The following is a 56,199-nucleotide window of genomic DNA, read 5'->3' as shown; positions in this document are numbered from 1 at the left end:
TGCTCCCCCCCGGCCGGTTCGGCGACCGGCTCCACGGGCCCGGCGGGCTTGCCGACGCGGCCGCCCTTGTGCTGGCGCCGCATCGTGTCCAGGACGGAGGACACCTGGCCGGCCCGCATGATGCGCACGACGTGGCCGTCGCAGTTCAGGCAGGTGGGGCGGGACAGGGGCGAGGGCACGTGCAGGCCGTCCGCCCGGTACATCACGAATTCCTGGCCGGCGGCGTCCACGTGGTGCTCTATCTCGTACGACTGCTCCCAGCCGTGCCCGCAGCGCATGCAGGCGAAGGCGTACGACTCGTGACCGACATTCAGTGCCGTGCGGGGGTGACCGGTGTCTGCGATCTCACTCATGCCGCTGCTCCTCTTGTCCGAGGGACAGGCACTTGTCCACCGGGCAAGCGCCGTCGTCCCCTGACCAGTGGACGCCTTTGGGGCGGCGAGCGCATCAGACCTGTCGAGCGTTGGAGCCGATTTGGCCTTTCCTTAGGAAAAGGGCCTGGTGCGCGGCTCGCGCTTTGCTTTTCACGATAGTCCTTTGCCCGTGGATGGGCCGCCCCGATCCGCGTTCTTTGCCGCCACGACGGCATCGAAGACCTCCCGCTTGGGCAGGCCCGCCTCGGCGGCGACCGCGGCGATCGCCTCCTTGCGCCGCTCCCCCGCCTCCTCGCGCACGCGCACCCTGCGCACCAGCTCCTCGGGCCCGATCTCGCCGGCGCCCTTCTCGGGGGCGCCCTCCACGACGACGGTGATCTCGCCGCGCACGCCGTCCGCCGCCCACACGGCGAGGTCCTTCAGCGGACCGCGCCTGACCTCTTCGTACGTCTTGGTCAGCTCGCGGCAGACCGCGGCGCGACGCTCGTCGCCGAACGCCTCGGCCATCGCGGCGAGCGTGTCGGCGATGCGGTGCGGGGCCTCGAAGTAGACGAGCGTCCTGCGGTCCTCGGCGACCTCCTTCAGGCGCGAGAGCCGCTCGCCGGCCTTGCGGGGCAGAAAGCCCTCGAAGCAGAAGCGGTCCACCGGCAGGCCGGACAGGGCGAGCGCGGTGAGCACGGCGGAGGGGCCCGGCACGGCGGTCACCTTGATGTCCCGCTCCACGGCGGCCGCGACCAGCCGGTAGCCGGGGTCGGAGACGGAGGGCATGCCCGCGTCCGTCACCAGGAGCACGCGGGCGCCGCCCACGAGGGCCTCGACGAGCTCGGGGGTCCGCGCGCTCTCGTTGCCCTCGAAGTACGAGACGACGCGGCCGCCGACCTGCACCCCGAGCGCCTGGGTGAGCCGGCGAAGGCGCCGCGTGTCCTCGGCGGCGACGACGTCCGCCGACGCCAGCTCGGCGGCGAGGCGCGGCGGCGCGTCGGCGACATCGCCGATGGGAGTGCCTGCCAACACGAGGGTTCCGGGGGAATCTGCGCTTCCTGTCACGGATCCATCCTCGCAGGGCCCACGGGCGGGACTCGCACAGTCTGGTTCCCTACGATGGCGCGGTGACCAGTACCGCGTCTTCCCCGGACACCCGCGAGGGCCAGGCAGCCGAGGAGCAGCAGCCCTCGTGGCAGCGGCGGCTGCGCCGATTCGGCCATGTGGCGCGGCCCGCGGAAGACGTCGGGGCGCGGCTGGTCCCCCCCTACACCCGGCCCGGCCCCCGGCTGTGGACGACGCTCGGCCTGTCGGCGGCGGCCGCGGACCGGGTGGTGCGCCGGGCGGCCTGGCTCGGTCCGCTGCTGGTCACCCTGGTCGCCGGGGTGAGCCGGTTCTGGAACCTCGGCAACCCGAAGGCCGTGATATTCGACGAGACGTACTACGCGAAGGACGCCTGGGGGCTCATCCACCGCGGCTACGAGGTCAACTGGCCGGAGAAGATCAACGACGACGTGCTGCGGCAGGGCGGCGACATCGCGATCCCGCACGACGCCTCGTACGTGGTGCATCCGCCGGTCGGCAAGTACGTGATCGGAATCGGCGAATGGCTGTTCGGCTTCGATCCGTTCGGCTGGCGGTTCATGACGGCGGTGCTCGGCACGCTGTCGGTCCTGATGCTGTGCCGGATCGGGCGGCGGCTGCTGCGCTCCACGTTCCTCGGGTGCCTGGCGGGCGCGCTGCTCGCCGCGGACGGCCTGCACTTCGTGATGAGCCGCACCGCGCTGCTCGACCAGGTCCTGATGTTCTTCGTGCTCGCCGCCTTCGGGTGCCTCTTGATCGACCGGGACAAGGCGCGCGAGAGACTCGCGGCGGCGCTGCCCGTCGACGCGGACGGGATCGTACGGCCTGACGCCCGCGTCGCCGAAACGGTGCGCCTGGGCCGGCGGCCGTGGCGGTGGGCGGCCGGGCTCTGCCTCGGGCTCGCCTTCGGGACGAAGTGGAACGGCCTGTACGTGCTGGTCTTCTTCTGCCTGATGACCGTCCTGTGGGACGTCGGCGCGCGCCGCGTCGCCGGCGCGGTGCGGCCCTACCGGGCGGTGCTGCTGCGGGACGTGCTGCCCGCGTTCGTGTCGACGGTGCCGGTGGCGGTCGTGACGTACGTGGTGTCCTGGCTCGGCTGGATCCTCTCCCCCTCGGACGGCTCGGGCGGCTACTACCGCGACTGGGCGGCGACCCAGGGCCGGGGCGGCGGCTGGACGTGGCTGCCGGACTGGACGCGCAGCCTGTGGCACTACGAGCACGCGGTGTACGAGTTCCACGTGGGCCTGTCCTCACCGCACACCTACCAGTCCAACCCCTGGAGCTGGCTCGTCGACGGCCGGCCCGTCTCCTACTTCTACGAGTCGCCGCTGCCCGGCGAGGACGGCTGCCCGGCCGGCACCACCGAGAAGTGCGCCCGCGAGGTCCTCGCGCTCGGCACCCCGCTGCTGTGGTGGGTGGCGGGGTGCGCGCTCGTCTACGTCCTGTGGCGGTGGGCGTTCCGCCGCGACTGGCGCGCGGGCGCGATCCTCTGCGGGGTCCTGGCCGGTTACCTGCCCTGGTTCTTCTACCAGGAGCGGACGATCTTCTATTTCTACGCGGTCGTCTTCGTGCCGTTCCTGTGTCTGGCGGTGGCGATGCTCATCGGCGCGATGCTGGGGCCGGCCGGCTCCGGTGAGCGGCGCCGCGTGGTGGGGGCCGCCGCGTCCGGTGTCGTCGTCCTGCTCATCCTGTGGAATTTCATCTATTTCTGGCCCATCTATACCGGCACCGCCATTCCCATCGATTCCTGGCGGTCCCGAATGTGGCTGGACACCTGGGTCTGACGGACGGTGTGCGCCCCGACCGGGGAATGCGCAATGGGCCACCTCGGGATGCGCAATGGGCCACCTTGGGATGTGTATGGGACACCTTCCGATAACGGCCGTCCCGCAATTCCCTTCCTCCCCATAAGGTGCCGGACGAACGGCCTTCCCGGGCGACTCCTTCGGGAAGGCTCCTGGGGAGGGGGCGCATCGTGCGCAACGGAGCAAAGGCCGCTCTGGTCGGCGGGGTCTTCGCCGTCATGGTGGGGGGCGCCGGGTACGGCGCGTACAACCTGGTGAGCGGGGTCAGCGGGGGCGGCGGTTCCGCGGGCCCTGGCCCCGAGCAGGTGCGGACGGGGCCGCCCACCGGCGGCGAGGTGCGCGACACCGCCCGGCAGTTCCTCGCGGCCTGGGGGAAGGGCGACGCCGAGCGGGCCGCCGCGTACACGAACCACGCCGAGGCCGCCCTGAGCGCCCTGACCGGCTACCGCGAGGACGCGCGGCTGACGAAGGTGCGGCTCACCCCGAAGCGGGCGTCCGGCGCGCGCGTGCCGTTCTCCGTGGCGGCCACGGTTTCGTACAAGGGCCGGAGCAAGCCTCTCGCCTACGACTCCGAGCTGACCGTCGTGCGGGGCGAGACGACCGGCCGCCCGCTCGTCGACTGGTCGGTGGCCGTCCTGCACCCCTCCCTGGAGAAGGGCGACACGCTGGTGACGGGCGAGGCCAAGGCGCCGGCCCTCCAGGCGGTGGACCGCGCGGGCACCGTCCTGCACGAGAAGCAGTACCCCTCGCTCGGCCCGATCCTGGCCGACCTGCGGACGAAGTACGCCAGGACGGCGGGCGGCAGCCCGGGCGTGGAGCTGTACGTGCAACATGCCGACGAGGACGCGGGCACCCGCACGCTGCTCACCCTCGCCAAGGGCAGGCCCGGCAAGCTGCGCACGACGCTCAGCGCCCCCGTGCAGAAGGCGGCGGAGCAAGCGGTGCTGCGCAACGACGACGCGTCGGTGGTCGCCGTCAGGCCGAGCACGGGCGAGGTCCTCGCGGTCGCCAACCACCGCGAGGACTCCTGGAACGCCGCGTTCCTCGGCAAGGTGGCGCCCGGCTCCACGATGAAGATCGTCTCGGCGGCGATGTTCCTCGACAAGGGCGTGACCAAGGCGGACGGGCCCGCGCCCTGCCCGGCCACCGCGACCTGGCAGAGCCAGACCTTCCACAACCTCACGGGCCTGGCGCCGAACGAGTCCGCGACGTTCGCGGAGAGCTTCGCGCGCTCCTGCAACACCGCGTTCGTGAAGCTCGTGGACGAGGCCGGGCTCACCGACGCCTCGCTGACCGAGGAGGCCCGCGACGGCTTCGGCCTGGGCCTCGGCGACTGGAAGGTCGGCGTCCCCTCCTTCGACGGCGCCGTCCCGCCCTCCCCCGGCCCCGAGCGCGCCGCCAACGCCATCGGCCAGGGCACGGTCCAGCTGAACCCGCTGACCATGGCCTCGGTCACGGCGACCGCGATGACGGGCGCCTTCCGGCAGCCGGTGATCGTGCCGAGGTCCCTCGACGACCGCGAACTGGCCACCGCGCGCGGCCTGCCCGCCTCGACCGTGGCCCAGCTGCGCCGGATGATGCGCCGCACGGCGGTCAGCGGCACCGGGGCCCGGGTGATGGCGGGCCTGCCGGGGGACATCGGCGCGAAGACCGGGTCGGCGGAGGTCGGGGGCCAGGCGACGTCCGACAGCTGGTTCACCGGCTACCGGGGCGATGTGGCGGCCGCCGCGATGGTGCAGCGGGGCGGGCACGGCGGCGACGCGGCGGGGCCGATCGTCGCGGACGTACTGCGGGTGGGGTGACGGCGGTGCGGCCCGGGCGCCCCGGCGGGCGCGGCTGACGCGGTGCGGCCCGGGTGTCCGGGCGGGCGCGGCTGACGGGGGGCCGTCCGGGTGCCCGGGCGGGCGCGGCTGACGCGGTGCCGTCCGGGTGTCCGGGCGGGCGCGGCTGACGGGGCGCGCGCAGGGTAGGGGGCGGGCCCGAGCGTCGTACGGCCGGACGGAAAAGTGGTCAAGGGCCTCGCCGCACGCCTCTAAGGTGGCCTTCCGGTGAGGAGCTTGGGGGCTCCCCGGGGAGACTGCGGAGGGTTTGTGGGCAAGCGAAGGCGCGCCGCCGGGCGCAAGGACGGCGGATCACGGGACACGCGGATGCGTCCGGGGGTGCTCGTGGGGGCGGCGGTCGTCGTCCTGTGCGGGGTGGGGGCCGCCGCGTACGCGCTCTCCGGTGGCCCGGGGGCCGGGTCGGGCGACTCGGCCGACGGGAAGCGGGTGGCCTCGGGGCCGCCGACGCCGGCCGAGGTGCGGGACACCGCGCGGGCGTTCCTCACGGCGTGGTCCAAGGGCGACGTGTCCCGGGCCGCCGCGCTGACGGACGACCGGGACGCGGCGCGCGAGGCCCTGACGTCCTACCGCGAGGAGGGCCGCTTCCGGGAGATACGGCTGACGCCGGGCAGGCGCTCCGGTACGGAGGTGCCCTTCAAGGCGGCCACCATGGTGGCGTACAAGGGGCAGAGCAAGCCCTTCGCCTACGCGTCCGAGCTGACGGTGGTGCGCAGGAAGAGCGACGGCAGGACGCTGGTCGCCTGGCGCCCCTCGGTCCCGCACCCCGAACTGCGGGCGGGCGACCGGCTGGTCACCGGAGAGGCGGGCGACCCGCCGATCAAGGCGGTGGACCGGGAGGGCAAGGAACTGACGGCGGCGAAGTACCCCTCGCTCGGGACGGTCCTCGACAGCCTGCGCGAGAAGTACGGCAAGAAGGCCGGCGGCCGGGCGGGCGTGGAGCTTCGGGTGGTGCGGGCGGACGACGGACCGGCCGGGCCCACGCGGAAGGGCGCTGACTCGAAGGGTGCCCCGGCGAAGAAGGACGGCGCGAGGTCGAAGAAGGACGACGCGAGGTCGACGCCCGACAAGACGCTCCTGACGCTCTCGTCGGGCACCCCGGGGACGCTGCGGACGACGTTCAGCGGTCGGTTGCAGGCCGCGGCGGAGCGGGAGACCGCCAAGCGGCAGCGGGCCTCCGTGGTCGTCGTCAAGCCGAGCACCGGTGAGATCCTGGCCGCCGCCAACTCCAACCCCACCGGCTTCAACATGGCTTTCCAGGGCTCCCTGGCGCCCGGCTCCACGATGAAGGTCATCACCTCCTCGATGCTCCTGGAGAAGAAGCTGGCCGGGGTGGACAAGAAGCATCCGTGCCCCAAGTACGTGACGTACGGCGGCTGGAAGTTCCAGAACGACGACAAGTTCCAGATCAAGAACGGCACGTTCCGGGCGAGTTTCGCGCGCTCCTGCAACACGGCCTTCATCAGCCGGGCCAAGAAGCTGGAGAACGACTCGCTGACCCGGCAGGCGCAGGACGTCTTCGGCCTCGGCCGCGACAACTGGTCGATCGGCGTGCCGTCCTTCGACGGCGCGGTCCCGGTCCAGTCGGACGCCCAGATGGCGGCCTCGTTGATCGGGCAGGGCGGGGTGCGGATGAACCCCCTGAACATGGCGTCGGTCGCGGCGACGGTGAAGTCCGGCAGGTTCCGCCAGCCCTACCTGGTCTCGCCCGACCTCGACGACCGCACACTGGCGACGGCGCCGCGCAGGATGTCCGGCGCGACGGCCTCGGCGCTGCGGGACCTCATGCACTACACGGCGGTGGCCGGTACCGCGTCGGAGCCGATGCGGGGCCTCGGTTCCGACGCCGGCGCGAAGACGGGCTCGGCGGAGGTCGACGGCCAGAAGAAGCCGAACGGCTGGTTCACGGCCTACCGGGGCGACCTGGCGTCGGCGGCGGTCGTGCAACAGGGCGGCCACGGCGGGGATTCGGCGGGCCCGCTGGTACGGGCGATGCTGCTGGCCGGGGGCTGAGCGGAGGGCGGGCTCCGGGGGTGGGGCTCCGCCGGCTGCCGTGCCGGGGTCCTGTCCGCTGTCCGCCATGCGGATACGCGGTCGCATGCCCCGTACACGGACCGCTAGCGTGCCGCGCATGAGCACTTCTGAACGCGCCGCGTCCGCAGAGCCCGACGGCACCGGGGGCTCCGCCCCGGCCGGGTCCGTGGAGCCGGCCGAGTCCGCCGCCCACCCCCGTTTCGCCGCCGCCCTGCGTGAGCTGGGCCTGGCCGAGGTGATCGGCCGGGCCCGCCGCTTCCCGGAACAGACCCGTACCGCGCAGGAGGCGGCGGACGCCATCGGCTGCGAACTGAGCCAGATCTGCAAGTCGCTGATCTTCGCGGCGGACGGCGTGCCGGTCCTCGTCCTGATGGACGGCGCGTCCCGGGTCGACGTGGAGTTGGTACGGCGGGAGTTGGGCGCGGAGAAGGTCACGCGGGCCAAGGCGGACGTGGTCCGGGAGGCCACCGGTTACGCGATCGGCGGGGTGCCGCCCTTCGGCCACGCCACCAGGACCCGCGTCCTCGCCGACCGCTCGCTCCTCGCCCACGACGTGGTGTGGGCGGCGGCGGGCAGCCCCTACGCCGTCTTCCCCATGGACCCCGAGTCGCTGATCGCCCATGCGGGCGGCACCCCGGTGGACGTGCGCGAGACCGCGAGGTGACCCCGCTGGTCGCGGCGGCGGTCCTGCTCGCCGCCGTCACGCACGCCGCCTGGAACGCGATCGCCCACCACATCACGGACAAGCTGGTCGGCTTCACCCTCATCGCCGGCGGCGGCACGCTGATCGGCCTGCTGCTGGCCCCCTTCGTCGCGGTCCCGGCGGCGGGGGCCTGGCCGTACCTGGTCCTCTCCGCCCTTCTGCACGTGGGCTACTACGCCCTGCTCATGCGGTCGTTCAAGCTCGGCGACTTCGGCCAGGCGTACCCCATCGCGCGCGGCACGGCCCCGCTGGTGGTGACGGTCCTCGCGGCGGTGTTCGCGGGCGAGACCCCGGACGGCCGGCAGGCGGCGGGCGTCGCCGTGTCGTGCGCGGGCCTGACGGGCCTCGCCCTGTGGGGCATACGGGGATCGGGGCGCCGCCCGGACTGGCCGGCGATCGGCGCGGCCCTCGCGACGGGCGTCTCCATCGCGGCGTACACGGTGGTGGACGGCCTCGGCGTGCGCGCCTCCGGCTCCTCGATGGGCTACATCGCGTGGCTGATGATCCTGGAGGGCCTCGCGATCCCGCTCTACGCGGCGTACCGCTGGCGTGGTGAACTCCCCACGAAACTCCGCCCGTTCGCGGCGGTGGGCCTGCTCGGCGCGGCCTTGTCGGTCTCGGCGTACGGCTTGGTCCTGTGGGCCCAGACCAAGGCGGCCCTGGCCCCGGTCTCGGCCCTGCGGGAGTCCTCGATCATCGTCGGCGCGGCGATAGGCGCGATCTTCTTCAAGGAACGCTTCGGCACACCGAGGCTGGTCGCGGCGGGGCTGATGGTGGCGGGGATCGGGTTGATGCTGCACGCGGGGTGAGGCTTCCCCTGATGCGGGGGCGGCCCTCAGCCGGCCGGTTCCGGGAGGCGGGCGCAGCGGCGGCAGGCGCGGGCCGAGGGGGCCAGGGTGGCGTGGGACGTGGCGGCCAGCAGGCCGGCGCAGGTGAGCAGGGGCCAGTCGCCGGTGAGGGCCGCCGCCGCGGTGAGCGCGAGGGTCGCCGCCGCCATGGCCGCGCTGGCGGTCGTGCCGGCCCAGGCGACCACGAGCGGCAGCCGGTGCGGCGTCGGCAGGCGGCGGCCGAGGCTGCCGGTGGCGGCCAGCGCGGCCGCGGCGAGCAGCGCGGCGAGGGTCGCGACGACGGCCAGGTGGACGGCGAGCAGTTGGGCCGTGCCTGGCAGCTGCCAGGCCAGGTCGTGGCCCGCGGTCCTGGCCAGGTACCAGCAGCCGGCCAGGAACGGCGCGGCCAGGGTGACGGCCCGCGCGGTGTGCCGGGCCTGGGCGACGGTCAGTTCCCGCTGGCAGCCGGGCAGGAGTTCGGCGACGGTCCCGAACTCCCGCAGCGCCCGGCGGGCGGCCTCCTCCTCGGACAGTCCGGCGTCGGCGTACGCACCGGCCGTGTCGGTGAGTCCGTCCCGCATCTCCTCGACCAGGCGGGCCTTGGCCTTGACGGGTCCGTGCAGGGCCGCGGCCAGCTCGGCCACGTACTCCTGGAGGGGCGGGGCCACGGGGGTCACGTGGCGAGTCCCGTGTTCGGGGCGGGGTTGAGGACCGAGCCGATCGCCGCGGTGAACTCGCTCCAGGCCGCCCGCTCACCGGCCAGCGTCGCCCGCCCCGCGTCCGTCAACTCGTAGCACCTGCGCCGCCGTTCGCCGGTCGCCTGCCAGCCGCTGCTGAGCAGGCCGAGCCGCTCCAGGCGGTTCAGCGCGGGGTAGATGGTGCCCGTACGCAGCTCCAGTACGCCGCCGCTGCGGCGCTGCACCGCGGCGATGATCGCGTACCCGTGCAGGGGGCCCGGCTCCAGCACGGCTAGCAGCAGTCCGTCGAGGTGCCCTCGCACCGCATCCGCCTTCATGAGTAGGCAGCCTACACAAAGCAGCCGTAGGCAGTGTATGTATTGGCAGCCAACACATACGGTTCTCCGGAGGCTCCGCCGTGACCAAGTTCCTGCTGTCCGTCCACGTCCTCGTGGCGATCCTCGCCGTGGGGTCGATCACCGTGGCCGCCTCGATGTTCCCGCGCCAGGCGCTGCGGGCGATCGGCGGCGAGGAGGGGCCGAGAGTCGCCGCGCTCCTGCACCGGGTGTGCCGCGGCTACGCGGTCGCGGGCATCGCGGTGCCCGTTTTCGGCATCGCCACCGGGGCCCGGCTCGGCGTGCTCGGCGACGCGTGGCTCATCGCCTCGCTCGCCCTGACCGCGCTCGCGGCGGGCCTGTTGGCGCTGGCCGTCCTGCCGGGCCAGCGCCGCCTGCTCGCACTGGCGCAGGGCGGCGCCTCGGCACAGGGCGGCGCGCCGGCCGCGCCGGGTGGCCCCGGGTCCGGGTCCGGGGACGACGGGCTCGCGAAGGCCGCCGCCCGGCTGGCGATGCTCACCGGCGTCTTCAACCTGCTCTGGGCGATCGTCGTCGTCCTGATGATCGTCCGCCCCGGCTCCACCACGGGAGCGTGAGACCCGTGCGCACCCTGCGGATCGCGGCGGCCGCCGAGGCCGTCTCGCTCGTCCTGCTGCTGGCCAACCTGTGCACGGTCCACACCTCCGCGCTCTCGGCGCTGCTCGGCCCGCTGCACGGCACGGCGTACCTCGTCGTCATCGCCACCACGTGGACCGTGCCGTCGGCCGCCGCGCCCGGGGCCCGGTGGCGCGCCCTGGCCCCCGGTGTCGGCGGCCTGCTCGCCCTGCGGCGGATCGAGAGCCGCGCCCCCGCCGGGAACTGACGCCCCACGTCCCGATCCGGGTCCCGAATCCGGGTCCCGAGTCCGGTTACGCGCCGAGCCCCTCGCGCAGCGCCCGTACCAGCGCCTGGGCCCGCGGGTCCGCCGTGACGCCCTTGCCCATCCCGTTGGTGACGTACCCGAAGGCGGTCCCCGTCCCCGGGTCGGCGAAGCCGAGGGCGCCGCCGCGGCCGGGGTGGCCGAAGGAGCCGGGGCCGAGCAGCGGGGAGGCGGCGCCGTGCAGCATGTAGCCGAGGCCGAAGCGGGTGGGGACGACCAGGACGCGGTCGGGGCCCGCGGACTCCTCGGTCCGGGCCGCCTCCATCGTCCGAGGGGTGAACAGCCGTGTGCCGCCGTCGACTTCGCCGATGAGCGCGGCGTAGAAGCGGGCCAGGCCGTCCGCCGTGGCGATGCCGTTGGAGGCGGGCAGGGCGGCCGCCCGGTACAGCGGGTCGTTCTCGTCCGGGGAGGGATCGATCGCCCCGAAGGCGCGGCGGGTCAGCGAGTTGGGGTCCGCGTAGGCCGCCGCGACGTTCCGCTTCGGCCGTACGCGCAGACCGCCCGCCGCGGCAGGCAGTTCGACGCGGCCCATCCGGCCGACCCGTGCCGCCTCCGTTTCCGGCAGCCCGAGCCACAGGCCGAGGCCGAGCGGTCGGGCGATCTCGGCGGCGATCCACTCCCCGACGGCCTTGCCCGTCACGCGCCGCACCAGCTCGCCGGTGAGCCAGCTGTAGGTCTGCGCGTGGTAGCCGTGGTCCGCGCCGGGCTCCCAGAACGGGGCCTGCGCCGCGACCACCGCCGCCGCGAGGTCCGGGTCGAGCGCCTCGGCCGGGGTCAGCGGCCGGTCCAGGGCGGGTACCGCCGCGCGGTGCGCGAGGACGTGCCGCACCAGGACGCCTTCCTTGCCGCGCGCCTTGAACTGCGGCCAGTACGTGCCGACCGGCGCGTCCAGGTCCAGCTCGCCGCGCTGGTGGAGCAGGAGGAGGGCGGCGGCGGCCACGCCCTTGGTGGCCGAGCGGACCACCTGCGCCGTGCCGGGTTCCCAGGGCGCGTCCCCGGCGGCGAGGTCGCCGTCGACGTCCCGCGTGCCGCCCCACAGCTGCACGACCTTGCGCCCGTGCCGGTAGACGGTGACGGCGGCCCCGCGTTCCCCGCGCTCGGCGAAGTTGCGTGCGAAGGCCTCGCGGACCGCCTCGAAACCGTCGGCGACCGTACCCCGCACCTCACCCATGACGTCATTCATGTCCAGCCCAACAGCCGCCGCTAGCCCGTGATTCCCTGGCCGCTCGCCTTGAGTGTCTTCGGATCGAAGCCGAAAGGCAGTTCCAGGCGGTGGGCGCGCATCAGGTCGTCGTCGGCCAGCAGGTCGCCGGTCGGACCGTCCGCCGCGATCGTGCCCTCGCTGAGGATCAGCGCGCGCGGGCACAGCTCCATGGCGTACGGCAGGTCGTGCGTGACCATCAGGACGGTGACGTCCAGGGACCGCAGGATGTCGGCCAGTTCGCGCCGCGAGGCCGGATCGAGGTTGGACGAGGGCTCGTCCAGGACGAGGATCTCCGGCTCCATGGCGAGGACGGTCGCGACCGCGACCCGGCGGCGCTGGCCGAAGGAGAGGTGGTGCGGCGGGCGGTCCGCGAAGTCCGCCATGCCGACCTGCGCCAGGGCCTTGGCCACGCGCGTCTCCAGCTCGGGTCCCCGCATTCCCGACGCCGCCGGGCCGAACGCCACGTCCTCGCGGACCGTCGGCATGAACAGTTGGTCGTCCGGGTCCTGGAAGACGATGCCGACCCGGCGCCGGATCTCGGCCATGTGCTTCTTGCCGACGGGCAGCCCGGCGACGGTCACCGTGCCCGCGCCGGCGGTCAGGATGCCGTTCAGGTGCAGGACGAGGGTCGTCTTGCCCGCGCCGTTCGGCCCGAGCAGGGCGACGCGCTCGCCGCGCCCGACGCGGAAGTCCACGCCGAACAGGGCCTGGTGCCCGTCGGGGTAGGCGAAGGCGAGGCCGGCCACTACCAGCGAAGGCGTCGAGGTCACAGCATCCATCCGCGTCACAGCATCCGTCCCGGTAGGCGCGTCACAGCATCCATCCGCGTCACAGCATCCATTCCAGTCGGCGCGTCACAGCATCCGTCCCGGTGCGTCACAGCATCCATCCCAACAGGCATACGAGGAGCGCGGCGGACGGGAGGGTCAGCGCGTACGTCCACTGCGCGCGCGAGGCGGTCACCTCGTCGATGACCGGCATCGAGCCCGCGTAGCCGCGGCTGACCATCGCGAGGTGCACCCGCTCCCCGCGTTCGTACGAGCGGATGAAGAGCGCGCCCGCGGACCTGGCGAGGACGCCCCACTGCCGCACGCCCCGCGCCTCGAAGCCGCGCGACTCCCGGGCGATCCTCATGCGGCGCATCTCGTCGGTGATGACATCGCCGTATCTGATCATGAACGAGGCGATCTGGACGAGCAGCGGCGGCAGCTTCAGCCGCTGGAGGCCGAGGAGCAGTTCGCGCAGTTCGGTGGTGGAGGCGAGCAACACCGACGCGGCGACGCCCAGCGTCCCCTTGGCCAGGACGTTCCAGGCGCCCCACAGGCCGCTGACGCTCAGGGAGACGCCGAGCACGTCGACGCGCTCGCCCTGCGCCACGAACGGCATCAGGACGGCGAAGGCCACGAAGGGGACCTCGATCAGCAGCCGCTTGAGGAGGAACGCGGCCGGCACCCGGGCCGCGCGCGCGACGACGGCGAGGAGCAGGGCGTACACCCCGAAGGCCCACATCGCCTCGCGCGGGGTGGAGACGACGACGAGCACGAAGCAGAAGACCGCCGCGAGCTTGGCGTGCGGGGGCAGCGCGTGCACCGGCGAGTGGCCGTGCCGGTAGAGCCGGTGGGCGTGGCCCGCGCCCACCTCAGGCCTTCTCGGAGCCGCTGGGGGCGGTGGCGCCGGTGGCGTCCGCGGTCGCCGCGGGCCCCGTCTCGCCCGTACGCCGGCGCCGGAGCGCCCAGAACACCGCCGACCCGGCGACGACGGTGACGCCCACCCCGATCACGCCGGCGAGGCCACCGGAGAGCCGGGCGTCGGTGATGTCCTTGACGCCGTAGTCGGCGAGCGGCGAGTCGGCGGTGGCGTGCTCCTCGGCCTTCTTGTCGATGCCCTTGTCGCGGGCGACCTTCTCCAGGCCGTCGGGGTCCGCGGAGGCGTAGAAGCTGACGAAGCCCGCGAGGACGAGGGAGGCGGCAAGGCCCGTGAGCCACACCTTCTTGGGCGAGGGGGCCGAGCGGACCGAGCGGACCGAGGCAGCCGGTGCGGCCGGTCCGGCGACGGCAACGGGCGCGTCGACCAGCTCCCCGCCGACCCGCAGCTTCAGCGGCCGGGCCAGATCGCGGGCCCCGTACACGAGGTCGGGCCGCACGGCGATCACCGCTCCCACGGTGAGCGCGGTGATCGCGGCCTCGCCGATGCCGATGAGGACGTGGACGCCGACCATGGCGGTGGCGACCCTGGCGAGGGAGACGTCGGTCGTGCCGCCGACGGCGTAGATCAGGGTGAAGGCGATCGCGGCGGCGGGCACGGACAGCAGCGCCGCGACGAAGGAGGCGACGGTGATCGAGCGGCGCCGGCGCGGCAGGACCTTCACCAGGCCGCGGAAGACGAGGTAGGCGACGACGGTGGTGACGACCGCCATGTCGGTGATGTTCACGCCGAGCGCGGTCAGGCCGCCGTCCGCGAAGAGGACGCCCTGCATGAGCAGGACGACGGAGACGCACAGGACCCCCGTGAAGGGGCCGACGAGGATCGCGGCGAGCGCGCCCCCGAGGAGGTGCCCGCTGGTCCCCGCCGCGACGGGGAAGTTCAGCATTTGCACCGCGAAGATGAAGGCGGCGACCAGTCCCGCGAGCGGGGCCGCCCGCTCGTCCAGTTCGCGCCGGGCGCCCTTGAGGCTGACCGCCACGGCTCCCGCGGCGAGGGCCCCCGCCGCGGCGGAGACGGGAGCATCGATGAATCCGTCGGGGACATGCATGCGCGCACTCCTGGGCAGGGGCCCTGGCAGGGCAGCTCGCTCGTGAACCGTTCAATGATACGGCCTTGTTGCGAACTGTTTGCAAGAGCATCGAGGTCCCGATACGGCTACGCCCGCCGGGTGGCTCTTCGGCCGCTACCCCAGGGCAGACGGCCGGACATATGGGACATTGGTGAGGAAGTGGCCGCCGGGATGAGGAGTTCAGCGATGTCCGCAGTCGAGCAGTACGCACGCGCCCACCTCGTCACGGACTCCTCCGAGGGCCACCGCGCCGTCCCCGCCGTCCTGCGCTACGACGCGGAGGCCGACCCGCACACCGTACGGATCGGCCTCCCCGGCCACCGCGACCGGGTCCTCGCGCGGCACCTGCTCGAAAGGGGCCTGCGCGCGCCGGTCACCGCCGGTGACGTGCACGTCTGGCCCTGCGGCCGGGTCCAGACGGTCGTGGAGTTCCACGCGCGGGACGGGGTGACGGTCGTCCAGTTCGACGCCGCGACGCTGATCCGCTTCCTGCGCCGCACCTACACCGCCACCCCGGTCAACCACTGAGCCGGGCGGGCGAGGTCAGACGCGCACCAGGTCCCGGTCCGCGTCCGGATCGGCGCCCCGCTCCGCCGCCGTGCGCAGCCCCTCGCCCTCGACGTCGACGTTCGGCAGCGCGCGGTCCAGCCACTTGGGCAGCCACCACGCCTTCCCGCCGAGCAGCGCGAGGACGGCGGGCACCAGCGCCATGCGGACCACGAACGCGTCGAAGAACACGGCGATCGCGAGGCCGAAGCCGATCATCTTGACCATCTGCTCGCTGGAGCCGATGAAGCCCGCGAACACCGCGATCATGATGACGGCCGCCGCCGAGACCACCCGGGCCCCGTGCCGGAAGCCGGTCACGACCGCCTGGCCGGGCCGCTCCCCGTGGACGTACGCCTCCCGCATGCGCGTCACCAGGAAGACCTCGTAGTCCATCGCGAGGCCGAAGACCACGCCCACCATGAAGATCGGCATCATCGACATGATCGGGCCGGTCTGCTCCACGCCGAAGAGCGAGCCGAGCCAGCCCCACTGGAAGACCGCGACGACCGCGCCGAGGGCCGCGAGGACCGAGAGCAGGAAGCCGAGGGCCGCCTTGAGCGGGACCAGGACCGAGCGGAAGACGACGATCAGGAGCAGGAAGGCCAGGCCGACGACCAGCGCCAGATAGGGCAGCAGGGCGTCGTTGAGCTTCTGCGAGACGTCGATGTTCATGGCGGTGGTGCCGGTCACCATGATCTCGGCGCCGGTGTCGTCGGTGACCTTCGCGCCGGTGTCCCGGATCGAGTGGACCAGGTCCTCGGTCTCGACGCCGCTGGGCTTGGAGGACGGCACGACGCTGATGATCGCGGTGTCCCCCGCCTTGTCGATCATCGGCGGGGCGACCGTCAGGACGTCGTCGAGGCCCGAGATGGTCCTGGTGATCTCCTTGGCGGCGGCCTTCGGGTCGTCGGCGCCCTTGAGGTCGCCGACCACCATCAGCGGGCCGTTGAAGCCCGGCCCGAAGCCGTCCGACACCAGGTCGTACGCCTTGCGCTGGGTCGTGGACGTGGGCTGCGCGCCGTCGTCCGGCAGGCCCAGCTCCAGCTGCGAGACGGGGAGGGCGGCGGCGCCGAGCCCGACGATGCCGACGAGCAGCACCGCGATCGGGCGGCGCACCACGAAGCGGGCCCAGCGGGTGCCCATGTTCGGCTTGGCGGCGTCCGGCCCCCCGGCGTCGGCACCGGCCGGCTTCTTGCCGCCGCCGAACAGCCGGCTCTTCTCGCCCATCGGCAGGACGAGCCGGCCCGCGTATCCGAGCAGCGCCGGTATGAGGGTCAGCGCGATGAGGACGGCGATGACGACCGTGCCGGCCGCGGCGAAGCCCATCTTGGTGAGCATCGGGATGTTGACCACGGCGAGGCCGACCAGCGCGATGACGACGGTGAGCCCGGCGAAGACGACCGCGGAGCCCGCGGTGCCGACCGCGCGGCCCGCCGCCTCCTCGCGGTCGCGGCCCTCGGCCAGCTCGCCGCGGAAGCGCGAGACGATGAAGAGCGCGTAGTCGATGCCGACCGCGAGGCCGATCATCATGGCGAGCGTCGAGGTGGTGGTGCCGAGGTCCAGGGCGTCGGCCAGCGCGGTGATGGACGAGACACCGATGCCGACGCCGATGAGGGCGGTGAGCAGCGGGAGCCCGGCCGCGATCAGCGAGCCGAAGGTGATGACGAGGACGACCGCCGCGATCGCGATGCCGATGATCTCCGTGGAGCCGGTCTCCGGCATGGCCTGGAGCGCGTCACCGCCGACCTCGACGGTGAGCCCGGACGCGCGGGCCTTGTCGGTGGTCTCCTCCAGCGCGTCGCGGTCCTCGTCGGTCAGCTCCATGGCGGTGACCTTGTACGAGACCGAGGCGTACGCGGTGGAGCCGTCCTTGCTGACGGTCCTGGCGCGGAACGGGTCGTCGGCGCGGGCCACCTGGTCCGAGCCGGACTTCAGGGCGCCGACGGTCTTGACGATCTCGGCCTTGTTGGCCGGGTCCGTCACCTTCTCGCCGGCCGGCGCCTTGAAGACGACGCGGGCGCTGGCGCCGTCGGCGCTGGCCTCGGGGACACGCTTCTCCAGCAGGTCGAAGGCCTTCTGGGCCTCCGTGCCGGGTATGGAGAAGGAACTGGAGGAGGCGGTGGGCGCCGACGCCGCGCCGACCATGGCGAGCGAGAGGAGCGCCACCCAGATCAGGGCGACGAAGTGCCGCTTCCGGAAGGCTAGTTTGCCGAGTTTGTAGAGGAACGTGGCCACGGGGGCGTACTCCCGGTCAGGTCGAGGTGACACGCAGCCCGGGGTGGCTGCAGGGCGAGGGGGTCGGCCCGGCGGCGTGCGCGGTCGCGCCGGGATCGGGGGTGGAGCGGTCAGACGCCGAGGGCGGGGAGGATCACGGCGTCCACGTACGAGGCGAGGAAAGCGCGGTCGACCGGGCGGTCCTCGATGAGGTCCCGGGCGACGAAACCGCCGACCAGCATGTGGACGGCGTACTCCAGCGCCGGGTTGTCCGCGGCGACCTCACCGCGCTCCACGGCTCTGCGCAGCAGATCGTTCAGGCCCGTCAGCTCCGGCTCGATGAGCAGGTTCCGCAGCGCCCGGTGGAGTTCGGGGTTGTCGTGGACGGCATGGAACAGGCCCCGCATCAGCGCGGCGTCCTTCTCCATCTGGCAGTCGTCGGAGCGGGCCACCATCTCGGACAGGTCGCCGCGCAGCGATCCGGTGTCGATCTCCGCCAGGGAGACGGGCTTGTTGTGCCGCAGCGCCTTGGCGACCAGCTCGGGCTTGCTCCCCCACTGGCGGTAGAGGGTGGCCTTGCTGGAGCGCGTACGGGTGGCCACGGCGTCCATGGTGAGGGCGTCGTAGCCGACCTCACGGAGCAGGTCGAGCACGGCCTCGTACAGCTCGGCCTCGCGCTCGGGCGTGATCCTGCTGCGCCGCGCGGTCGTCGGCTCGGCCATGGTCCCCACCTCCTGGTGCGCCTGCGGCCGAACGCGCCGCCGGATTCGTGAACGAAACGGTTTCGTACGCCTCGACTGTAGGCCACCTCTTAACGAAACGAAACCGTTTCGTTCGTGGTGTGCGTCACGCGGCCCGCCACGAGTTGCCGGGGCCTGCCGGGCGGAAAAGCATGGTGAGGTGACCGACGAGCGCGACAATGCCCAGGCGGACCCCGCCTACCTGCGATTTCCCCACCTCAGCGGCGATCGCCTCTGTTTCGCCGCCGAGGACGACCTCTGGGTGGCCCCGCTCACACCGGCGGGCACCCCCGACGGCCGGGCCCGGCGGCTCACCGTCGACCGCACCAAGGTGGGCCACCCCCGCTTCTCGCCCGACGGCCGCCACATCGCGTACACGAGCTGGCGCAGCCTCGACCCGGAGATCCATCTGGCGCCGGTGGCGGGCGGGCCCGCCCGCCGGCTGACCTACTGGGGCAGCACCGACACCCGGGTCTGCGGCTGGTCCCCCGACGGGGACGTCCTCGCCGTCTCCTCGCACGGCCAGCCCTTCTCGCACTTCTGCTGGGCCTACAGCGTGCCCGTCGACGGCTCGCCCGGCGGCAAGCTGCCCTGGGGCCCCGTCGCCGACATCGCGATCACCGACACGCTCGCCGATGACGACTGCGACCGCAAGACGCTGCTCCTGACGGGCAAGCCGCCCCACGAGCCCGCCGCCTGGAAGCGGTACCGGGGCGGGGCCACCGGGCGCCTGTGGATGCACGGCGAGCAGATCCTCGGCCACCTCGACGGACACCTCGACTCCCCCATGTTCGTGGCCGGGCGCATCGCGTTCCTCTCCGACCACGAGGGCATCGGCAACCTCTACTCCTGCCTGCCGGACGGCACCGACCTGCGGCGCCACACCGATCACGACGCCTTCTACGCCCGCCACGCCGCCAGCGACGGCACCCGTGTCGTCTACCAGTGCGCGGGCGACATCTGGCTGGTCGACGCGCTCACCGCCGACTCCGCGCCGCGCCGCCTCGACGTACGGCTCGGCGGGCCGCGTTCGGGGCGGCGGATCTACCAGGTGCCGGCCGCGCAGCACCTCGACGCGATCTCCGTGGACACCACGGGCCGGGCCAGCGCCGTCGTCGTACGCGGCAGCCTGTACTGGCTGACCCACCGGGACGGCCCCGCCCGCACCATCACCGACACACCCGGCGTACGCGTGCGGCTGCCCGAGATGCTCGGCACCGGCGGCCAGGTCGCCTACGTCACCGACGCCGACGGCGAGGACGCGGTGGAGATCGCCTACCTGCCGCGCGCCAGCGGCGACCGGCCGCCGCGCAGGCTGGTGACCGGCGGGCTCGGCCGCGTCCAGGAACTGGTGTCCGACCCGGACGGCGAACGCCTCGCCGTCGCCTCGAACGACGGCCGCCTCCTGCTCATCGCCCTGTCCGACGAGGTGAGCGCGGACCTGAACCGGCAGATCCGCGAGGTGGGCGAGATCCGCGAGGCGGAGGCGGCCGCCGCGAGCAGGGAGGCAGGCGGGAGTGGTGAGCCCCTCGGGACCGAAGAGGCCGCGGAGGCGTCCGCCACGGACGGCGGGACCGCAGACGCGGGGGAGGACGACGGCAACCCCGGGACCCGAACGGCCCACCGGCCCCCGGCAGGCGCCGCCGTCGGGCAGGGCGACGCCGTCGAGGTCACCGAGCTGATCCGGTCCGTCAACGGGCCGGTGCGCGATCTGGCGTTCTCCCCGGACGGGACCTGGCTGACCTGGTCGCACCCCGGCATCGGCCGCTCCCTGCGGCAGATCAAGCTGGCCCGGATCGCGGGACCCGGACCCCGCACGATCGTCGACGTCACCAATGGCCGCTTCGAGGACGAGAACCCCGTCTTCACCCGCGACGGCCGCTACCTCGCGTTCCTCTCCTGGCGCGGCTTCGACCCCGTCTACGACGTGCACACCGGCGACCTGTCCTTCCCCCTCGGTTGCCGCCCCTACCTCGTGCCGCTCTCCTCGGCGACCCCCTCGCCCTTCGCGCTGCTGCCCGACGGGCGCCCCGCGGCGGGCGGTCTCGACCCGGCCGACAACAGCGAGGGCGACGGCACGACCACGGTGGAGACGGAGGGGCTGGCCGCACGGGTCACCCCCTTCCCCGTCGCCGCGTCCAAGTACTCGGCACTGCACCCCGTCAGCGGCGGCGGCCTGGTCTGGCTGCGCTGGCCGATCTCGGGCGCGCTCGGCGAGACCTTCGCCAACCCGGCCGACACCTCGGGCCGCCCCACCCTGGAGCACTTCAACATCGCCAAGGCGAAGAAGTCCCCACTCGTCGACCACCTGGACTGGTTCGCGCTCAGCGGCGACGGCTCACGGCTCGTGGTCGTCGACGAGGGCGACCTGAGCGCCGTACCCGCCACCGAGCAGGGCGACGGCGATACGACGGTCTGGATCGACCTGCGCCGCGTCCTGCACGAGGTCGACCCGGCCGCCGAGTGGCGGCAGGCCTACGAGGAGGCGGGCCGCATCATCCGCGCCTACTTCTGGGACCCCCGGATGTGCGGCATCGACTGGGACGGGGTGCTCGCGCAGTACCGCCCGCTGGTGGAACGCGTCGCGTCCCCCGACGAGTTCGCGGACCTGCTGCGGGAGGTCCTCGGCGAGCTGGGCACCTCCCACGCCTACGTCTCCCCCGCCCGCCGCAACGAGGGCCCGCCGCACTACCAGCGCGCGATGGGCCTGCTCGGCGCGAACCTCGTCCGCCGGGACGGCGGCTGGCTGGTCAAGCGGATCCTGCCCGGCGATTCCTCGGACTCCAAGGCGCGCTCGCCGCTGGCCGGTTCGGGCATCCGCGAGGGCGCGATCCTCACGCACGTCGACGGCCGCCCCGTCGACCCGGTGACGGGGCCCTACCCCCTGCTCGCGGCGGCGGGCGGCACGACCGTCGAGCTGACGTTCCGCCCGGCGGAGGGCGGCGGCCGCGCCCGGCGGGTCGCGATCGTCCCCCTCGTCAACGAGCGCCCGCTGCGCTACCAGGACTGGGTGGCCAAACGCCGGGAGGTGGTGCGGGAGCTGAGCGGCGGCAAGTGCGGCTATCTGCACATCCCCGACATGGGCGGCTCCGGATGGGCGCAGTTCAACCGCGACCTGCGCCTGGAAGTGTCCAGGCCCGCACTGATCGTGGACGTGCGCGGCAACGCGGGCGGGCACATCAGCGAACTGGTCGTGGAGAAGCTCACCCGCAAGATCCTCGGCTGGGACATCACCCGCAACGCCCAGCCCGTCTCCTACGCCTCGAACGCGCCGCGCGGCCCGGTGGTGGCGCTGGCCGACGAGGCGACCTCCTCGGACGGCGACATGATCACGGCGGCCTTCAAGCTGCTCGGTCTCGGCCCGGTCGTCGGCCAGCGCACCTGGGGCGGCGTGGTCGGCATGACCGGGCGGCACCGGCTCGGCGACGGCACGGTGATCACGGTGCCGATGAACGCCGGCTGGTTCGACGCGTACGGCTGGTCCGTGGAGAACCACGGCGTGCCGCCGGACATCGAGGCGCTGCGCACGCCGCTGGACTGGGCGGAGGGGCGGCACGCCCAGCTCGACGACGCGGTCAGGGTGGCGCTGGAGCTCCTGGAGCGCGAGCCGGCGGCGGTCCCGCCGGGCTACTCGGACGTCCCGGACCGCCGCCGGCCGCCGCTGCCGCCCCGCTCCTGACGCCGCGCGCCAAGCCGCCGGTCACGCTGCGTACTTGATCGAAATGCGCGGAGTGTCCACCCGTGTAAATCTGGTCGAGGCCCCAACCCCCTCACCCACAACGGGAGTGAATCGCATGGGCATCAAGGACCAGTTCCAGGACAAGGCTCAGGACCTCGCCGACAAGGCCAAGAGCGCCAAGGGCGACAAGGGCCAGGCACGCGAGCGCGCCTCGCAGGCCCGCGACGACATGCGCGAGCGCGGCACGCAGACCCGCGACGAGGCGTCCGAGCGGTCCTCGCAGGCCCAGGAGCGGGCCCGGAACGCCGCGCGCGAGCGTCAGGACACGTTCGACCAGGACATCTGACGCCACCCCGCGCGTGAGACGAGAGGCCCCCCGGGACGCCGGGCGGGCCTCTTTCGCGCTTCGTCGACGCGCGGGCCCACCCGTCGGTCCCACCCGTCGGGTCCGGGCGCCGGACGCGGCCCGGGGTCAGGCCCCCGCTTGTGCCCGCGCCCGCTCGTCCGCCGAGCCGCCCGCGCCGACGAGGCCGGTCGGCACGTCGCCGAGGCGGGGTTCGAAGCGGCGCATCTCCCGCCGGCCCACCGTGGCGATCAGGCCCGGCAGATAGCCGCGGATGCCCTGCATGCCCCGCAGCCACCACTGCGCGTACACATGGCCCGAGCGCCGCTCGATCCCGGCGACCAGGCGGTCCACGGCGGGACCCAGGGGGTACGTCTTGTTGGACGGCCACGGCAGGCGCTGGCGAAGCTCCCGCATCACGTCGTCCTGGTCGGCGCCCCGCACCATGTCGGTGTCCGTCCAGGACAGATAGCCGACGCCGACCTTGACGCCCTTGTGGCCGACCTCCGCCCGCAGCGCGTGCGCGTACGCCTCGACGCCCGACTTCGACGCGCAGTACGCCGTCATCATCGGCGCCGGCGCGATCGCGGCGAACGAGGCGATCTGGAGCAGGTAGCCGCGGCTCTCCATGAGGACGGGCAGGAAGGCGCGCCCGGTCACCGCGCTGCCGATGAGGTTGACCTCGATGACGCGGCGCCACGCGTCGGGGTCGGACTCCACGAACGGCCCGCCGCCGGCCACGCCCGCGTTGGCGACGACGAGGTCGACCTTCCCGAAGTGCTCCTTGACCTCCCGCGCGACCTGCGCCATCGCCCCGTGGTCGGTGACGTCGGCGTGCCAGTACGCGGCCTCGGTGTGCAGCCGCGCCGCGACCTGCTTCAGCTCGTCCGGTTCCAGGCCCACGAGCGCGACCTTCGCCCCGCGCGCCGACAGCTTGCGCGCGAGCAACTCACCGACTCCGCGCGCGGCGCCCGTGACGACGGCGACCTGTCCCTCCAGGCTGACCCTGCTCATGCGCCCTCCTTGACCTGTACGTACGTTCCGACGAGTTCCCTTATGCGCCCGGTGACGGCGTCCGGCGCCTCTATGGGCGTCATGTGGCCGACCCCGGCCAGTTCGGTGAGGCCCACGCATTCGGGCAGCGCGGCCGCGATCCGCCGCGCGTGCACGACGGGCGTGAGCCGGTCGGCCAGACCGGCGAGGACGGCGGTGGGCGCCCGCAACGCGGCCACCTCGACGTCCAGTTCGAGCGTGGCCAGCACATGGGACCACCCGTGGCGCACGGCGGTGGGGCAGGCGTGCACGATCCGCGCGCACACGTCGACCTTTTCCGGCGCCGAACCGGGGCCCATGGTCCCGTACTTCAGGAGCCGCCTGCTCAGCGGCGTGACCGGCCCGAGGGGCGCCCGCGAGCCGAGCACGGACCGGGTGAGCCGGGTGCGGGCCCGCCCGGCCCGCAACGGCACCACCAGCGACTCGGCGACCAGGCTCGAACTGCCCGTGCTGCACAGCAGGACCGCGGCCGTGTGCTCCCGCACCAGCTCGCGCCCGCCCGCCGCCATGATCGTCATGCCGCCCATGGAGTGCCCGACGAGCACGGCCCGCTCGCCGGGCGCGAGCGTCGCCGCGAGGACCGCTTCGAGGTCGTCGGCGAGCGCCCGCGTGCTGTATCCGGAGGGCTCCGCGGGCGCGCCACTGCGCCCGTGCCCCCGCTGGTCGTACGTGATGACCTGGTGGTCGGCGCTGAGCGAACGTATCTGCGCGGCCCAGAAGGCCGTCGAGCACGTCCAGCCGTGCGCGAGCACCACGGCGGGCGCGCCCTGCGGCCCGTGCGTCTCGACGTGGATCGGGGCCCCGTCGGCGGAGACGGCGGTCAGTTCGCGGGCGGGGGGCGGCGGCGCGTAGGGCCCGTCCGCCGCGCGGGTCAGCCGGCTCATGCCCCGGCCTCCACCTTCGCCGCACCGGACTTCTCCCCCGTCGTACCGGGTTCCTCCTGCGCGTGAGGCGCCGCTTCCGGGGCCCTGAGGACTTCGTACTCGTTGAGGTCGACCCGTCGCGTCGCCGACCTGAACTCGGTGGTGGTGCCGGGCCAGACGGTGGTGTTGACGCCGTTCGCGTCCAGGTACCAGCTCGTGCAGCCGCCGGTGTTCCACACGGTGCGCTTCATCCGCTCCTGCACCCGCCGGTTCCAGGCGCTCACCGCCTCCGGGCGGGCGGCGAGCGCGGCGCGGCCTCCCAGGACGTCGAGTTGGCGCAGGTAGTCGGCCAGGTAGTTCAGCTGCGACTCGATCATGAGGATCATGGAGGAGTTGCCGAGGCCGGTGTTGGGGCCGATGATCGTCATCCAGTTGGGGAAGCCGGCCGCGGTCGCGCCGCGCAGCGCGTTCATGCCGCCCTTCCAGCTCTCCATGAGGGTCTGCCCCTCGGCGCCGACGACGCGCTCGGCGATCGGCATGTCCGTCACGTGGAAGCCGGTGCCGAAGATGATCGCGTCGACCTCGGTCTCGGTGCCGTCGGCGGCGACGAGGGTGCTGCCGCGCACCTCGCTCAGACCACTGGCGACGACGTCGACGTTGGGTCGCGCGAGCGCCGGATAGTAGGTGTTGGAGAGCAGGATGCGCTTGCAGCCGATGCGGTAGTCGGGCGTCAGCTTGGCGCGCAGCGCCGGGTCCTTGATCGCCCGGTACATGTTCCGCTTGGCGAGCCGTTCCACGATGCCCAGTTCGTTCGGCCGCTTGGTGAACGCCTGGACCTGCAATTCGCGGATGCCCCAGAGGATGCCGCGCCGGGCCTGGGTGGTGAACGGCAACTGCCGGTGCAGCCAGCGCTCGGCGCCGCTGATGGCGCGGTCCGCGCGGGGCATCACCCAGGGGGGCGTGCGCTGGAAGAGGGTGAGCCTGCCGACCGTCCGCTGGATCTCGGGCACGATCTGGATGGCGGAGGCGCCGGTGCCGATCATCGCGACGCGCTTGCCGCGCAGGTCGTAGCCGTGGTCCCAGCGGGCGGAGTGGAAGACCTTGCCGGGGAAGGTGTCCAGGCCGGGAATATCCGGGGTCTTGGGGTCGGAGAGCGGCCCGGTGGCCGAGACGACGACGTCGGCGGTGAGGGTGCCGCTGCTGGTCCCGATCTCCCAGCGCAGCTGTCCGGCGTCCCAGCGCATCAGCTCGACCTCGGTATTGAGGCGGATGTGCGGGCGCAGCCCGAAGGTGTCGGTGACGCGCTCCAGGTACTCCTGGATGTGCTCCTGCCCGGAGAAGGTGCGCGGCCAGTCGGGGTGGGGCGCGAAGGAGAACGAGTACAGGTGCGAGGGCACGTCGCAGGCGCAGCCCGGGTAGCTGTTGTCCCGCCAGGTGCCGCCCACCGCGCCGGCCCGTTCCAGGACGACGAAGTCGGTGATCCCCTCGCGCCGCAGCCGCACGGCCGCGCCGAGGCCGCCGAACCCGGAACCGATCACCGCCACCCGTACGTGCTCGTGCTCGCGCCCCTGCTCAGGGCCACGCTCGCGCTCGGCCATGCCGCCGCCTCCCGAAGTACACGACTCTGCCAGTAATCACTGGCGCAATGGGGAGAGTAGAACACCGTGCGTACTCATGGGTAGGGGTCGGCCGGGGAAAGTTACCGGCGGTACGACATAGGCTTCCCCCGTGGCAGACCAACGGGAAGGCGAAGGCGGCGTCCGCGAGTACCGCATGGCGGAGCTGGCCGAGGCGGCCGGCATCACCGTGCGCACCGTCCGCTTCTACCGCGAGCGCGGCCTGATCCCGCCACCGCGCCGCGAGGGCCGCATCGCCTGGTACGACGAGCACCACCTGGCCCGCCTGCGCACCATCGCCGCCCTCCTGGAGCGCGGCCACACCCTCAACGGCATCGCCGAACTCTCCGACGCCTTCGACAAGGGCCGCGACGTCGGCGAACTGCTCGGCCTCGGCGGCCCCTCCGAGGAGCAGCCGGTCCGCCTCACCCCCGAGGAGCTTGCCGACCACTTCGCGGGCGAGGTCACCCCGGAGAACCTCGTCGCCGCGCTGGAGCTGGGCTATCTCGGCACCGACGGCGACGACCTCGTGCACATCAGCCGCCGCCTGCTCGACGCCTCGTCCACCCTCGTGCGCAGGGGGGTCCCCCTCGCGGCGGTCCTGGAGGCGGGGCAGCGGGTGCGCGAACACGCCGACGCGCTCGCGGAGTTGTTCATCACGGTCATCCGCACGCACACCCCCGGCACCGCGGAGACGGACATCGAGCTGCTCCGCCCGGTGGCCAAGAGCGTGGTGGAGGCGGAGCTCTCGATGGCCCTGGACCGCCGCGTCAAACCGACCTGAGGCGGCGGGCCCGGTTCAGCGCGGCAGCCACCAGCGGGCCTTGTAGATCCCCCCGCCGACCAGCCGGTGACCACCTTCCGGCCGGTGGAGGGAGACCGTCGTGGTCCACCAGGTCTCCCCCAGGCCGCTCTCCGGCACGGTGGTCACCACCCGCCCGGTGCGCGGGTCGTCCCCGACGGCCTTCACGGACTTCCGGGAGATCTCCCCGGCCCCCGCGTAGTCCCGCACGAAGACGCCGCCGTCGATCTCGTACTGGAAGACGGCCGCGTTGGTCGTCACCCACAGCCGCCCCGGCCGCGCCGCCACCGGGAAGAGGTCGTGCCCGCCGGGCGTCCTGCCGGGCGTCCCCACGGGCAGGGCGATGCCGTACGTACGGCGCAGCGCGGGCCGCGCGGCCGTGCCGCCCACCTCGTACGCCACCAGCTCGTCGTCGCCGAGCGCCCACAGCAGCCGGCGCGCGCCGTCCCAGTGCAGCCCGTGCGCGCCCTTGAGCGGCTCCTGCGCGTGCCGCGTGGCGCGCGGGCCCTGCGAGGCCGCGTACAGCCGTACGCAGGCGCCCGTGCTGCACGCCACCGCCACATTGCCGTCGGGCAGGATCTCGGCGCTGTGCGGGTTGAGCAGGTCGTCACCGGGCCCGAGCGCCGCGCCCCAGTACCGGCGTCCCGTCGGGTGCTCCACGACGGCCACGAAGCCGAACGACGCCGTCGTCAGGACGTAACGCCGCTTGCGGTGCAGCCGCACCTTCGCCTCGCTCGGGTACACCCAGCTGACGTCCGGACCCAGGTCCTGGTAGCGCGGGTCGCCCAGCGGCGAGAACTGCCAGCGCACGACGGACGGGTCGGTGGCGGGGTCCCACACGCGCCGCCGCGCGTCGAGGACGAGCAGCCGCCTGCTCGCCTGCTCGGTCAGCAGCACGTGCGGCGTCCGGCCGGCCGCCCCATGCGCCTTGGCGGCGGGCAGCACCGCCGCGGCCCCGGCACCCGCGGCGCCCAGCACCACGGCACGTCTCGAAGGCAGAACGGCCACGAAGTCCCCCCGTCTCACCGGCAGTTGGTCGCACACGCGACCGCAATCTGCCATGCCGGCCGGGTTCGCGACAGCGTTCCGCCGGACTTTGTCCCCGCGTCCCGTGCCGGGCCACTCGCGTGGCGGCTTCAGGGGCGGGGGCCGTGACCGCGAAGGCGGGCGGGACCGCGAAGGGAGGAGGCGGGGGGGGCGGGCCCGGCTAGAGGTCGTAGACCACCGTGACGGGCGCGTGGTCGCTCCAGCGCTCGGCGTGGGTCGCGGCCCGCTCCACGTACGCCTTCACGGCGCGCTCGGCGAGGCCGGGCGTCGCGACGTGGTAGTCGATGCGCCAGCCGGTGTCGTTGTCGAAGGCGCGCCCGCGGTAGGACCACCACGAGTAGGGCCCCTCCACACCGGGGTGCTGGGCCCGCACGACATCCTCGTACTCCTCGAAGACGTCGCTCATCCAGGCGCGCTCCTCGGGCAGGAAGCCGGAGTTCTTCTTGTTGCCCTTCCAGTTCTTGAGGTCGGCCTCCTGGTGGGCGATGTTCCAGTCGCCGCACACGAGGACATGCCGCCCCTCGGCGGCGGCCCGCTCCTTGAGCTCCGTCAGGTACGCCCGGAACTCCGCCATGAACCGCGTCTTCTCGTCCTGCCGCTCGGTGCCGACCTCACCCGAGGGCAGATACAGGCTGGCGACCGTGACCCCCGGCAGATCGGCCTCCACATACCGCCCGCCGCCGTCGAACTCCGTCGACCCGAAGCCGACCCGCACCCGGTCCGGCTCGCGGCGCGTGTAGAGGGAGACACCGGCGCGCCCCTTGGCGGCCGCGGGCGCGTGCACGACGTGCCACCCCTCGGGCGCGCGGACCTCGTCCGGCAGCTGCTGCGGCTCGGCGCGCACCTCCTGCAGGCACAGCACGTCGGCCGTGGTCCCGCCGAGCCACTCCACGAAGCCCTTCTTGGCGGCGGCACGCAGCCCGTTCACATTCACTGAGGTCACTGTCAGCACAACACTCGCCCACTCTTCCTTGGCCACTTCCTCCTCGGGCCAGGGAACAGGCTCCCACACGGCGGGCGCCCGGCTCGGAGAAGCGTTCGGCGCCCGGGGGTGACGGCCTCGGCCTCACCTCCGGGCGCCGAAAGCACCGCGGTCCGGCGTCAGCTGTTCATGTCACCGAAGTGGATCGAGGTGATCACGACCGTGTCGCCCACTTCCTGGTCCCAGCCATCGTTCGCGGACGCGGCGGTGGCGCCGGCCAGGGTGGCCGCGGCGGCCAGGGCGAGGGCGGCAAACACGGTGCGGATACGCATGGGTTTCTCCTTCGTGAGGTGTGTCCGAACAACCAGAAGGGTTCTCCGCCCGGCCCCCACGCACCGCCCTGCCGCCGGTGACCAACCCGAACGCACGGGAACTTCGCCCGTACGGCGGCCCTCCCGCACCCCTTGCACCCCCGGGCACACTGGAGCAGAAGCCACCCCCGATTCACTCACGCCCATCCATCACCGCATAGAAGTACGATGCCTCGAATGACTATCCAGAACTCGGCCCCGGCCACCTCCGCCGTCCACCTGCGCGCGGTCACGTTCGCGCACCCCCACGCGATCGAGCTGAACGACCGGGTCCAGCTCGAATACGCGCAGCGGTACGGCGACGGCGGCGACGTCACCTTCCTCGACCCGACGATGTTCGAGCCGCCCCGCGGCCTGTACCTCATCGCGTACGACGACGGGGGCACCCCGCTGGCCACCGGCGGCTGGCGCGCGATGGACGCGTCCGGCGAGGGCTACGACGACGGCGACGCCGAGCTGAAGAGGATGTACGTCACACCCCAGGCCCGCGGCCTCGGCCTGGCCCGCCGCATCCTGGCGGCCCTGGAGGACGACGCGAGGGCGGCGGGCCGCACCCGCATGGTCCTGGAGACCGGCACGAAGCAGCCGGAGGCGATAGCGCTCTACACCTCCAGCGGCTACACCCTGGCCCCCACCAAGTTCGGCCACTACCGCTTCGACGACTTGAGCCGCTGCTACGTGAAGGCGCTCTAGGCTTCGGGGCAACGCAAAGATCCCGCCCAGTTCGATGAACTGGACGGGATCTCATGTGCAGTGGACCTGTGGGGATTTGAACCCCAGACCCCCTCGATGCGAACGAGGTGCGCTACCAGACTGCGCCACAGGCCCTTGCAACGAGTGAAACTCTAGCATCCCGATCGGGGTGCTCGGAAATCCGGTCCTGGCTGGTCAGCCCAGGCGGACGTCACGGTGTCTCACTCGTTGGCGGCGCGGGGCCGGTCCCCGTCCTCGTACTGGTCGAACAGCGGCGTGCGGCCCCGCTCGCGGGCCCGTCGCGCGGACGCGGCACGGCGCTTGTCGCTGCGCCCGCCCCCGGTCTCCTCGCCCTCGACGCCGTCGGTCTCCCCGGCGGCTCCGGTGACTGCGGCCGCTGCCCCGGCGGGCCGCCTCGGCTCGTCGGCGGCCGGCTCGGCCGTGCTGGAGCGTGCCGAGCTCCACGCGTCGGGGGCGCCGAGGTCGACGCCGCTGGAGGCGCGCGGGGCGACCGGCGCGGTCACGTACGTCGGCAGCGGCACCGGGACCGGGTCCCAGCTGTCGCCGCGTCCGGGCCCGCGCTGCCGCTCGCGCTGCTGGTCGACCCACTCCGCGTGGTCGGTCTGCTCGACGAGGGCGCGGCGGCCGGCGGCCAGCGCGGACAGGCCGGTCTCCGTCCCGGGGTCCTGCCCCTCCGCCGTCTCGGCCATGACGGGCTCCGCGCTCGTGGCCCCGCGCCGGGGCTGGCGCTCGCGCAGCCGCTGCGCCGCCGCCTCGGCCCGCCGCCGGTCCATCGTGTACGTGAAGCGTCGCCGCTCCTGGCCCCGCAGGTAGACGATGTAGGCGCTCAGCAGCACCGCCGGTGCCGCGGGCGCCCACAGGAACGCGAGGCCGCCGACCGCGGCGACGATCGCGCCGGCCGTGAAGGCGAGGAAGAGGAGCACGGTCGTACGCCGACGGCGCGCGAGCACCTTGGAGCGCCGGGCGCGCGCGGCGGCCTCCGCGGCGGCGGCGCGCCGGGCGGGCGACGAGCGGGTGCGCGGGGGCTGCCCGGGCTCGTGCTCGGACTCGGGTTCCGGGCGTGCCTGCTGCCGGGCCGGGGGCTCGGCCCGCGCCGCGGGAGGCTCCGCCCGGTCCGCCTCGGGCTCCGCCCGGCCCTCCGGAGGCGCGGCGAAGGCCCGGACGTCCACCGAGCCGGTGACGAGGTCCGGGTCGCCGCGCGTCTCCCCTTCTTCGGGCGAGCGGGCTTGCAGGTCCTTGGCGTATCGGCGCTCCATGGCCGCCCGTCCGGACAGCAGCCGGATGGCGGTGCTGAAGCGTTCCGTCGGACGGGCTTCGTTCAGCTCGTCCTGCCTACGGAGCCACATCGGCACCAAGTAGGCGGCCCAGGCCCCGACGATGACTGCGTAGATGAGGCCGCTGCTGCTCACGCTCACACGGTAGAGGGGTTTCGTTGAGGCCATCTGCCAATTGCGCCGGTGTGTCGCACGATCTGGCTGATATCTCGAACTTTTTTTGTGATTGATGCGATCAACAGGCAGTCCGGCACGCGAAAATTATTGGCCGCACCGATCAATTTCGAACATGTATTTCATTTGTGTGGTTGAGGGCGACCCGTGGGCTCCACGGAACAAGCCGGATCAGGTGGAGCGGCCGGAGCGGCTAGGCGGTGTTCCGAGGCCGTGCCTGGTGCCAGCGGTACAGCAGCCCTTCCGGCACCTCCTCGGCGGTGAGCGCGAAGACGAGATGATCGCGCCAGGCCCCGTCGATGTGGAGATAGCGCGGCCGCAGCCCCTCGTCGCGGAAACCGAGTTTCTCCACGACCCGCCGGCTCGGCGTGTTCTCGGGGCGAATGCAGACCTCGATGCGGTGCAGCCCGACCGACCGGAAGCAGTGGTCCACGGCGAGGGCGACGGCGGTCGGCATGACCCCGCGGCCGGCCACGGACTCGTCGACCCAGTAGCCGACATGGCCCGAGCACATCGAGCCCCAGGTGATGCCCGCGACCGTCAGCTGCCCCACGAGGCGGCCCTGGTACTCGATGACGAACGGCAGCATCCGGCCGGCGCCCGCCTCGGTGCGCAGGTGGCGGACCATCTGACGGTAGGTGGGGCGGTGCACGAGCGGGCCGCCGGCCGTGGGCGGCGGGATGGTCGCCTCCCAGGGGCGCAGCCAGTCGCGGTTGCGCCGGTTGACCTCGCGCCAGGCACGCTGGTCGCGCATCTTTATCGGACGGAGCGTGATGTCTCCGTCCGTCAGCTCGACGGGCCAGGAGGGGCTGTTCAGCTCGCACCCCCAGCGGGGCCGGGGTGGTCGCCGCCGCGCAACTGGTCGACGGCGTGCCGAAGCAGCGGCTCCAGGACGGCGAGGCCGTCGCGCACCCCGCCCGTGGAGCCCGGCAGATTCACGATGAGCGTCCGGCCCGCGACCCCGGCGAGGCCCCGGGAGAGCACCGCCGTCGGGACCTTGTCCCTGCCGTACGCGCGGATCGCCTCCGGGATGCCCGGCACCTCGTGGTCGATGACGCGGCGGGTGGCCTCGGGGGTGCGGTCGGTGGGCGAGACGCCGGTGCCGCCGGTGGTGAGGATGACGTCGTGGCCGGCCGCGACTCCCGCGCGCAGCGCCTGCTCGACCGGATCGCCGTCGGGCACGACCCGGGGGCCCTCGACACGGAAGCCGAGCGCGGTCAGGCCCTCGACGAGGAGCGGGCCGCCCCGGTCGGCGTAGACGCCGGCGGCGGCGCGGTTGGAGGCCGTGACGACCAGTGCCCGGTAGGGCGGGTGTGCCTGCCCGTCGCTCATGCGCCCGCTCCCGCACGGCTCCAGTCCCCGGACTTGCCGCCGGTCTTCTCCTCCACGCGCACGTCCGTGATGACGGCGCCCTTGTCCACGGCCTTGACCATGTCGACCACCGTGAGGGCCGCGACGCTCACCGCGGTGAGGGCCTCCATCTCGACGCCCGTACGGTCCGTCGTCTTCACCGTGGCGAGGATCTCGACGGCGTCGTCCGCCACGGAGAGGTCGAGCTTCACCCCGGAGACGGCCAGCGGGTGGCAGAGCGGGATGAGGTCAGGGGTGCGCTTGGCGCCCATGATGCCCGCGATCCGGGCGGTGGCGAGGGCGTCGCCCTTGGGCACTCCCTCGCCCCGCAGGAGCTCGATCACGCGCGGCGAGACCAGGACGCGGCCGCTGGCACGCGCGGTGCGGGCGGTGACGTCCTTCGCGGACACGTCGACCATGCGCGCCGCGCCCGCCTCGTCGATGTGGGTCAGTCGCTGCTGCTCAGAGGGTCCGGGGGTGTCCCCCCGGGAAATCGCGGTCATGTGCTGTGGCGCTCCCGGTCCCGGCCCCGCGCGGTGCGGCGCACCGGGCCTGTTGTGCGCGACACGGTACCGCGCACACGGTGTTCTCAGCCGAGCAGGACCACCTCGACGTCCGTGCCCGGCTCCACCGACGTGGTGTCCTCGGGGACGACGATCAGCGCGTCGGCCTGCGCGAGGGCGGCGACCAGATGCGAGCCCGAGCCTCCGACGGGGCGCACGGTGCCCGCCTGCGCGTCGTACCTGCCCCGGAGGAACTGACGGCGCCCCTCGGGCGAGCGCAGCGCCTTGTCGGCGGTCAGCTTCGCGCGCGTGGCCGTCCGGTGCACTTCGGGCAGGCCCATCAGGGTGCGGATCGCGGGGCGCACGAAGAGCTCGAACGAGACGTACGAGGACACCGGGTTGCCCGGCAGGGCGAGCAGGGGGGTGTGGTCGGGGCCGATGGTGCCAAAGCCCTGCGGCTTGCCCGGCTGCATGGCGAGTTTGCGGAACTCCACGCCGCCGCCCGCCCCGATGCCGGTCTCGTCGTCGGGGTCGCCCAAGGAGGTCAGGGCCTCCTTCACGACGTCGTACGCGCCCACGCTCACGCCGCCCGTGGTGACCACGAGGTCGGCGCGGATGAGCTGGTCCTCGATGGTGGAGCGCAGCGTCTCGGCGTCGTCGGCGACCGCGCCGACGCGGTAGGCGATGGCTCCCGCGTCGCGTGCGGCGGCGGTGAGGGCGAAGCTGTTGGAGTCGTAGATCTGACCGTCCGCCAGCGACTCGCCGGGCTGGACCAGTTCGCTGCCGGTGGACATGACGACCACGCGGGGGCGCGGGCGCACCTGCACCGTGCCCCGGCCGATCGCGGCGAGCAGGGCGATCTGCGGCGGGCCGAGCACCGTGCCCGCGTCCAGGGCGCGGTCGCCCGCCCGGACGTCGCTGCCTCGCGCGCGGACGTGCGCGCGTGCCTCGGCGGGGCGGTGCACGCGGACCTCGCCGAAAGCGCCCTCGGGGGCGGCGCTGTGGGCGCGCATCCCGGTGACGGGGCCCTCGCCGAGGCCTCCGTCGGTCCACTCCACGGGCACGACGGCCTCGGCGCCGGGGGGCAGGGGCGCGCCGGTCATGATGCGGGCGGCCTGGCCCGCGCCGACGGTGGGCTGCTCGCCGGGGCCCGCGGCCACGTCGCCGATGACGTGCAGGACGGCGGGGAACTCCTCGCTGGCGTCCGCGACATCGGCGACCCGCACCGCGTACCCGTCCATGGAGCTGTTGTCGAAGGGCGGCAGCGAGACGGGCACCGTCACGTCCTCGACGAGGACGCAGCCCTGGGCGTCGAGGAGTTGGAGCTCGATCGGTTCGAGCGGGCGGACGGTCGCGAGGACGTCGTCCAGATGCTCCTGAACCGACCAGAGCGCGTCCTGACCGGTGCTCGGTGTCGTCGTGCTGCTGCTCAAGTGCTACATCTCCTCGGTGACGTAACGGCGAAGCCAGGCCTGGAACTCCGGACCCAGATCTTCACGTTCGCACGCGAGTCTGACAATGGCACGCAGATAGTCGCCCCGGTCGCCGGTGTCATAGCGGCGGCCCTGGAAGACGACGCCGTGCACCGGGCCGCCCACCTTCTCGTCGGCGGCGAGCTGCTGGAGCGCGTCGGTGAGCTGGATCTCGCCGCCGCGGCCCGGCTCGGTCTTGCGCAGTACGTCGAAGATGTTGGGGTCCAGGACATACCGGCCGATGATCGCGTAGTTGCTGGGCGCGTCGGCGGTGTCGGGCTTCTCGACCAGATCGGTGACCTTGACGACGTCGCCGTCCTCGGTGGCCTCGACGGCGGCGCAGCCGTAGAGGTGGATCTGCTCCGGGGCCACCTCCATGAGCGCGATGACGCTGCCGCCGCGCCGCTCCTGGACCTCGACCATGCGGGCGAGCAGGGGGTCGCGCGGGTCGATGAGGTCGTCGCCGAGGAGGACGGCGAACGGCTCGCGGCCGACGTGCGGGGCCGCGCACAGGACGGCGTGACCGAGTCCCCTGGGGTCGCCCTGGCGGACGTAGTGCATCGTCGCGAGGTCGCTGGACTCCTGGACCTTGGCCAGCCGCGCCTCGTCGCCCTTCTTCAGGAGGGCCGACTCCAGCTCGTAGTTGCGGTCGAAGTGGTCCTCCAGGGGGCGCTTGTTGCGGCCCGTGATCATGAGGACGTCGTCGAGTCCCGCGGACACGGCCTCCTCGACCACGTACTGGATCGCCGGCTTGTCGACGACCGGCAGCATCTCCTTGGGCGTCGCCTTGGTGGCGGGCAGGAAGCGCGTGCCCAGGCCGGCCGCCGGGATGACCGCCTTGGTGATCCGGGGGCGGGGGGAGTGAGACTCAGTCATGCGGCCCACCATATCCGGTGGTTATGTGCGGAATCTGTGAATCCAGATAATTGGATGGCATATGCGTCATCAGGAAGGATTTGTGAGTAATCCATGAGCGGACCCGAGGCCTGCGGCCAGCCAACCAAGCGGACGTTGCGGCGAGGCCTCCTCGCGGTGAGAAGCGGGTTGACGGGAGATGGCGTACGCGGGGCGGCGGTGGCTCTCGCGGAGCGCGCGCTGGAGCTGACCGAGCTGGCGGGGGCGGACACGGTCGCGGCGTATGTCTCCGTGGGCAGCGAGCCCGGCACGCGCGTGCTGCTCGACGCCCTGCACGCGCGCGGGACGCGGGTCCTGCTGCCCGTGCTGCTCGCGGACAACGACCTGGACTGGGCCGCGTACGACGGCGCAGGCTCCCTCGTGCGCGTGCGGCACCAGGGCAGGATCGAGCTGCTCGAACCCGCCGGGGCCCGCCTCGGCCCGGCGGCCGTCCTGGAGGCGGACGCCGTCCTGCTGCCGGGGCTCGCGGTGGACGGCCACGGGACGCGTCTCGGGCGTGGCGGCGGGTCGTACGACCGCGTCCTGGCCCGTCTGGAACGCGCGGGCGCCGATCCCGCGCTCGTGGTGCTCCTGTACGACTCCGAAGTGCTCGCGCACGTCCCGGCCGAGGCCCACGACCACCCGGTGCGCGCCGCCGTGACGCCCTCGGGGGTGCATCGCTTCCGCTGAGCCCCCGCCGCGCCACGCGCCACGCGAAAGGCCCTCCACGCACGCGTGGAGGGCCTTTTCAGCGGGTGCCGGTCCCGGTCAGGGGCGCAGGACCAGCTTGTCGCTCGTGCTCTTCTCGACCGCCTTGTCGGTGTAGGCCCACGGCAGCAGTTCGCCCTTGGCCCACTTGTCGGTCTGGTCGGTGTAGTGCGCGTTGTACGCGTGCCCCGAGGCACCGGTGAGGTTGATCCACTTGGACTTGTCGAGGTCCTTGAGGTTCACCACCATGCGCATCGACGGCACCCAGACCACGCCGTAGCCGCCCGCCGCGTTCCAGCCGGTGGCGTTCACCGCGGCCTCACCGCCGCCGAGGTTCCACGGCCCGCGGTTGAGCACGAACTGCAGCCAGCCGGGGCCTTCGGTGCCGAGCGTCTGGTTCTTCAGCGTGAGGCGGTGCAGACGGCCCCAGCTCCAGCTGTCGACGTCCTTGCCGAGCTTGGCCGTCAGGTCCCAGCGCGCGTCCTCCAAGGCCCGCGCGAACAACCCGTCGCGGGTCTTGGTCGCCCTGTCGGTGCGGGTCGCCGGCGTCTTCCACCAGTCGTTGGTCTGGTCGTCGATGATCTTGCGGATCACCTCGTAGTAGCGGTCGCCGCCGTCCGGCTGCGCCGAGTCCGCGTCCCGCTCACCGCACTCGCGCACCTTCTTGCCCTCGTCGGCCGGGCCGGTGTTGCCGGCCGGTTCGACGTTCAGGCACTGGCCCTTGACGCGCAGCTCCTTGGGGAGCTTGTTGCCGAAGGCGAGCTTGAGGATGTTGCGCCAGACCGAGTTGAAGTACGCGGCCGCCGCCGAGTCGGCGTCCTGGGTGTAGTCCCAGCCCTCCAGGAGCTTCTGCGCCTCGCGGACGTACTTGTCCTTGACGTCGATCTTCAGCAGCTTGGGCACCAGCAGCTTGGCGATCTCGCTGCTGTTGTCCATCTGCATGAGGCGCATGTCCTCGGTGGAGACCTTGCCGCCGTTCTTGATCTTCGACTGGATGAGGTCGTCGATCCGCTGGCTGCGCGCTCCGTAGCCCCAGTCCGAGGTGAGCTTGTACGGGTACTTCGCCTTGTCGCCGTCGTCGATCACGGCCTGGTTGGCGGTGACGATGTAGCCGCGCTTCGGGTTGTACTCGTAGGGCAGCGCGCCCTGCGGGATGTAGCCGTCCCAGCGGTACGCGGGGTCCCAGCCGGGCGCCGGGAGCGAGCCGTCGCCCTTCCCGCGGGTGGGGATCTTGCCGGGCGCCTGGTAGCCGATGTTGCCCTTGGTGTCGGCGTAGATCAGGTTCTGCGAGGGCACCTCGAAGGAGGCGGCCGCCTTGCGGAACTCCTTGAAGTCCGTCGCCCTGTTGAGCTCGAAGACGGCGTCCATGGAATGGCCGGGGGTCAGCGCGGTCCAGCGCAGCGCCACTCCGTAGCCGTCGCCCCGGTCGGGGGCGGCGCTGTCGACGCCGGCCTTCTTGCCGACCTTGACCAGCTCGTCGTCGCGGTCGGAGATGAGCGGGCCGTTGTTGGTCTCGCGGACCCTGATGGTCTTGTCCTTGCCGCCGGCGACCTTGATGGTCTCGTCACGCGTGGTGAACGGCACCACCTTGTCGCCGTACTGGTACCCGTCCCCGGTGAACTTCTCCAGGTACAGGTCCGTGACGTCGGCGCCGAGGTTCGTCATGCCCCAGGCGATGTCCTGGTTGTGGCCGATGACCACACCGGGCATGCCGGAGAAGGTGTAGCCCGAGACGTCGTAGCGGCACTTGTCCGAGACCGAACGGCAGTGCAGGCCCATCTGGTACCAGACGGAGGGCAGCTGCGGCGCCAGGTGCGGGTCGTTCGCCAGGAGCGGCTTGCCGGTGATCGTGTGCTCGCCGGCGACGACCCAGGAGTTCGAGCCGATGCCGTTGCCGTTCGGGCCGAGGATCGCGGGGACCCCGTCCAGGGCGTCGGAGAGGCCCGAGAGCTGCGACTGGAGGCCGTCGGGGCCCTGGGCGCCACCGGCGAGGCCGGAGCCCGCCGTGCCGCCGCCAGAGCCCGCGGCGCCGCCGGTGCCGGTACCCGTACCGGTTCCGCCGGTCCCGGCGCCCGTGCCGGTGCCGGTACCCGTACCGGTCCCCCCGGTGCCGGACTGCGTGCCGGTGCCCTCGGGGTCGTACTTCTTGCCGAGACCGTCGTACGCGCCTTCCCGCACGATCGGCTTGTTCCGCTTGTACGGGTACTCCGGGTACAGGTCCTTGATCTGCGAGGGGCCGAGGCGGCTCGTCAGCAAGGAGCGGTCGATCTCGTCCTGCATGTTGCCGCGCAGGTCCCAGGCCATGGCCTTGAGCCAGGCCACGGAGTCGACCGGGGTCCACTTCTGCGGCTCGTAATCGTTGGTGAAGCCGAGCGCCGCGTACTCGACGGAGATGTCCTTGCCGTCCTTGCCGTCGAGATAGGCGTTGACTCCCTTGGCGTAGGCCTGGAGGTACTTCTTCGTCTCCGGGGAGAGCTTGGAGTCGTACTCCTTCTTCGCCACCCGGTGCCAGCCGAGCGTGCGCAGGAACTCATCGTTCTTGACCTGGCTCTTGCCGAACATCTCGGAGAGCCGCCCGGAGGTCATATGACGGCGGACGTCCATCTCCCAGAAGCGGTCCTGCGCCTGCACGAAGCCCTGTGCCATGAACAGGTCGGCGTCGGACTCGGCGTAGATCTGCGGGATTCCGTTCCCGTCGCGCTTCACCTCGACGTTGCCGGAGAGGCCGTCGAGCTTGATCGTTCCCTTGGTCTGCGGGAAGGAGGAGCGCACGGCGCTGATGCTCCAGTACGCGCCGAAGCCGATGCCTCCGACCATGGCCAGGACCAGGACGATCACGACGAGTCGGGCTCGGCGCCCCTTCTTCTTGCCGGACTTATGACCGGAAGAGGCGGTGGTGTTGGAGGGCATCGCTGTCCTTGCTGTCCTTACGCGAGCGGCAGGGCGGGCTGTGCTGTCGAATGGGCGGCTCTGGGAGCGCTGGAGCAACCATAGGCGCAGGGCGTCGTGACTCCGGACGCGGAGTCAGGAACCGGACCCCAGAAGATCGTATGCGCGTTCGACAGCATCAAGAAGGCGTTAACAATTAGGTAAGGTAACGAAGTACTTGGCTCGCAAGAAGTGCTTGTGCGCGCACGGAGGAAGGAACGGCCCCTGACTGTCCACCACCTCAACCAGCTCCTGCTCGTCTCCTCGCTCGTCCTGCTCGTCGCGGTGGCGGCGGTCCGCGTCTCGTCCCGCAGCGGGCTTCCCAGCCTGCTCCTCTACCTCGGCATCGGCGTCGTCATGGGCCAGGACGGCATCGGCGACGTCCACTTCGACAACGCCGAGCTGACGCAGGTCATCGGCTATGCCGCCTTGGTCGTGATCCTCGCCGAGGGCGGCCTCGGCACGAAGTGGAAAGAGATCAGGCCCGCCCTGCCCGCCGCGGCCGTGCTGTCGACCCTCGGGGTCGCGGTGAGCGTGGGCGTCACGGCGGCCGGCGCGCACTACCTGGTGGGGCTGGACTGGCGGCCCGCGCTGATCATCGGCGCGGTCGTCTCCTCGACGGACGCGGCGGCGGTCTTCTCCGTACTGCGGAAGGTGCCGCTCCCCTCGCGCATCACGGGCGTCCTGGAGGCCGAGTCGGGGTTCAACGACGCCCCCGTGGTGATCCTCGTCGTGGCGTTCTCCACGGCGGGGCCGGTCGATGACTGGTACCTGCTGGTCGGCAAGATCGCCCTGGAACTGGCGATCGGCGCCACGATCGGCATCGCGGTCGGCTGGCTCGGCGCCTACGGCCTGCGGCACGTGGCGCTGCCCGCCTCCGGCCTCTACCCCATCGCCGTCATGGCCATCGCCGTCGCCGCCTACGCCGCGGGCGCCATGGCGCACGGCAGCGGCTTCCTCGCCGTCTACCTCGCCGCGATGGTCCTCGGCAACGCCAGGCTGCCCCACTGGCCCGCCACCCGCGGCTTCGCCGAGGGGCTCGGCTGGCTCGCCCAGATCGGCATGTTCGTCCTGCTCGGCCTGCTGGTCACCCCGCACGAGCTGCTCGACGACACCTGGCAGGCCATCGTCATCGGCCTGGTCCTGACGATGGTCGCGCGCCCCCTGGAGGTCGTGCTGAGCCTCCTGCCGTTCCGCATGCCGTGGCAGGAGAAGGCGCTGCTGTCCTGGGCCGGGCTGCGCGGCGCCGTGCCCATCATCCTGGCCACGATCCCGATGGTGAGCGGCGTCGAGGACAGTCAGCGGATCTTCAACATCGTCTTCGTGCTCGTCGTCGTCTACACCCTCGTCCAGGGCCCCACACTGCCCTGGCTGGCCAAACTGCTGCACATCGGCGGCTCCCCGGAGGCCGCCGACCTCGGCATCGAGTCCGCGCCGCTGGAGCGGCTGCAGGGCCACCTGCTGTCGGTGGGCATCCCCGAGGGCTCACGGATGCACGGCGTCGAGGTGGCCGAGCTGCGCCTGCCCGCCGGATCGGCCGTGACGTTGATCGTGCGGGACGGCGAATCGTTTGTGCCGCTGCCCACGACCGTGCTGCGGCGCGGCGACGAGCTGCTCGTGGTGGCGACGGACCCGGTGCGGGACGCGGCCGAGCGGCGGCTGCGCGCGGTCGGCCACGGCGGAAAGCTCGCCAGTTGGCTGGGAACCGACGGAGAAAAACACCAATCGTAGGTGGCGGGGGTCTCATCGGCTGCGATCACAGGGGCAGATGAGGCCTTTGCCTGTACGATAAAGGGACCTGTAAAGGTCACCTGATCGAACCAACTCTGCCTGACGCAGAGCTGGCGCGACCGTATGGCGGCCGTGGCGCCCTCGCAGTGGGCCCCGGCATCTACCGCAGTTCCGCGCAAGAGGACAGCTCTCGGCGCCCCCGCACGGGCGCTACCAGGCGGCAGAAAGGCACGGGCCGTGGCATCCACGGTCACCGCATCCCGCCCGGGCTACGGACAGCTCCTGCGCACCCCTCGCGCCTGGACGTTCCTGCTCCCCGGCTTCGCGGCACGACAGCCGTTCGCGATGCTGACGATCTCCATCGTCCTGCTGGTCCAGCACACCACCGGCTCGTACGGTGCCGCGGGCGCCGTCTCGGCCGCCACCGGCGTCTCCATGGCGCTGTTCGCCCCCTTCAGCGGCAAGCTCGCCGACCGGTTCGGGCAGCGCGTCGTGCTGGTGCCCGGCGTCCTCGTCCACAGCGCGTCCGTCATCGCCCTGACGGTGCTCGCGCTCTCCGACGCCCCCTTGTGGGCGCTCTTCGTGGCCGCCGTGCCCGCGGGTGCCTCGACGCCGCAGATCGGCCCCATGGTGCGGGCCCGCTGGGGCGTCAAGCTCCAGGACTCCCCGCTGGCGACCACGGCGGCGGCCTTCGAGTCGGTCACCGACGAGCTGACCTTCGTCCTCGGGCCGCTCCTGGCGACCGCCCTGTGCACCGGTGTGGCCCCCTCGGCGGGCCTCCTCACGGAGGCCGGGCTCACGCTGGTCGGCGGTCTGCTGTTCGCCGCGCAGAAGGGCACCCAGCCCAAGCCGTCCTCGCAGGACGAGGGCCACGCGCGCGTGGAGCACGTCTCGGCGCTGCGAGTCCCCGGAGTGCGGGTCCTGATCGTCACGTTCCTCGGGATCGGCGCCGTCTTCGGCGGCATGCAGGTCTCGCTGGCCGCCTTCACGGAGTCCATCGGCGAGCCCGGCCTCAACGGCGTCCTGTACGGCACGTTCGCGGCGGGCAACATGCTCTCCGGGGTCGTCTGCGGCGCCATCGCGTGGAAGGTCTCCCCGCAGCGGCGCCTCCTGGTCGCGTACGCGGCCCTGACGCTGATGGCCTCGGGTCTGTGGGCCGCGCACTCCGCGCTGCTGCTCGCCGGTCTCGGCCTGCTGGTCGGCGTCTGCATCGCGCCGGCGCTGATCACCGGCTACACGCTGGTCGACAAGCTGGTCGCGCCGACCGGCCGCACGGAGGCCTTCACCTGGCTGACCGGCGCCGTCGCGCTCGGGCAGGCGGCGGCCGTCACGGTCGCGGGACAGCTGGAGGACCACTTCTGGGACGGGGCCGGGTTCCTGGTCCCGCTGGGCGGCACCGCACTGGCCCTGGCGGTCCTCGTGACCCTGCGCTCGCGGCTCGCCCCCAAGGACCCGAGCCGTACGGTGGCGCGTGGCGTGGGTCACCGCATGCCGGTCACGGTGGACTGATCCCCCGGAATACGTCACTATGGATCGTCGTTAGCACTCATCGAGTGAGAGTGCCAGGAGGAAGCAAGTGCCGACGTACCAGTACCAGTGCACCGAGTGCGGCGAGGGCCTCGAGGCGGTGCAGAAGTTCACTGATGACGCCCTGACCGTGTGCCCGAGCTGCGACGGACGCCTCAAGAAGGTGTTCTCCGCGGTCGGCATCGTCTTCAAGGGCTCCGGCTTCTACCGCAACGACAGCCGCGGCTCGTCGTCCAGCAGCACGCCGTCGACGACCCCGTCGAAGTCCACGTCCGACACGAAGTCCTCCACGACTTCCGCCGCGGCCTCCTCGACTTCTTCGTCCTCGTCGTCCTCGTCCTCCGGGTCGTCGTCGTCCGGCTCCTCGTCGGCTTCGAGCTCGGCCGCCTAGGGCTTCCAGGCTTCTTCCGCAAGGCCCCGCCGTCCACCGACGACGGGGTCTTCGGCGTGCCCCCGCGAGCCGGGTGACGGGGGCTTCGGCGTGCCCCGCGTGCCGGATACCGTGCGGCCCATGGTGAACATGGCGAACGCGACCCGGGCCGAGATCGGTGTGATAGGCGGCTCCGGTCTCTACTCCTTCCTCGACCACGTGACCGAGATCCAGGTCGACACCCCCTACGGAGCCCCGAGCGACTCCCTCTTCCTCGGCGAGGCCGGGGGGCGGCGGGTCGCCTTCCTCCCCCGCCACGGCCGGGGCCACCACCTGCCGCCGCACCGCATCAACTACCGCGCCAACCTCTGGGCGCTGCGCTCCGTCGGCGTGCGCCGGGTGCTCGCGCCGTGCGCGGTCGGCGGACTGCGCGCCGAGTACGGGCCGGGGACGCTGCTCGTGCCCGATCAGCTCGTGGACCGCACCAAGGCGCGGACGCAGACGTACTTCGACGGGGTGCCGCTGCCGGACGGCACCGTGCCCCGGGTGGTGCACGTGTCGCTCGCCGACCCGTACTGCCCCGTCGGGCGGGCCGCCGCGTTGGAGGCCGCGCGCGGACGCGGCTGGGAGCCGGTGGACGGCGGGACGCTCGTCGTGGTCGAGGGACCGCGCTTCTCGACCCGGGCCGAGTCGCGCTGGCACGCCGCCCAGGGCTGGTCGGTGGTGGGCATGACCGGGCACCCCGAGGCGGCGCTGGCACGGGAACTGGAGCTCTGCTACACGTCGTTGGCGCTGGTCACCGACTTGGACGCGGGTGCGGAGACCGGCGAGGGCGTCTCGCACGAGGAGGTGCTCCAGGTGTTCGCCGCGAATGTGGACCGGCTGCGGGGCGTGCTGTTCGACGCCATCGCGGGGCTGCCGGGGCCGGGAGGCGGTGGCGGGGCCGGGGAGCGGGACTGCTTGTGTGCCGGGGCGCTGGGCGGGATGGACCCGGGGTTCCGGTTGCCGTGAGGGGGCCGGGGGTGGGGTCGGGGCCTCGGCTTGGGCTTGGGCCTCGGCTTGGGCTTGGGCCTCGGCTTGGGCTTGGGCCTCGGCTTGGGTTTGGGCTTGGGCCTCGGCTTGGGCTTGGGGCGGCGGCGTCGGGGTGCGGTGGGCGGAATTGCTCCTTCGGGTGAGCGAGTTTTCCACAACCGGTGGGTAGTCCACGGGCCTCAGCGGGGATCGGCGCAGACCTGCATCGTGGGTGCGGAAGTCCAGTCCTCGCACCGCAGGCGGTGGTTGTCGTGACCCAACTCCCTTCCCGGACCCGGCCGGCCGACGGCTGCCCTGTCCCCCACTTCACGCCCGTACGGGTGCGCCGCGGGCATCCGCGGCTGCGCCGGCTGCTGCGCCACCGGCGGCGGGCCCTGGCCGTGGGGCTCGCGATGACCGCCGCGGCCCTCGCGTCCTCGGGGCCGCCGGGCGAGGACCGGCCGCCTGGCCCGGCGGCGTCCGCCGAGCCCTCGCGGGAGCGCGGGCGAGCCGTGGAGACGGTGAGCGCGCCGGTGCGCATCGCGGACGCGACCACCGCGGGCCTGTTGCGCCCCGGCGACCGGGTCGACGTGATCGCCGCCGAGGGCACACCGGGGGGCGGTTCGAAGCCCCGTGTGGTGGCGGCGGGGGCCCGGGTGTCCGAGGTGCCGGAACAGCCGGAAGGGCCCACCGAGAGCGGGGCGTTGGTGGTGCTCTCGGTGCCGCGCGACACGGCGTCACGGCTCGCCGGGGCAGGCGCGAACGCCCGCTTGGCGGTGACGTTGCGATGATCGGCACTGTGTGCGGTCGTACGGTCACCCGGTCACGTCGCTCGTTCGTGAGAGCGAATTGGACAGGCCGTCCACGCTCTGGCGTAGGTTGCGGAGTTGTTTGTTCCGCAGCCTGCACGTGCAACGAAAGGCCTCGTGGTGAGCGAGAAGAGGGAACCGAGCGTCTGGGAGGGCTTCAAGGCCTTCCTGATGCGCGGCAATGTGGTCGACCTGGCGGTCGCGGTGGTCATCGGCGCCGCGTTCACGAACATCGTGAACTCGCTGGTGAAGGGGGTCATCAACCCACTGGTCGGCGCCTTCGGCACCAAGGACCTCGACCACTACCGCTCGTGCCTGAAGTCTCCCTGCGAGACGAACGCCGCGGGCGAGGTCGTCAAGGGCATCCCCATCATGTGGGGATCCGTGCTGAGCGCGGTCCTCAGTTTCGTGATCACCGCGGCCGTCGTGTACTTCCTGATGGTGCTGCCGATGGCCAAGTACCTCGCGCGGGTCGCGGCCCGGCGGGCCGCGAAGGAGGGCACGAAGGAGGTCATGGAGGTCTCCGAGCTGGAGGTCCTCAAGGAGATCCGCGACGCCTTGCTGGCGCAGCGCGGCTCCGGCCCCCGCAAGGAGTAGCCCGGGCTCAGAGGTGGTGGGGCGGCTTCTCGTCGAGGAAGCGTGCCAGGTCGGCGGCGCTGCCACCGCCCGACTCGGCCCGCTCACCCCACCCTCGGTCCGTATCGTCCGAAGACTGCTGCGACAGCGGATCGTCGAAGATCAGCGCGTTCTTCGGCTTCTTCGGCTCCTCCGGATCGCGCGATTCGGGGGCGGGGGCGGTACTCATGCCTCCAGGGTACGTCGGCATGTCTCCAGGGTACGTCGACCGTGTCCGGCGGTGGCTCTCAGACGGCCTTGAGGCCCTGAGCCGCGAAGATCTCCTTGGCCGCGGCGATCTGCGCCGGTGTCGGCGAAGGGGTGTCGCGCAGGGTGAAGTCCTTGCCGAGCGCGTCCCACTTCGCCGCGCCCAGCTTGTGGAAGGGCAGTACGTCGACGCGCGAGACGTTGCCGAGCGAGGCGGTGAAGCGGGCGACGCCCTCGATGTTCGCCGGGTCGTCGGTCAGGCCCGGGACGAGGACGAAGCGCAGCCAGACGTCCTTGCCGAGTCCGGCCAGGCGGCGGGCGAAGTCGAGGGTGGGCCGCAGGGGGCGGCCCGTGACCTCCTGGTAGGTCCGGGGGTCCCAGGACTTGATGTCGCCGAGTGCGTCCGGGGTGATGGTGTTGGTCAGCGAGATGCCGTCCTCGGCGTCGTCGTAGGGCAGCTTGGCGACCGACATGACCGAGGCGATGTAGCCGTGCTCGTCGCGGCCGTTCATCGGGTTGGCGCCCGGCGCGAAGTGGGTGCCCGCGCGGCGGCCGTCGGGGGTGTTGCCGGTCTTCTCGCCGTAGACGACGTTCGAGGTGATGGTCAGCACGGACTGGGTGTGCACCGCGTTCCGGTAGGTGGGGTGCCGGCGGACCTTCTCCATGAAGTCGTGCACGATGCGCTTGGCGATGTCGTCGGCGCGGTCGTCGCTGTTGCCGTAGGCGGGGTAGTCGCCCTCGATCTCGTAGTCGACGGCGAGGCCCGTCTCGCCACGGATCACCTTGACCTTGGCGTGCTTGATGGCCGAGAGCGAGTCGGCGGCGACGGAGAGGCCGGCGATGCCGCACGCCAAGGCGGCGTCCCCTTCGTACGGGGTGTAGTTCTCGTGCACGAAGTCGCGGACGTCGACGGTGTCCCGCCACAGGCCGCCCTTGAAGCCGTCCCAGGCCTCGCCGTTCACCGTTGCTTCCGCAGGAGTGGCAGTCATGAGCCGCGCCTTCCGTTTCGCTGCTTCGCTCTGTCTCCATTCCACTCCCGCCCGCTCGGCGAGGGGGCCCGCAATGGTCCTGACTCCGGGACCGGAGGTCCCGGTCCGCTTCGGCTTCGGAAGTGGGTGGCCGTCATGACCTGCGGCTTCATGGAGGACTTTGGACCCGCGCCCACTTGTGAAGGCATTCACAAGAAGGCTCCGGATGTCACTGCCCCCGGCCCGGCACCCGGTCCAGCACCCGGCCCGTCACCGGCACCCGGCCTCGCGCCGCGAGACGTCGGCCGGCAGAGTCGCAGAAAACGGGTGAGCAAGCCCAAAGGCGTGAAGCACAGGGGGGCTTCGGACCTCGCGGGTCGCGCGGATCCCGGATCGGCGCGCGGCGTCTGCTGTTGTGGTCCGCATGACGTCATCCCCACACTCCGCCGACTCCCCGCGCTCACCCGACCCCTCGCACCGCTCGCATGCCTCACCCTCCCCCGACCCCGCACGGTCCTCCGACCCCTCCTCGCCCTCCCCCGACCCCGCACAGCCGTCCGAGCCCTCGTACGCCTCCGACTCCTCCCTCCCGGCCAAACCCCTGCGGCCGCTCCTCGCGCGGGGGCGGGAAGAGCGGCACCGGGCAGCGACGCCGCTGGAGCTCTTCTTCGACCTCTGTTTCGTCGTGGCGGTCGCACAGGCCGGTGTGGAGCTGGTGCACGCCGTCGCCGAGGGGCATACGGGCGAGGGCGTCCTCAATTACGCGATGGTCTTCTTCGCGCTGTTCTGGGCCTGGGTCAACTTCTCCTGGTTCTCCTCGGCGTACGACAACGACGACGTGCTGTTCCGTGTGGTCACGCTGATCCAGATCGCCGGCGTCCTGGTCTTCGCGGCCGGGGTCTCCAAGGCCTGCCAGGAGCACGACTTCCTGCTGATCTGGCTCGGCTACCTGATCATGCGGATCGCCCTGTCCTCCCAGTGGCTGCGTGCGGCGAGGGCGGCGACGGGCGCGGAGCGCACCACCGCCCTGCGGTACGCGATCGGCGTGGTGATCTGCCAGATCGGCTGGTCGGGGCTGCTGTTCCTGCCGGAGGACGGCCGGCTGTGGCTGTTCCTCGTGATGGCGGTCGCCGAGATGTGCGTGCCGGTGATCGCGGAGCGGACGTACACCACGGCCTGGCACCCGCACCACATCTCGGAGCGGTACGGCCTTTTCACGATCATCGTGCTGGGCGAGACGATCGCGGCGGCGACGGTCGCGGTGAAGTCGGGCATCGAGGAGAACGACGCGCTGGACGAACTCCTGCCGATCGCCGCGGGTGGCCTGCTCATCGTCTTCGCCGCGTGGTGGATCTACTTCGTCGTGCCGGCCCATGGGCTGCTGCGCGGCAACCGCCAGGCGTTCCTGTGGGGATACGGCCACTACGTGATCCTCGGCTCGGCCGCGGCGATCGGCGCCGGGATCGAGGTGGCGGTCGAACAGGCCGTGGGCGAGGCGCATCTGTCGACGACGGCCGCGTCCGCCGCGGTCACGGTGCCGACGGCCCTGTATCTGATCACCGTATGGGCGCTGCACGCGCGGTACTTCAAGGTGGGCCTCGCGCAGCAGATGGTGCTGCCGGTGAGCGCGCTGGCGACGCTGGCCAGTACGTTCGCCGGGCGCTGGGCGGTGCTCGTGGCGGGGCTCGTGGCGGCAGCGACGGTCGCGACGGGGGTGACGCTCACCTCCCGGACGAGCCGCCGGGCGTGATACGCATCGGCGTATGACCCCTGACTCCGCCCCTGACTCCCTGAGCACGGTGACCGCGGGCACGGTGATCGCCGGCGCGGGTGGCTCCCTGACCGACGTCGCGGGTCTGCGCGTCGGACACGCCACCCTGACCGGCGACGGACGGCTGACCGGCACCACCGTGGTGCTGGCGCCCGAGGGGGGCGCCGTCGCCGCCGTGGACGTGCGCGGCGGCGGGCCCGGCACCCGCGAGACGGACGCCCTCGACCCGCGCAACCTCGTGCGGAGCGTGCAGGCCCTCGTCCTCACCGGCGGCAGCGCGTACGGCCTGGACTCCGCGGGCGGGGTGATGGCGTGGCTGGAGGAGCACGGGCGCGGGGTGCGCGTCGGCGCCGATCCCGCCCACGTCGTGCCCGTCGTGCCGGCCGCCTGCGTGTTCGACCTGGGCCGGGGCGGTGACTTCCGGGCCCGGCCGGACGCGGCGACCGGCCGGGCGGCGGTGGAGGCGGCGGCGCGCACCGAGCCGTTCACCCCCGTCGTGGAGGGCAACGTCGGCGCGGGGACCGGGGCCGTGGTCGGCAGGGTCAAGGGCGGTGTCGGCAGCGCGAGTGTCCGCCTCGGCTCGGGTGTCACCGTCGCGGCGCTGGCCGTGGCGAACGCGGCGGGGTCGGGGGTCGATCCGGGCACGGGCGTGCTGTACGGGCGGTACTTCGAGGGGCGGCGGGTCGAGTACCCCGCGCCGGAGGTCCACGAGGAGGCCCTGCGGCGCCTGGCCGAGGCCGCCGCCGAGCACGGGCCGCCGCCCCTCAACACCACCCTCGCCGTCGTCGCCACCGACGCGGACCTGACCAAGGCTCAGGCGCAGAAGCTCGCGGGCACGTCGCACGACGGGATGGCGCGCGCCGTGCGGCCCGTCCACCTCCTCAACGACGGCGACACGGTCTTCGCGCTCGCCACCGGGGAGCGCCCGCTGGACGCCGGGAACCCGTTCGCGCTCAACGAGATCCTCGCCGCGGGCGCCGATCTCGTGACGGCGTCGATCGTGCGGGCGTTGCTGGCGGCGGAGTCGGTGCGGACGCCGGGCGGCACGTTCCCGGCGTACCTCGACCTCTATCCGGGGCCTCGCTTCCCGGCCGCCGGGCGGGGCAAAGGGGCACCTGTGGGTTAAATGCCCGCCGCGATCGCCGAATTGGGCGCCAATAAATGTGCCCGCGCTCACACTTGGCGGAGGGAACTACTCCGCACGTCGGGGCGCTCTTTACTCGTACTGGATCAGAACCCGTACTTGGAGCAGCTCGTGACAAGGTCAGTCATAGTCAACCCCCGGCGCCGTGCCCTGCTGGCCGCCACCGCGCTCGCCGCCGTGGGCGCGCTGACCCTCACCGCCTGTGGCGGGGACGCGGGTGCCAAGGACGACAAGAAGGGCGCGAACGAGTCGGCCAAGGGCGCCGACATCACCATCTCGTCCAAGGACGGCGCCACCGACGCCTCGATCAACGCCACGAGCGTCAAGGTCAAGGGCGGCAAGCTGACGAGCGTGAAGATGACGTCGGTGACGTCCGGCGCCGCGGTGGAGGGGACCATCTCCGGCGACGGCGCCTCCTGGAAGCCCAAGGGCCAGCTGGAGCGCGGCACCAAGTACAAGGTGACCGCCAACGCCAAGGACCCCAAGGGCAACGCGGCGACGGAGAACGCGACGTTCACCACCGTCTCCACGGCCAACAGCTTCATCGGCAGCTACACCCCGGACGGCGGTGCCACCGTCGGCGTCGGCATGCCGGTCTCCTTCAACTTCGACAAGGCGATCACGCAGAAGAAGGACGTCCAGTCGCACATCACGGTGACGTCCAGCAGCGGCCAGAAGGTCGTCGGCCACTGGTTCGGCGACCAGCGCCTGGACTTCCGGCCCGAGGAGTACTGGAAGGCCGGCTCCAAGGTCACGATGAAGATCGACCTGGACGGCGTGAAGGGCGGGAACGGCATCACGGGCGTGCAGCACAAGACGGTGACCTTCACCGTCGGCCGCGCGCAGGTCTCCACCGTCGACGTGCAGGCCAAGAAGATGACGGTCGAGCGGGACGGCAAGGTCATCAAGACGGTCCCGATCTCCGCGGGCAGCCCGTCGAACCCGACGTACAACGGCAAGATGGTGATCTCCGAGAAGTTCACCCAGACCCGTATGAACGGCGACACGGTGGGCTTCGGCGGTGAGTACGACATCAAGGACGTGCCGCACGCCATGCGCCTGTCCACGTCGGGCACCTTCATCCACGGCAACTACTGGGGCTCGCCCTCGGTCTTCGGCAGCGCCAACACCAGCCACGGCTGCGTCGGCCTCCAGGACGCGCGCGGCGCGGGCGACCCGAACACCATGGGTGCCTGGTTCTTCGACAACTCCCTGATCGGTGACGTCGTGACCGTCAAGGGCTCGCCCGACAAGACGATCGCCCCGGACAACGGCCTCAACGGCTGGAACATGTCGTGGAGCGAGTGGACGGCGGGCAGCGCGAGCTGACGCCGCAGGCCCGGACCAACTGCGCGAGCCACGTGGGAACTTGCCACGTGGCTCGCGCGTTTTCCCGTTCCCGGGCATGATGTCCGACCCAGGGGCTACGGTATGCACTCACCAGGTGACATGCAGCAACGCCGGGAGATGCCTTGAGCGTTCCGTACGACACGGCGTACGAGCCACCCGAGTCGCCCGACCCACACTCTCCGGAGGAGCATCTCGAGCGACTCCTCGGCCGTGCCCTCAACTCCTTCGACCTGCCGGACGAGGTGCTGGCCCGCCTCGACTCGGCCCTCGCCCACGACAGCGCCCTGCACTCCGCGCACCACAGCGCCGGCCTGCACCGCGAGACGTACAGACACACCTGGCTGCTCGCCGACGCGTCCGTGCTCACCCTCTGGGAACTGGTGCACAACACCTCGCCGGGCAGCGCCCCGACGTACGAGCTGTACGCCGACGAGGAGGAGGCGGGCGTCGCCACCTCGCGGCTGCCGCTGCCGCCCGATCCGCCCGACCGCGGCCGGCCCGTGCCGCTCCCGCTGCCCGCCGACCCCGCGCCGCGCCACACGTACGCGTCGGACGACTCCGCGGACCACGCGCGCAGGCTGCTGCGCCGCGCGGAGAACGCGGACCGCCCCGGTGAGGACGTCACGCGGTTGCTGCGCTCGGCGTTCGCGCACCAGATAACGCAGGCGTTCGGCCGCCCCGGCCCCACGAGCGGGGCGTGCCCTGGCTTCGCGCTCTACGAGCACGCGTTCCTGCTCTTCGACGGCGGCGAGGTCAGCCTGTGGGAGGTCGAGCACACGCTGACCCCCGACGGCCGCCACATGTGCGAGGTGTACGCGACCCAGGAGGCGGCCCGCGCCGCGATGGAGCGCAGAGCCGGGAACGCGGCGGCGGGTTAGGGACGCCGCTCGCCGAATCGGCGTACGAGACCGGCGAAGGCGGCCCGTTCGGCCGAGGTGAGTTCCACGCTCTCCGCGTGCGGCGGGCCCTGCTGGCCGGGCAGGACGCCCAGGCCGTGGGCCTGGCGCCCCACCCCGGCCTCGGGGCGCTCCCGGCGCATCACCCGCACCAGGCCGACGGCCCAGACCGCGGTGGCCACGGCGAGCGCGGCCACGCCCAGCTGCTGAACGATCGACACATCCCGGAACATGCGGCCCAGTAGACAACAAGGGAGGGGACTTCCGACAGGGGGGTTATGGGGCTTAGATCCCGAAGTGACGCACGTCGCACCTCCCCCTGGGTCAGGCGGCCGTCGGCACCCGCTCCGTGGCGGCCGTCTCGGCCGCCGTCCGCGCATCGGCCGTGGCGTCCACGGGCGTCGTCTTGCGGGCGCTCTTCAAGAGGACGACCACGAGCGTGGACACGCCGACACCGGCGGCGATCGCGACGAGGTAGAGCAGCGGCTCGCCGATCAGCGGGACCACGAAGACACCGCCGTGCGGGGCGCGCAGTGTGCAGCCGAACGCCATCGACAGGGCGCCGGTGACCGCGCCGCCCGCCATCGACGCGGGGATCACCCGCAGCGGGTCGGCGGCCGCGAACGGAATCGCGCCCTCGGTGATGAAGGAGGCGCCGAGGAACCAGGCCGCCTTGCCGTTCTCCCGCTCGGCCTCGGTGAACAGGCGGCCGCGCACGGTCGTGGCGAGGGCCATGGCCAGCGGCGGGACCATGCCGGCCGCCATCGTCGCGGCCATGACCTTGAGGCCGCCGTCGGTCGGGTGGGTGAGGCCGCCGATCGCGAAGGCGTAGGCGACCTTGTTCAGCGGGCCGCCGAGGTCGAAGCACATCATCAGGCCGAGGATGACGCCGAGGATGACGGCGTTGGCGCCGGACAGGCCCTCCAGCCAGTCGGTCAGCGCGCTCTGGAGCGAGGCGATGGGCTTGCCGACGACGAGGAACATCAGGAAGCCGACCACCGCCGAGGAGATCAGCGGGATCACCACCACCGGCATGATGCCGCGCAGCACGGCCGGGACGCGGACCCGCTGGATGCCGAGGACGACGGCGCCCGCGATCAGGCCGGCGGCGAGCCCGCCGAGGAAGCCCGCGTTGATGGTGACGGCGACCGATCCGCCGACGAAGCCGGGGACCAGGCCGGGCCTGTCGGCCATCCCGTACGCGATGTAGCCCGCGAGGACCGGGACCAGGAAGGCGAAGGCGAGTCCGCCGATCTGGAACAGCAGCGCGGCCCAGCTGGTGTGGTCAGTCCAGATGAAGTGCTCGGCGACGGACGGCGCCTTGTCGATCTTCCAGCCGCCGATGGCGAAGCCGAGGGCGATGAGCAGACCGCCGGCCGCGACGAAGGGGACCATGTAACTGACGCCGGACATCAGCCACTTGCGGAGCTTGGTGGCGTAGCCGTCGTCGCTGTCGCCCGTACTCTCGACCGGGGACGCCTTGTCCGGCGCCGGAGTCGTCTCGCCGCGGGCCGCCTTCCGGCGGACTTCCGCGAGGAGTTCGGCGGGGCGGTTGACGGCGGCCTTGACGCCCACGTCGACGGTGGGCTTGCCCGCGAAGCGGGCCTTGTCCCGCACGGGGACGTCGTGGGCGAACAGGACGCCGTCCGCCGCGGCGACGACCGCCGGGTCGAGGCGGGTGAAGCCGGCCGAGCCCTGCGTCTCCACGCTGATCTCGACGCCCGCCTCGCGGGCCGCGCCCTCCAGTGCCTGGGCCGCCATGTACGTGTGGGCGATGCCCGTGGGACAGGACGTGACCGCCACGACGCGGAACGGCTCCGCCGGGGGCACGTCGTCCCGCGGCCGCGGCTCGGCGGCCTCTTGGTCCACGTCGGGCGCGGAGGGCTGCCCACCGGCCGGCCGGGTGCCCCGGATCAGGTCCGTGGCCGTCCCGGCGTCCGTCGCGGCCCGCAGCGCGGCTGTGAACTCGGCGTCCATCAGCTGCCGGGCCAGCGACGACAGGATCGTCAGATGGGCGTCGTCCGCGCCCGCCGGGGCGGCGATCAGGAAGATCAGGTCCGCCGGTCCGTCCGGCGCCCCGAAGTCGATGCCGCGGGCCGAGCGGCCGAACGCCAGGGTGGGCTCGGTGACATGCGTGCTGCGGCAGTGCGGGATGCCGATGCCGCCGTCCAGGCCGGTCGGCATCTGCGCCTCGCGGGCCGCGACGTCGGCGAGGAAGCCGTCCAGGTCCCTCACGCGCCCGAGGGCCGCCATGCGCTCGGCCAGGGAGCGCGCCGCGGCCTCCTTGGTTTCCGCGGACCGGTCGAGATCCAGGTCGACCAGGTCCGCAGTGATCATCTCGGTCATCGCGGGCTCCTTCGCACGCGTATCGCCCGGCGGGCGGGGGCTGTCGGGGGGACGGGGGCGGGGCGGTTCACGCGGCGGGCTCCGTCAGGACGCGGTCCAGCGGGACCTCGGCCGTCACGGTGACCGCGTCCGGCCGCAGGTCGCGGGGCGCCGGCATCACGCTGCCCGGCAGTTGGACCGCGGCGGCGCCGTGCGCCACGGCGGAGGCGAGGGCCTTTGGCCCGAGGCCGCCCGCGATCAGGAAGCCCGCCAGGGAGGAGTCACCGGCGCCGACGTTGCTGCGTACGGCCGCGACCGGGGCGTTCGCGAAGTGCGCGCCCGCGTCGTCGACCAGCAGCTGGCCGTCCGCGCCGAGGCTGGCGAGGACGGCGCGCGCGCCCAGCTCCCGCAGTTCCTCGGCCGCCTTGAGGGCGTCGCCGACCGTGGCGAGGGGGCGGCCGACGGCGGCGGCCAGTTCCTCGGCGTTGGGCTTGACGACGTCCGGGCGCCCGGCGAGCGCCGCGAGCAGGGCGGGGCCCGAGGTGTCCAGGGCGATCCGGGCGCCCGCGGCGTGGGCGCGGGCCACCAGCTCGGCGTACCAGGAGGGGGCGAGGCCGCGCGGGAGGCTGCCGCAGCAGGCGATCCAGTCGGCGCCGGCGGACTTCTCGCCGACGGCGGCGAGCAGGGACCGCGCCTCGGCCCCGGACAGTTCGGGGCCGGGTGCGTTGATCTTCGTGAGGGTGCCGTCCGGTTCGGCGACGGCGATGTTGGAACGCGTCTGTCCGGCCACCGGCACCGGGGCGGCCTCGATGCCCTGCTCGTCGAGGAGGGCCGCGACCAGCGCGCCGGGGGCGCCGCCGAGGGGCAGCACGGCGATGGTGCGTACGCCGGCGGCCGCCACGGCACGCGAGACGTTGACGCCCTTGCCGCCCGGGTCCATGCGGTCGCCGGTGGCGCGGACGACCTCGCCGCGGTCGAGTGCGGGGACCTCGTAGGTGCGGTCCAGGGAGGGGTTCGGGGTGACGGTGAGGATCATGCGCGTACCACTTCCGTGCCCGCGCGCTCGATGGCGGCGGCGTCTTCGGGGGCGAGACCGGTGTCCGTGATCAGCACGTCGACGTCGGTGAGGTCGCCGAAGCGGGCGAAGTGCTCCTGACCGTGCTTGGCGGAGTCGGCGAGCAGGACGACCCGGCGGGCGGCGGCGACGGCGGCGCGCTTCACGGCGGCCTCGGCGAGGTCGGGGGTGGTGAGGCCGGCCTGGGCGGAGAAGCCGTTGGCGGCGAGGAAGAGCACGTCGGCGCGGATCTCCCCGTACGCGCGCAGGGCCCACGCGTCGACGGCCGCCCGCGTGCGCCGCCGGACCCGGCCGCCGATGAGGTGCAGCTGGATGCCGGGATGGTCGGCGAGGCGGGCGGCGGTCGGCAGGCTGTGCGTGACGACGGTGAGCGTCGACTCCAGCGGGAGGGCCGCGGCGAGCCGGGCGACGGTCGAACCGGCGTCCAGGACGGCGCTGCCCTCGGCCGGCAGCTCGGCGAGGGCGGCGCGGGCGATGCGGTCCTTCTCGTCGGCGGCGGTGCTCTCGCGCTCGGCGAGGTCCGGTTCGAAGTCGAGGCGCCCGGCCGGGATGGCCCCGCCGTGCACGCGACGCACGAGTCCGGCGCGGTCCAGGGCCTTCAGGTCGCGGCGGATGGTCTCCGCGGTGACCGCGAACTCCTCGGCCAGCGACAGGACGTCCACCCGCCCGCCGTCGCGTGCGAGCCGCAGGATCTCCTGCTGCCGCTCCGGTGCGTACATGTCCGTTTGCCTCCGCCGCATGCCCGAACTTGTGGTTTCCCCGGCAGAGTACGGTCGGACGAGGGGAAAGTAAACATGTTCGGGCAGGAAGTGGGCACAGGTGGGCTCAGGGGGAGGCCGGGAAACGCGTGGACCCCCGCGCCCCTGAGGGGCACGGGGGTCGCACGGCGCAGGGTCCGCCCCGGGAGAGGGCCGCACCTCGGTGTCAGTGGCTCAGCGCGGCCTCGCGCTCGGACGGCTCGGGCTCCGGCGCGACGGGGGCGTCGCCCTCCACGTGCTGCTTGGGCTTCGCCGGGAGCGCGAACATGAGCAGGAAGATGACCACGAGCACGCCCGCCGCCCACCACAGCGCGTTCTGGAAGCCGGCCTCGAACTCCGCGGGGAGCCGGTACGGCGCGACCTCCTCGTCGATCACGCCGAAGAAGACGACCGACACCAGGCCGAGGCCGAGCGCGGTGCCCATCTGCTGCACGGTGTTGATGAGCCCGGAGGCCGAACCCGCGTGCTCGCGCGGCACGTCGGACAGGACCGCGTCCGTCAGCGGCGCCACGATGAGCCCCATGCCGACACCCATCACGACCAGGGGCAGCGCCATCTGCCAGGGCGCGATGCCGGTGCCGTACCGGTCCACCTCCCAGATGTAGACGAGCAGGCCCGCGGCCATGGTCAGGGCGCCCGCCTGGAGCACCTTGCGGCCGAAGCGGGGCACCAGCTTCTGCACCGACATGCCGGCCGCCGCCGAGACGGCGATCGAGAACGGCACGCCCGTCAGACCCGAGCGCAGCGGGGTCCAGCCGAGCCCGAGCTGCATGTACAGGGTCCAGACGAGGAAGAAGATGCCCATCACGACGCCGAAGACGGTCTGCACGGCGATGCCGGCGGCGAAGCTCTTCACCTTGAACAGCGACAGC

General features: G+C 72.6%; 53 protein-coding genes and 1 tRNA gene (2 of these 54 running past the window's edge). 23 read left to right on the top strand and 31 right to left on the bottom strand.

The genetic code is table 11. The features are described from left to right. A protein-coding gene (locus tag ACZ5GP_RS17340; protein WP_468751647.1) for a hypothetical protein crosses the window boundary here: on the bottom strand, positions 1-353 show its 5' portion. The gene continues 55 nt to the left of window position 1, outside the view; only the first 353 of its 408 coding nucleotides appear in the window; its start codon is at positions 351-353; the stop codon falls past the left edge of the window. A gap of 171 nt (positions 354-524) precedes the next feature. Further along, entirely contained in the window at positions 525-1,421 is an 897-nt protein-coding gene (gene rsmI / locus ACZ5GP_RS17335; RefSeq protein ID WP_468751646.1) for a 16S rRNA (cytidine(1402)-2'-O)-methyltransferase, read from the bottom strand. Between the two features lie 62 nt (positions 1,422-1,483). Between rsmI and ACZ5GP_RS17330 the strand changes: the two genes are divergently transcribed. The 5 genes from ACZ5GP_RS17330 (at position 1,484) to ACZ5GP_RS17310 (ending at position 8,628) form a co-directional block, all read left to right on the top strand. Further along, positions 1,484-3,223 (top strand): dolichyl-phosphate-mannose--protein mannosyltransferase, encoded by a 1,740-nt coding sequence (locus ACZ5GP_RS17330; RefSeq protein ID WP_468751645.1) that lies wholly within the window; start codon positions 1,484-1,486, stop codon positions 3,221-3,223. 191 nt (positions 3,224-3,414) lie between these two features. After that, a complete protein-coding gene (locus ACZ5GP_RS17325; RefSeq protein ID WP_468751644.1) occupies positions 3,415-5,046 on the top strand; it encodes a penicillin-binding transpeptidase domain-containing protein in 1,632 nt (543 codons plus the stop codon). 288 nt (positions 5,047-5,334) lie between these two features. Beyond that, positions 5,335-7,095: a penicillin-binding transpeptidase domain-containing protein gene (locus tag ACZ5GP_RS17320; protein WP_468751643.1), complete on the top strand. Its 1,761-nt coding sequence runs from the start codon at positions 5,335-5,337 to the stop codon at positions 7,093-7,095. A gap of 118 nt (positions 7,096-7,213) precedes the next feature. Then, a complete protein-coding gene (locus ACZ5GP_RS17315) occupies positions 7,214-7,780 on the top strand; it encodes a YbaK/EbsC family protein (RefSeq protein WP_468751642.1) in 567 nt (188 codons plus the stop codon). Next, on the top strand, positions 7,777-8,628 hold the full coding sequence (locus tag ACZ5GP_RS17310; RefSeq protein WP_468751641.1) for a DMT family transporter: 852 nt from the start codon (positions 7,777-7,779) through the stop codon (positions 8,626-8,628). Before ACZ5GP_RS17315 ends, ACZ5GP_RS17310 begins: the two co-directional genes overlap by 4 nt. 26 nt (positions 8,629-8,654) lie before the next feature. Here ACZ5GP_RS17310 and ACZ5GP_RS17305 read toward each other — a convergent pair whose 3' ends face one another. Then, the gene (locus tag ACZ5GP_RS17305) at positions 8,655-9,323 is read right to left on the bottom strand and encodes a permease prefix domain 1-containing protein (RefSeq protein ID WP_468751640.1); all 669 of its coding nucleotides are present in this window, start codon (positions 9,321-9,323) and stop codon (positions 8,655-8,657) included. After that, positions 9,320-9,661, bottom strand: coding sequence for a PadR family transcriptional regulator (locus tag ACZ5GP_RS17300; RefSeq protein WP_468751639.1), 342 nt, complete (start codon positions 9,659-9,661; stop codon positions 9,320-9,322). Before ACZ5GP_RS17300 ends, ACZ5GP_RS17305 begins: the two co-directional genes overlap by 4 nt. Positions 9,662-9,741: 80 nt before the next feature. Between ACZ5GP_RS17300 and ACZ5GP_RS17295 the strand changes: the two genes are divergently transcribed. Then, a complete protein-coding gene (locus tag ACZ5GP_RS17295; protein WP_468751638.1) occupies positions 9,742-10,254 on the top strand; it encodes a hypothetical protein in 513 nt (170 codons plus the stop codon). Next, entirely contained in the window at positions 10,251-10,520 is a 270-nt protein-coding gene (locus tag ACZ5GP_RS17290; RefSeq protein WP_468751637.1) for a DUF3817 domain-containing protein, read from the top strand. Before ACZ5GP_RS17295 ends, ACZ5GP_RS17290 begins: the two co-directional genes overlap by 4 nt. A gap of 46 nt (positions 10,521-10,566) precedes the next feature. On the opposite strand, the gene ACZ5GP_RS17285 is transcribed toward ACZ5GP_RS17290, so the two are convergent. The 4 genes from ACZ5GP_RS17285 to ACZ5GP_RS17270 all read right to left on the bottom strand — a co-directional run bounded on the left by ACZ5GP_RS17285 (position 10,567) and on the right by ACZ5GP_RS17270 (position 14,533). Continuing rightward, positions 10,567-11,748 carry a serine hydrolase domain-containing protein gene (locus ACZ5GP_RS17285; RefSeq protein WP_468751636.1) on the bottom strand — a complete coding sequence of 394 codons (1,182 nt, stop codon included), beginning with the start codon at positions 11,746-11,748 and terminating at the stop codon, positions 10,567-10,569. 32 nt (positions 11,749-11,780) lie between these two features. Further along, a complete protein-coding gene (locus ACZ5GP_RS17280) occupies positions 11,781-12,560 on the bottom strand; it encodes an energy-coupling factor ABC transporter ATP-binding protein (RefSeq protein ID WP_468751635.1) in 780 nt (259 codons plus the stop codon). 97 nt (positions 12,561-12,657) lie between these two features. Then, positions 12,658-13,419 (bottom strand): cobalt ECF transporter T component CbiQ, encoded by a 762-nt coding sequence (gene cbiQ, locus ACZ5GP_RS17275; protein WP_468751634.1) that lies wholly within the window; start codon positions 13,417-13,419, stop codon positions 12,658-12,660. Between the two features lies 1 nt (position 13,420). Continuing rightward, entirely contained in the window at positions 13,421-14,533 is a 1,113-nt protein-coding gene (locus ACZ5GP_RS17270) for an energy-coupling factor ABC transporter permease (RefSeq protein WP_468751633.1), read from the bottom strand. Positions 14,534-14,740: 207 nt separating this feature from the next. Here ACZ5GP_RS17270 and ACZ5GP_RS17265 point away from each other — a divergent pair, with 207 nt between their 5' ends. Next, the gene (locus tag ACZ5GP_RS17265; protein ID WP_468751632.1) at positions 14,741-15,082 is read left to right on the top strand and encodes an SsgA family sporulation/cell division regulator; all 342 of its coding nucleotides are present in this window, start codon (positions 14,741-14,743) and stop codon (positions 15,080-15,082) included. Positions 15,083-15,097: 15 nt separating this feature from the next. Here the strand turns inward: ACZ5GP_RS17265 and ACZ5GP_RS17260 are convergent, their stop codons facing one another. Then, entirely contained in the window at positions 15,098-17,338 is a 2,241-nt protein-coding gene (locus ACZ5GP_RS17260) for an MMPL family transporter (protein ID WP_468751631.1), read from the bottom strand. A gap of 110 nt (positions 17,339-17,448) precedes the next feature. Beyond that, positions 17,449-18,039 carry a TetR/AcrR family transcriptional regulator gene (locus ACZ5GP_RS17255; protein WP_358579647.1) on the bottom strand — a complete coding sequence of 197 codons (591 nt, stop codon included), beginning with the start codon at positions 18,037-18,039 and terminating at the stop codon, positions 17,449-17,451. A gap of 178 nt (positions 18,040-18,217) precedes the next feature. Between ACZ5GP_RS17255 and ACZ5GP_RS17250 the strand changes: the two genes are divergently transcribed. Together ACZ5GP_RS17250 and ACZ5GP_RS17245 are read left to right on the top strand one after the other, a co-directional pair. Next, on the top strand, positions 18,218-21,736 hold the full coding sequence (locus tag ACZ5GP_RS17250; protein ID WP_468751630.1) for a S41 family peptidase: 3,519 nt from the start codon (positions 18,218-18,220) through the stop codon (positions 21,734-21,736). A 115-nt stretch (positions 21,737-21,851) separates the two neighbouring features. Further along, positions 21,852-22,082 carry a hypothetical protein gene (locus tag ACZ5GP_RS17245; RefSeq protein WP_468751629.1) on the top strand — a complete coding sequence of 77 codons (231 nt, stop codon included), beginning with the start codon at positions 21,852-21,854 and terminating at the stop codon, positions 22,080-22,082. Between the two features lie 126 nt (positions 22,083-22,208). On the opposite strand, the gene ACZ5GP_RS17240 is transcribed toward ACZ5GP_RS17245, so the two are convergent. The 3 genes from ACZ5GP_RS17240 to ACZ5GP_RS17230 are packed head-to-tail and all read right to left on the bottom strand — an operon-like array spanning position 22,209 to position 25,593. After that, positions 22,209-23,093 (bottom strand): SDR family oxidoreductase, encoded by an 885-nt coding sequence (locus ACZ5GP_RS17240; protein ID WP_468751628.1) that lies wholly within the window; start codon positions 23,091-23,093, stop codon positions 22,209-22,211. Then, positions 23,090-24,016 (bottom strand): alpha/beta fold hydrolase, encoded by a 927-nt coding sequence (locus tag ACZ5GP_RS17235; RefSeq protein ID WP_468751627.1) that lies wholly within the window; start codon positions 24,014-24,016, stop codon positions 23,090-23,092. Before ACZ5GP_RS17235 ends, ACZ5GP_RS17240 begins: the two co-directional genes overlap by 4 nt. Next, positions 24,013-25,593, bottom strand: coding sequence for a flavin-containing monooxygenase (locus tag ACZ5GP_RS17230; protein ID WP_468751626.1), 1,581 nt, complete (start codon positions 25,591-25,593; stop codon positions 24,013-24,015). Before ACZ5GP_RS17230 ends, ACZ5GP_RS17235 begins: the two co-directional genes overlap by 4 nt. A gap of 175 nt (positions 25,594-25,768) precedes the next feature. Here ACZ5GP_RS17230 and ACZ5GP_RS17225 point away from each other — a divergent pair, with 175 nt between their 5' ends. Beyond that, a complete protein-coding gene (locus ACZ5GP_RS17225; RefSeq protein WP_468751783.1) occupies positions 25,769-26,395 on the top strand; it encodes a MerR family transcriptional regulator in 627 nt (208 codons plus the stop codon). A gap of 15 nt (positions 26,396-26,410) precedes the next feature. On the opposite strand, the gene ACZ5GP_RS17220 is transcribed toward ACZ5GP_RS17225, so the two are convergent. From ACZ5GP_RS17220 to ACZ5GP_RS17210, 3 genes are all read right to left on the bottom strand, one after another. Further along, positions 26,411-27,421, bottom strand: coding sequence for a DUF6528 family protein (locus ACZ5GP_RS17220; protein ID WP_468751625.1), 1,011 nt, complete (start codon positions 27,419-27,421; stop codon positions 26,411-26,413). Between the two features lie 199 nt (positions 27,422-27,620). Continuing rightward, positions 27,621-28,403, bottom strand: coding sequence for an exodeoxyribonuclease III (locus ACZ5GP_RS17215; RefSeq protein WP_468751624.1), 783 nt, complete (start codon positions 28,401-28,403; stop codon positions 27,621-27,623). Between the two features lie 158 nt (positions 28,404-28,561). After that, a complete protein-coding gene (locus tag ACZ5GP_RS17210) occupies positions 28,562-28,714 on the bottom strand; it encodes a hypothetical protein (RefSeq protein WP_358698986.1) in 153 nt (50 codons plus the stop codon). Between the two features lie 216 nt (positions 28,715-28,930). Here ACZ5GP_RS17210 and ACZ5GP_RS17205 point away from each other — a divergent pair, with 216 nt between their 5' ends. Beyond that, the gene (locus ACZ5GP_RS17205) at positions 28,931-29,446 is read left to right on the top strand and encodes a GNAT family N-acetyltransferase (protein WP_468751623.1); all 516 of its coding nucleotides are present in this window, start codon (positions 28,931-28,933) and stop codon (positions 29,444-29,446) included. Positions 29,447-29,507: 61 nt separating this feature from the next. Here the strand turns inward: ACZ5GP_RS17205 and ACZ5GP_RS17200 are convergent. The 7 genes from ACZ5GP_RS17200 to galU form a co-directional block, all read right to left on the bottom strand. Then, a tRNA-Ala gene (locus ACZ5GP_RS17200) sits at positions 29,508-29,581 on the bottom strand. Between the two features lie 86 nt (positions 29,582-29,667). Continuing rightward, a complete protein-coding gene (gene sepX, locus ACZ5GP_RS17195) occupies positions 29,668-30,876 on the bottom strand; it encodes a divisome protein SepX/GlpR (RefSeq protein ID WP_468751622.1) in 1,209 nt (402 codons plus the stop codon). A gap of 232 nt (positions 30,877-31,108) precedes the next feature. After that, positions 31,109-31,732, bottom strand: a complete 624-nt coding sequence (locus ACZ5GP_RS17190) for a GNAT family N-acetyltransferase (RefSeq protein WP_468751782.1) — start codon at positions 31,730-31,732, stop codon at positions 31,109-31,111. Continuing rightward, entirely contained in the window at positions 31,729-32,247 is a 519-nt protein-coding gene (locus ACZ5GP_RS17185) for a MogA/MoaB family molybdenum cofactor biosynthesis protein (RefSeq protein ID WP_468751621.1), read from the bottom strand. The genes ACZ5GP_RS17190 and ACZ5GP_RS17185 overlap by 4 nt, the downstream gene beginning before the upstream one ends. Further along, the gene (gene moaC / locus ACZ5GP_RS17180) at positions 32,244-32,768 is read right to left on the bottom strand and encodes a cyclic pyranopterin monophosphate synthase MoaC (RefSeq protein ID WP_468751620.1); all 525 of its coding nucleotides are present in this window, start codon (positions 32,766-32,768) and stop codon (positions 32,244-32,246) included. Before moaC ends, ACZ5GP_RS17185 begins: the two co-directional genes overlap by 4 nt. An 86-nt stretch (positions 32,769-32,854) precedes the next feature. Continuing rightward, the gene (gene glp, locus ACZ5GP_RS17175; protein WP_468751619.1) at positions 32,855-34,201 is read right to left on the bottom strand and encodes a molybdotransferase-like divisome protein Glp; all 1,347 of its coding nucleotides are present in this window, start codon (positions 34,199-34,201) and stop codon (positions 32,855-32,857) included. A gap of 3 nt (positions 34,202-34,204) precedes the next feature. After that, positions 34,205-35,116, bottom strand: coding sequence for a UTP--glucose-1-phosphate uridylyltransferase GalU (gene galU / locus ACZ5GP_RS17170; RefSeq protein ID WP_361077858.1), 912 nt, complete (start codon positions 35,114-35,116; stop codon positions 34,205-34,207). Positions 35,117-35,209: 93 nt separating this feature from the next. On the opposite strand from galU, the gene ACZ5GP_RS17165 reads away from it, so the two are divergent. After that, entirely contained in the window at positions 35,210-35,824 is a 615-nt protein-coding gene (locus tag ACZ5GP_RS17165; protein ID WP_468751618.1) for a 5-formyltetrahydrofolate cyclo-ligase, read from the top strand. A gap of 78 nt (positions 35,825-35,902) precedes the next feature. Here ACZ5GP_RS17165 and ACZ5GP_RS17160 read toward each other — a convergent pair whose 3' ends face one another. Next, the gene (locus ACZ5GP_RS17160; protein ID WP_468751617.1) at positions 35,903-38,752 is read right to left on the bottom strand and encodes a penicillin acylase family protein; all 2,850 of its coding nucleotides are present in this window, start codon (positions 38,750-38,752) and stop codon (positions 35,903-35,905) included. Between the two features lie 216 nt (positions 38,753-38,968). Here ACZ5GP_RS17160 and ACZ5GP_RS17155 point away from each other — a divergent pair, with 216 nt between their 5' ends. From ACZ5GP_RS17155 to mscL, 6 genes are all read left to right on the top strand, one after another. Next, complete coding sequence (locus ACZ5GP_RS17155; RefSeq protein ID WP_468751616.1) at positions 38,969-40,501, top strand: potassium/proton antiporter; 1,533 nt, start codon at positions 38,969-38,971, stop codon at positions 40,499-40,501. A gap of 237 nt (positions 40,502-40,738) precedes the next feature. Next, positions 40,739-42,010, top strand: coding sequence for an MFS transporter (locus ACZ5GP_RS17150; protein WP_468751615.1), 1,272 nt, complete (start codon positions 40,739-40,741; stop codon positions 42,008-42,010). 67 nt (positions 42,011-42,077) lie between these two features. Then, positions 42,078-42,419 (top strand): FmdB family zinc ribbon protein, encoded by a 342-nt coding sequence (locus ACZ5GP_RS17145; RefSeq protein WP_358912179.1) that lies wholly within the window; start codon positions 42,078-42,080, stop codon positions 42,417-42,419. Positions 42,420-42,548: 129 nt separating this feature from the next. Then, entirely contained in the window at positions 42,549-43,409 is an 861-nt protein-coding gene (locus tag ACZ5GP_RS17140) for an S-methyl-5'-thioadenosine phosphorylase (protein WP_468751781.1), read from the top strand. 272 nt (positions 43,410-43,681) lie between these two features. Further along, positions 43,682-44,200 (top strand): RcpC/CpaB family pilus assembly protein, encoded by a 519-nt coding sequence (locus ACZ5GP_RS17135; protein WP_468751614.1) that lies wholly within the window; start codon positions 43,682-43,684, stop codon positions 44,198-44,200. A gap of 138 nt (positions 44,201-44,338) precedes the next feature. After that, positions 44,339-44,815 (top strand): large conductance mechanosensitive channel protein MscL, encoded by a 477-nt coding sequence (mscL, locus tag ACZ5GP_RS17130; RefSeq protein ID WP_468751613.1) that lies wholly within the window; start codon positions 44,339-44,341, stop codon positions 44,813-44,815. A 7-nt stretch (positions 44,816-44,822) separates the two neighbouring features. Here the strand turns inward: mscL and ACZ5GP_RS17125 are convergent, their stop codons facing one another. Together ACZ5GP_RS17125 and ACZ5GP_RS17120 are read right to left on the bottom strand one after the other, a co-directional pair. Continuing rightward, complete coding sequence (locus ACZ5GP_RS17125) at positions 44,823-45,023, bottom strand: hypothetical protein (RefSeq protein WP_358583729.1); 201 nt, start codon at positions 45,021-45,023, stop codon at positions 44,823-44,825. 58 nt (positions 45,024-45,081) lie between these two features. Continuing rightward, positions 45,082-46,029 (bottom strand): pyruvate formate lyase family protein, encoded by a 948-nt coding sequence (locus ACZ5GP_RS17120; protein WP_468751612.1) that lies wholly within the window; start codon positions 46,027-46,029, stop codon positions 45,082-45,084. 403 nt (positions 46,030-46,432) lie between these two features. On the opposite strand from ACZ5GP_RS17120, the gene ACZ5GP_RS17115 reads away from it, so the two are divergent. The 4 genes from ACZ5GP_RS17115 to ACZ5GP_RS17100 all read left to right on the top strand — a co-directional run bounded on the left by ACZ5GP_RS17115 (position 46,433) and on the right by ACZ5GP_RS17100 (position 51,151). Next, positions 46,433-47,758 carry a low temperature requirement protein A gene (locus ACZ5GP_RS17115; protein ID WP_468751611.1) on the top strand — a complete coding sequence of 442 codons (1,326 nt, stop codon included), beginning with the start codon at positions 46,433-46,435 and terminating at the stop codon, positions 47,756-47,758. Between the two features lie 13 nt (positions 47,759-47,771). Continuing rightward, the gene (locus tag ACZ5GP_RS17110; RefSeq protein ID WP_468751610.1) at positions 47,772-48,905 is read left to right on the top strand and encodes a P1 family peptidase; all 1,134 of its coding nucleotides are present in this window, start codon (positions 47,772-47,774) and stop codon (positions 48,903-48,905) included. Positions 48,906-49,034: 129 nt separating this feature from the next. Next, positions 49,035-50,252, top strand: a complete 1,218-nt coding sequence (locus ACZ5GP_RS17105) for a L,D-transpeptidase (RefSeq protein WP_468751609.1) — start codon at positions 49,035-49,037, stop codon at positions 50,250-50,252. Positions 50,253-50,395: 143 nt separating this feature from the next. Next, a complete protein-coding gene (locus ACZ5GP_RS17100) occupies positions 50,396-51,151 on the top strand; it encodes a DUF6227 family protein (RefSeq protein WP_468751608.1) in 756 nt (251 codons plus the stop codon). Here ACZ5GP_RS17100 and ACZ5GP_RS17095 read toward each other — a convergent pair. From ACZ5GP_RS17095 to ACZ5GP_RS17075, 5 genes are all read right to left on the bottom strand, one after another. Next, entirely contained in the window at positions 51,148-51,390 is a 243-nt protein-coding gene (locus tag ACZ5GP_RS17095; protein ID WP_468751607.1) for a hypothetical protein, read from the bottom strand. The genes ACZ5GP_RS17100 and ACZ5GP_RS17095 overlap by 4 nt on opposite strands. 103 nt (positions 51,391-51,493) lie before the next feature. Further along, positions 51,494-53,515: a PTS fructose transporter subunit IIABC gene (locus ACZ5GP_RS17090; protein WP_468751606.1), complete on the bottom strand. Its 2,022-nt coding sequence runs from the start codon at positions 53,513-53,515 to the stop codon at positions 51,494-51,496. A 67-nt stretch (positions 53,516-53,582) separates the two neighbouring features. Beyond that, entirely contained in the window at positions 53,583-54,530 is a 948-nt protein-coding gene (gene pfkB, locus ACZ5GP_RS17085; RefSeq protein WP_468751605.1) for a 1-phosphofructokinase, read from the bottom strand. Continuing rightward, a complete protein-coding gene (locus tag ACZ5GP_RS17080; protein WP_468751604.1) occupies positions 54,527-55,288 on the bottom strand; it encodes a DeoR/GlpR family DNA-binding transcription regulator in 762 nt (253 codons plus the stop codon). The genes pfkB and ACZ5GP_RS17080 overlap by 4 nt, the downstream gene beginning before the upstream one ends. Positions 55,289-55,493: 205 nt before the next feature. Beyond that, on the bottom strand, positions 55,494-56,199 hold the 3' portion of the coding sequence (locus tag ACZ5GP_RS17075) for an MFS transporter (protein WP_468751603.1). 818 nt of this gene lie beyond the right edge of the window; only the last 706 of its 1,524 coding nucleotides appear in the window; the start codon falls outside the window, past its right edge; it ends in the stop codon at positions 55,494-55,496.

Source organism: Streptomyces sp. NPDC031466, from assembly GCF_055581265.1.
Note: the sequence above shows the minus strand (reverse complement) of the source record. Positions and strands in the feature narration are given on the sequence as shown.

What these genes read in the sequence shown, in the direction of transcription:
- ACZ5GP_RS17315 (WP_468751642.1), top strand. Translation starts at nt 7,214, where the DNA reads ATGAGCACTTCTGAACGCGCCGCGTCCGCAGAGCCCGACGGCACCGGG.
- ACZ5GP_RS17300 (WP_468751639.1), bottom strand. Translation starts at nt 9,661, where the DNA reads ATGAAGGCGGATGCGGTGCGAGGGCACCTCGACGGACTGCTGCTAGCC.
- ACZ5GP_RS17285 (WP_468751636.1), bottom strand. Translation starts at nt 11,748, where the DNA reads ATGGGTGAGGTGCGGGGTACGGTCGCCGACGGTTTCGAGGCGGTCCGC.
- ACZ5GP_RS17280 (WP_468751635.1), bottom strand. Translation starts at nt 12,560, where the DNA reads ATGGATGCTGTGACCTCGACGCCTTCGCTGGTAGTGGCCGGCCTCGCC.
- ACZ5GP_RS17270 (WP_468751633.1), bottom strand. Translation starts at nt 14,533, where the DNA reads ATGCATGTCCCCGACGGATTCATCGATGCTCCCGTCTCCGCCGCGGCG.
- ACZ5GP_RS17265 (WP_468751632.1), top strand. Translation starts at nt 14,741, where the DNA reads ATGTCCGCAGTCGAGCAGTACGCACGCGCCCACCTCGTCACGGACTCC.
- ACZ5GP_RS17255 (WP_358579647.1), bottom strand. Translation starts at nt 18,039, where the DNA reads ATGGCCGAGCCGACGACCGCGCGGCGCAGCAGGATCACGCCCGAGCGC.
- ACZ5GP_RS17245 (WP_468751629.1), top strand. Translation starts at nt 21,852, where the DNA reads ATGGGCATCAAGGACCAGTTCCAGGACAAGGCTCAGGACCTCGCCGAC.
- ACZ5GP_RS17240 (WP_468751628.1), bottom strand. Translation starts at nt 23,093, where the DNA reads ATGAGCAGGGTCAGCCTGGAGGGACAGGTCGCCGTCGTCACGGGCGCC.
- ACZ5GP_RS17235 (WP_468751627.1), bottom strand. Translation starts at nt 24,016, where the DNA reads ATGAGCCGGCTGACCCGCGCGGCGGACGGGCCCTACGCGCCGCCGCCC.
- ACZ5GP_RS17230 (WP_468751626.1), bottom strand. Translation starts at nt 25,593, where the DNA reads ATGGCCGAGCGCGAGCGTGGCCCTGAGCAGGGGCGCGAGCACGAGCAC.
- ACZ5GP_RS17225 (WP_468751783.1), top strand. Translation starts at nt 25,769, where the DNA reads ATGGCGGAGCTGGCCGAGGCGGCCGGCATCACCGTGCGCACCGTCCGC.
- ACZ5GP_RS17210 (WP_358698986.1), bottom strand. Translation starts at nt 28,714, where the DNA reads ATGCGTATCCGCACCGTGTTTGCCGCCCTCGCCCTGGCCGCCGCGGCC.
- ACZ5GP_RS17205 (WP_468751623.1), top strand. Translation starts at nt 28,931, where the DNA reads ATGACTATCCAGAACTCGGCCCCGGCCACCTCCGCCGTCCACCTGCGC.
- ACZ5GP_RS17185 (WP_468751621.1), bottom strand. Translation starts at nt 32,247, where the DNA reads ATGAGCGACGGGCAGGCACACCCGCCCTACCGGGCACTGGTCGTCACG.
- moaC (WP_468751620.1), bottom strand. Translation starts at nt 32,768, where the DNA reads ATGACCGCGATTTCCCGGGGGGACACCCCCGGACCCTCTGAGCAGCAG.
- galU (WP_361077858.1), bottom strand. Translation starts at nt 35,116, where the DNA reads ATGACTGAGTCTCACTCCCCCCGCCCCCGGATCACCAAGGCGGTCATC.
- ACZ5GP_RS17165 (WP_468751618.1), top strand. Translation starts at nt 35,210, where the DNA reads ATGAGCGGACCCGAGGCCTGCGGCCAGCCAACCAAGCGGACGTTGCGG.
- ACZ5GP_RS17160 (WP_468751617.1), bottom strand. Translation starts at nt 38,752, where the DNA reads ATGCCCTCCAACACCACCGCCTCTTCCGGTCATAAGTCCGGCAAGAAG.
- ACZ5GP_RS17140 (WP_468751781.1), top strand. Translation starts at nt 42,549, where the DNA reads ATGGCGAACGCGACCCGGGCCGAGATCGGTGTGATAGGCGGCTCCGGT.
- ACZ5GP_RS17125 (WP_358583729.1), bottom strand. Translation starts at nt 45,023, where the DNA reads ATGAGTACCGCCCCCGCCCCCGAATCGCGCGATCCGGAGGAGCCGAAG.
- ACZ5GP_RS17120 (WP_468751612.1), bottom strand. Translation starts at nt 46,029, where the DNA reads ATGACTGCCACTCCTGCGGAAGCAACGGTGAACGGCGAGGCCTGGGAC.
- ACZ5GP_RS17115 (WP_468751611.1), top strand. Translation starts at nt 46,433, where the DNA reads ATGACGTCATCCCCACACTCCGCCGACTCCCCGCGCTCACCCGACCCC.
- ACZ5GP_RS17110 (WP_468751610.1), top strand. Translation starts at nt 47,772, where the DNA reads ATGACCCCTGACTCCGCCCCTGACTCCCTGAGCACGGTGACCGCGGGC.
- ACZ5GP_RS17090 (WP_468751606.1), bottom strand. Translation starts at nt 53,515, where the DNA reads ATGACCGAGATGATCACTGCGGACCTGGTCGACCTGGATCTCGACCGG.
- pfkB (WP_468751605.1), bottom strand. Translation starts at nt 54,530, where the DNA reads ATGATCCTCACCGTCACCCCGAACCCCTCCCTGGACCGCACCTACGAG.
- ACZ5GP_RS17080 (WP_468751604.1), bottom strand. Translation starts at nt 55,288, where the DNA reads ATGTACGCACCGGAGCGGCAGCAGGAGATCCTGCGGCTCGCACGCGAC.